The sequence below is a fragment of the Labrys sp. (in: a-proteobacteria) genome (genome assembly GCF_047605565.1).
In the GTDB taxonomy this organism is placed as follows: domain Bacteria; phylum Pseudomonadota; class Alphaproteobacteria; order Rhizobiales; family Labraceae; genus Labrys; species Labrys neptuniae.
In genome coordinates, this window is record NZ_JASGFM010000026.1 from 55,782 (window position 1) to 96,682 (window position 40,901).

Consider the following 40,901-nt stretch of genomic DNA (forward strand, 5'->3'; position numbering starts at 1 on the left):
AATTGCCGCCGGTGCTCGCCGGTATTCTCTCGGCCCTGGTAAGGCCGGACCAGGGCCAGGCGGCGCGCCTTGCCGCAGCCCTGCAGGACGATCTGCCGCTGCTCAAGCGCGATGGCGGCTTCGTGCGTGCCGGCTATGATCAGGCCCTCGACGAGACCAGGGCTCTGCGCGACGAGAGCCGGCGCGTCATCGCCGGCCTGCAGGCGCGCTATGCCGAGGAGAGCCAGGTCCGCCAGCTCAAGATCAAGCACAACAACATGATCGGCTATTTCGTCGAGGTGCCGCAGCAGGCCGGTGAAGCCTTCCTGCAGCCGGGCCTGCGCGAGACCTATGTGCATCGCCAGACCATGGCCGGCGCCATGCGCTTCTCCACCGCCGAGCTCTCGACGCTGGAATCGCGCATCGCCTCGGCGGCCGAGCGCTCGCTGGCGAGTGAGCTCCAGGTCTTCTCCGATCTCGCCGCGGCCTTGCTCGGTGACGGCGCCGCCATCCGGGCCGCCACCGAGGCCCTCGCCCTTCTCGACGTCATCGTGTCGCTCGCCGTGCTGGCCGACGAGGAAAACTATGTCCGTCCCGTTGTCGACACCTCGCTCGCCTTTGCCATCGAGGGTGGGCGCCATCCTGTGGTCGAGCGGGCGCTGAAGCGCGAGGGCAAGCCCTTCGTCGCCAATGATTGCGAATTGAGCGGCGAGGGCGAAGGCAGCAAGGCCGCCGGTAGGATCTGGTTGCTCACCGGCCCGAACATGGCGGGTAAATCGACCTTCCTGCGCCAGAACGCCCTGATCGCCGTCCTGGCGCAGATCGGTTCCTTCGTGCCGGCGAAATCGGCCCATATCGGCGCGGTGGACGCGCTGTTCTCGCGCGTCGGCGCCGCCGACGACCTGGCGCGCGGGCGCTCCACCTTCATGGTCGAGATGGTGGAGACGGCGGCGATCCTCAACCAGGCTGGTCCCCGCGCCCTCGTCATCCTCGACGAGATCGGCCGCGGCACCGCCACTTTCGACGGCCTCTCCATCGCGTGGGCGGCAATAGAGAACCTTTCCGCCGTCAATCGCTGCCGGGCCCTGTTCGCCACGCATTATCACGAGCTCACCCAGCTCACCAAGAAGCTGCCGCGCCTCGCCAACGCCACCATGCGGGTGACCGAATGGCATGGCGACGTCGTCTTCTTGCATGAGGTGGTGCCGGGCGCCGCCGACCGTTCCTACGGCATCCAGGTCGCCAAGCTCGCCGGCATGCCGGCCGCCGTGGTCGAGCGGGCACGGGCCGTGCTGGCGCAGCTCGAGGCGACCGATCGCCAGGCTCCGGCTGCCCGCCTGGTCGACGACCTGCCCTTGTTCGCCGCAGCCCCCCGGGCGCCGGCACAGGCAACGGTCAAGGTGCCGGACGAGGTCGCCGAAGCCCTCGATGGGCTCGATCCCAACGACATGACGCCTCGCCAGGCGCTCGATGCCTTGTTTTCCTTGAAAGCCAAGCGCGATAGCGCCAAGAAGGGGTAAGTTGGAGCGCGGACATCCTGTCCGCATTGCCGCCATCCACGCCTGGTAACGCCGCATCCGCAGGATGGGAAGAGCGGACAGGATGTTCGCGCTCCGAAATTCTCCTTCCTAGAGCAAAGCGCGTTCAAGTGTGAACGCCCATTTGCTCTAACTCCTTGTTCCAACGCGTCTTTGCGATTCTAGGTGATCCGTCAAACCGCAAAACGCTATAAGGCCTGCAATGCTCGACAAGCCCGATCGTGAGCTTCACCTCGTCCTCGACCGCATGGCGCTCGAAGCCGAGATCGACGCCTTGGCGCTGGAGCATGAGGGCAATGCCGACGCCCTCAGGCTTGCGGTGGTCACCCTGCTCAAGACCACCCTGCGAGACGGCCGCGAGACCATCCGCACCTGGTTCAGCGAGGATCGTCTCGGCACGGCCTGCGCCCAGCGGCTGTCCTGGCTCGAGGACGAGATCATCCGCGCCACCTACGCCTATGTGACGCGCTACGTCTATACCACCCACAACCCCACGGCCGGCGAGCGCATGGCCGTCATCGCCGTGGGGGGCTATGGCCGCGGCACCCTCGCGCCGGGGTCGGACATCGACCTGCTCTTCCTGCTGCCGGCCAAGCAGACGGCCTGGGGCGAGAGCGTCACCGAGGCCATCCTCTATGTCTTGTGGGACCTCGGGCAGAAGGTCGGCCATGCCACGCGTACGATCGACGAGTGCCTGCGCCTCGCCCGCGGCGACATGACCATCCGCACCGCCTTGCTCGAAGCGCGTCCGATCCTCGGCGACATGGGGCTGGCGAGCGAACTTTCCGCCCGCTTCGACCGCGAACTCGTCCAGCTCACGGCAGCCGAGTTCGTCGCCGCCAAGCTCGCCGAGCGCGACGAACGCCTGATCAAGGCCGGCAATTCGCGCTACCGGGTCGAGCCCAACGTCAAGGAAGGCAAGGGCGGCCTGCGCGATCTCAACACGCTCTACTGGATCGCCAAATATGTCTATCGCGTCAGGGATGCCGCCGACCTCGTCGAGGCCGGCCTGTTCACCCGGCGCGAATACCGCCAGTTCACCCTGGCCGAGGACTTCCTGTGGGCGACACGCTGCGCCCTGCATTTCCTCACCGGCCGCGCCGAAGAGCGCCTGACCTTCGACATCCAGCGTGAGATCGCCGCCTTTCTGGGCTATTCGGATCGTGGCGGCCTGCGCGGCGTCGAGCGCTTCATGAAGCATTATTTCCTGGTGGCCAAGGATGTCGGCGATCTCACCGCCATCGTCTGTGCCGCGCTGGAAGCGCGCCAGGAAAAACCCAAGGCGATGTTGGATCGCTTCATCGCGCCTTTCCGCCGCAGCCAGCGCCAGGCCCTGATCGGCACCAAGGATTTCGTGATCGAGACGGGTCGGCTCAATGTCGCCAACGACCAGGTGTTCGCGCGCGATCCGGTCAATCTGATCCGCCTGTTCCAGCTTGCCGACCTGCATTCGCTGGCGTTGCATCCCGACGCGATGCGCCTCGTCACCCGCTCGCTCAAGCTGGTGAACGCTTCGCTGCGCGAGAATGTCGAGGCCAACCGGCTGTTCCTGGAGATCCTGACCTCGCGCAACGCCCCCGAGACCGTGCTCCGGCGCATGAACGAGGCCGGCGTACTCGGCCGCTTCATCCCCGATTTCGGCAAGGTCGTGGCGATGATGCAGTTCAACATGTATCACCGCTACACCGTGGACGAGCATCTCCTGCGTTCGGTCGGCGAACTCGCCGACATCGATCGCGGCGAGGGTGGCGACGAGCATCCCCTCGTCAACGAGATCATGCCGACCATCCAGAACCGCACCGCCCTCTATGTCGCCACCTTCCTGCACGACATCGCCAAGGGCCGGCCGGAGGACCATTCGCTCGCCGGTGCCAAGATCGCCAAGCGATTGGGGCCCCGCCTCGGCCTGACGCCGGGCCAGACCGACACGGTGTCCTGGCTGATCGAGCAGCATCTGGTGATGTCGATGACGGCGCAGTCGCGCGACATCTCCGATCGCAAGACCATCGAGACCTTCGCCGGCACCGTGCAGACGCTGGAACGGCTGAAGCTGCTGCTCATCCTCACCGTGGCCGATATCCGGGCAGTGGGGCCGGGTGTGTGGAACGGCTGGAAGGGTCAGCTCCTGCGCTCGCTGTTCTGGGAAACCGAGCTGGTGCTGGCCGGCGGCCATTCCAAATCCGACCGGCGCGCCAGCGTTCAATTGGCCCAGGACGAACTCAGGGCCGGCCTGTCCGATTGGAGCGCGGCGGAGGTCGATGCCTATGTGTCACGCCACTACCCGCCCTATTGGCTCAAGGTCGAGCTGCCGCGTCGCCTGCGTCATGCTCGCTTCATCCGCGCCGCGCGCGAACGTGGCGAGACGCTCGCGACCGAAGTCGCCACCGATGCCTTCCGCGGCGTGACCGAGCTGACCATTCTCGCCCCCGACCATCCGCGCCTGTTGTCGATCATTACCGGCGCCTGCGCGGCTTCCGGCGCCAACATCGTCGATGCCCAGATCAACACCACCACGGACGGGCTGGCACTCGACACCATTTTCGTCAGCCGCGAATTTCCGCAGGACGAGGACGAATTGCGGCGCGCCGGCCGCATCGCCCAGGCGATGGAGCAGGCACTCACCGGCACCATCCGCCTGCCGGAAGCCGTGGCCAAGCGCGGTGCCATCAAGCCGCGGCAGAAGGCCTTCCAGGTCGCGCCCGAGGTGGTGGTCGACAATGAATGGTCGAACCGCCACACCGTGGTGGAGGTCTGGGGCCTCGATCGTCCCGGCCTTCTCTACGACCTCACCACGGCGATCTCGCGGCTCAACCTCAACATCGCCTCGGCCCATATCGCGACCTTCGGCGAGAAGGCGGTCGACGTGTTCTATGTCACCGATCTCACCGGGGCGAAGATTACGTCCGTGCAGCGCCAGGACAGCATCCGCAGCAATCTGCTGGCGGTGTTCCGGCGCGAGGGGAAATCGGGCTGAACGGGGCGGGGCCGACGCTGCGCAACGGCCTTTCCGTGATTTTTGAACGAAGTCCTTATTGCAGTCTCTGCACCAGCTGCTGGTAGAATTTCTGCGAATCCCTGCCCATCGGAAGGTCGTTCTGGGCATTGGGGCCAACCAGGTCGGCGGTGACCACGCGGGCCCGGTCGCGCAGGGCCGACCAGTCCGGCAAGGCCCATTGGGCCTGCGTGATGGTCGAGAGGATATAGAGCACATTGTAGCGCCCCGTCAGCGTCAGGCTCTGGACGGCGGGCCGGGCCAGCATGTTGACGAGGGCGCCGACCAGCATGCGCTGGTCGTCGGGCGAGACCGTCCCGTCGCGCAAGGCACGCACGAGATTCTCCGTGGTCGCTCGCCGCACATCGCCGTCGGGACCATCGATCAGGTTGACATTGGCGAGCAGCTGCTCCCCGGCCGTGAGCTGGGGGACGGGCGGCGGCTTGTAGGCGCGGGACTGGTCGATGGCCTGTGTCAGCACGGCATTCGAATCGCGCAGATACATGTGCTGGGTTGGATTCGACGTCGGTGATGGCGTCTGAGCCAGGGCGACCTTGAGCTTGGCCTGGGCTTCCTCGAGCGCGCTTTTCAGCGCCAAGAGCTGATCGTTGAGCTCCTTGAGTTCGGCTGCATGCTGAAATCGTTCGGTCTGGAGCCGAACGTCGGCCGCCAGGAAACGCTGGGCCCGTTTGTCATTGTCCGCCGACAACTCCTCGGCCTGCCCGCGCAGGCGATCGGCCTCCTTGCGCGCGTCGTTCTCTCGAAGGAAGGAGATGAGTGCCAGGACGGCAAAGGCAATGGACAGGACGAGCGTGACGACGAAGCCCATGCGAATATGGCGCGTCCGGCGTTCGGCCGCCGTGCTCGCGCTGACGAAGGCCTCGATTTCCGGATCCTTGTCGCGATATCCGGCGGCTTCCACCAGGGCATTGCCGGTGAGCAGGTAGCCGGGTGCCCGGTTCGATCGGCGCCACTGATAGGCCAGGGCGCCGATGCGGATCTGGGCGCGGGCATCCTGCGCCGTCCCTGCTCGCTTCGATCTCCTGGCCGGCGGCGTGCCGGCAGGCAAGGGCGGTTCCGGCGAGTCGAGATAGGGCGCGAGCGGCAGGTCGAGATCCGGCCTCGCGCCGTTCGTCGACCAGGTCAGCAGTTGCGTGCTCCAATAGTCGATGATGCCCTGGGCCGTCTCGCGATCCTCCTCCTTTCCAAGCCGTGCCCCGGCGGCTGCGACTTCGCCTCGGAAAGCGGTGATGCGATCGCGAAAGGCCGAGATCGCCTCCGGCGTATCGCCATCCCGCTGGCTGCTGGACCTGAGCAGGTCGAGATGCTCGTGGCTGATATCCGCGATGCTTGCAAAAGTCTGCGGCGGATGAGGAGGCATCGTCTCGCTCATTGCACGGCTCCCAGAATGTTCTTCAGGCGGTCGCTGATCTGGAAGACGCTGTCGAAATCCGCCTTCAGCCTGCTGTCGAGCGCGAAGAACTGGGCGCTGGCATTCTTCTGGAAACCCGAAAAGGAGCGCTGCAGGGCCCGGATCGCCGGGGCGCTCTTGAGGTTGAAGGCGGTGTCGCGCTGCGCGATCTCGACATCCTGCAGGCAGGCATCGATCTTGTCGCAATCCTCCCCGTCGACAGTCAGATCTGCCCGTTCCAGGCCAAGCGCGGCCAGGTTCAGCAGCATGGCCCTGGTCTCGGGCCAGAGGGCGGCGATCTCATCCACGATCAGGACGCCGGGATCGTCCAGGCAACTGGCGAGGATCGAGAGGTTCTGCTCCACCCTCTGCAGGCGGTTATGCGTCGCGATCCGGCTCATCAAGGTGCGCTGCAGGGCGCCAAGGGCGCTGATCGCCTCATCGAGCGCTGCCTGCAGGCCGGTATCGGCTCCGCCGATTTCGACCAGGGCACCTGCCAGTTCCGGCAGGGGCAACTTGGTCGCTGCATCGAAGATGCCCTTGTTCAATTGCACCGACTGGCTGTCGCTGATCGCGGCGATCTGCCGGACGGCGATGAGCACCGGTCCCGGCCTGTCGGCATCGAGCCCCTCCTGGCAACGCTGCGAACTGCTTTCGAGGTCGTCGACCCAGGAAAGATCGAGACCGGCCAGGATCTCGTCCGCACCCGGCCTGGTGATCTGGGTGCGGATGGCGGTGACGGCGGCGCGCACCTGCGAAATATAGACCTGCACCGTCTCATAGCTGATCGGATTGTCCATGCTCGCCACGGCCTGCAGCAGGATGCGGGTGTGGTTGATCTGGATGTGATGAAGGCTGTCATGCAGCCCCTTATAGGCGGCCAGCAGGTTGATGCGCTGGCCGATTTCGGCAAGCCGCTGCTTCGAGATGCCGGCCTTCTTGCGCACCTCGTCCTTGGCCAGATAGGCGGCGAGGCTGTCGAGCCCGGAGACGACGGTGCCGACCTGCGAGGCCACGCTCGGCGGTGCGGTCAGGGCATCGGGGATCAATTGCGTGACCAGCTCCCTGAACGCGGTGTTGTCGTTCTTGGCATGCAGCACGATGGCGACGAAATTCGTCAGGATCCCGCATTTTTGCGCCCAGTCGACGCAATCCCGGGCGACCTTGCGCCGGGGCTGTTCGGCAAAGCTTACCCCGGTGATGGCAACCGAGGTGCCGTAGCAGATCTGCATGAGGTCGCCGAGTTCACGAAAGGTGCACAGGTCTCCGATGGCGTTGGAGATCGAGATGACGCTTTGAGGAGGAAGTGTGACGACGCCCATGCCGTTCTCCCTTCCTCAGGCCGCCGGGATTGCCGCGCCGAAGCCAGCTGCCTCGATATCGGCCCGGATCAGGCCCGCCGGGACGCCCTGGTTGAATTTCGGTTCGCCCCAGGCCGGATCGCCGAAATGATGGAGGGCGAGAAGCTGCCATTCCATGCTCAGGCAGGGTGAGCCCGAGGAGCCCGGATCGGTGTTGGTGGCATAGCGTAGTCTCGGCCGGTCCGGCGGGGCGGGCGTGGGCAGGATCGCCTCGGTGTCGATCGCCAGCTTGACGGGGCCGCCATGGGGATGCTGGGCGATGATCAGCGGCGAGCCTTGGCCCAGGGCCTCGTCCCGCTTCGGCAGGGCGAGCCAGCCGCGTTCGGCGCCGACGGTCCCGGCGAGCTGCAGCAGCGCAAAGTCGAGCTCGGTCGCCGAGGGCGGCGGCTCGTCCGGCGCCTCGGTCATTTCGGCCGGCGCATAGGGGCGATGATGCAGCAGCGCAGTGCCGGATAAGGCGACCGCCTCGCCCTCGTTGAAGGAACCGTCGGTCTTGCGGGCATAGTCGAAGCGGCAGGAGACCATCGGCCAGTCATTCTGTCCGGCCGCTGCCTCGACGACATGCCAGTTCGTCAGCACGGCCTGCGGCCCGACCAGGAAACCGGTGCCGGCCGGGCTGCCGTCGATCTCGATGCGGCACACCCGGCGCAGCGTCTCGTTCATGCCGGCGACCCACAAGGCGGGATCGAGCATGCGCAGATGGGGCTTGATGTTGCGCTGCAGGCCGGGGCCCAAGGTTTCGGCGCTGGGCTGGGTGCCACGATGATCCTTGTCCAGCACCACCAGGTCATAGGGGTTGGTCAGGGTTTCAGCCGCCGCTTCCGGCGCCAGGCGGACGATGAGTTGGCGAATATCGTCGCGATGCGGGCGGTTGACGTAGATCGCCTTGAGGAAATTGCCGGTCTGGCCTTCCTGTTCGAGGCGAATGACGAGTTCGCGCAGCACCGAGACCAGCGGCTGCCTCACATCGGCCCAGTAGACCTCGAGCTGGTCGCCGGTCGCCACATAGACGAAATTGCCGAGATCATCGAGATTGACGGTCGTCGACAGGGCCTTGGCCAGTTCGGAGACTTGCGCGCCTGTGAGCTTGTCCACCTTCGCCCCCTCTTGCCGCCTGGCGCTTGCCGCTCGCTCGACTATCCCGATGTCGGCTCCCGGCTGAGCGCCTGCTTGCTCGAGCTCCCTGCTTCGACGCGCCCTTGCGGTTCCAAGTATCTCCGTCCGATCGCAAGACGCTTTAGCATAATCGCGTGAGAGCGCCGTGAATCCCGGCAGGGGCTCGGCGGACTTCAGCCTGGGGCGGAGGACGTCGGGAGAACGCCACGGCGCCCGATGCGGATGCCGGTTTCGGTGAAGCCGGGATGGCAAGCGCCGCAACGAGAACCGCCTCCGTCACATATGCAACGGAGGCGGGGAAAGGCGCGAGGCGTGGAACTTGCCGCGTCGGCTCAGGTGCGGGCGCTGCCGGAGGAGCGCAGACGGTCGAGGGCGACGGCGCCGATGATCACCAGGCCCTTGATGATGAACTGCCAGATGTCGGACACGCCGATCAGGATCAGGCCGTTGGAGAGCACGGCGATGATCAGGGCGCCGATGAGCGTACCCCAGATCGAACCGATGCCGCCGACGAAGCTGGTGCCGCCGAGGATGACGGCGGCGATGGCGTCGAGCTCATAGGACTGGCCGAGCTGCAGGCCGTTGGCGGCATAGAGCTTGGCGGCGGACATCGCCCCGCCCAGGCCCGCCAGCAGGCCGGAAATGCCGTAGACGATGAGCAGGATCGACCAGACCTTGATGCCCGACAGCCGGGAGGCCTCGGCATTGCCGCCGATGGCATAGATGCGCAGGCCCAGCACGGTGCGGCGCAGGATCAGCCAGGACACCACCACCGTGGCGAGCGCGATCACCATCAGCCAGGGCACGCCGAAGATCGTGCCGTTGCCGATGAAGGCGAAGGGCAGGCTGGGATTGAAAATCGTCTTGTCCTCGCCGAACAGGCGGGCGAGGCCGCGCACCGCCGTCATCGAGCCGAGGGTGACGATGAAGGGCGGCAGGCGCATGAAGGCGATCAGCGCGCCGTTGACGAGGCCGAGCAGGCCGCCGGTCACCAGGGCGGCCACCAGCCCCATCATGCCCCAGCCCGGGATCAGCGAGACGATCAGGGCGATCATCGCCGAGGCTGCCAGCACCGAGCCGACCGAGAGATCGATGCCGCCGGTGAGGATGACGAAGGTCATGCCGGCGGCGAGCACGGTGTTGATCGAGGCCTGCTGGGCCACGATCGACAGATTGTTCCAGCTCATGAAGCGGCCGCTGGCCCAGGACAGGCCGCCGGATTCGACATAGCCCGACAGGAGCTGGAACAGGATGGCGATCAGCACGAGGGCGGGCAGCATGCCCAGGCCCCGCAGGGTGCCCGACAGGGCGAATTTGCGGCGGGCGGTATCTGCGGTGGAAGGGTTGGTGGATGTCATCGCACAGTCCTGCCTGTCTTGTGAGCCGTCTTGGGGGCTGTCGCGTCTTGCCGGTATCTCGCGGTGCGGGATCGTCGGGTGGAAGCCGGGTAGGTCATGCGGCATCCTTTGCGGCTGAGGTCGCGATCGCCATGATGTTCTCCTGGCTGACCGCTTCGGCATTGCCGCCTCCGCCGAGTTCCCCGGCGATGTGGCCTTCGCGCATCACGATGACGCGGTCGCAGATGCCGACGATTTCGGGCAGTTCGGACGAGATCACCGCCACGCCGACGCCCTCGCGGGCCAGCCGGTCGATCAGGCGGTAGATTTCCGATTTGGCGCCGATGTCGACGCCGCGGGTCGGCTCGTCCAGGATCAGCACGCGCGGCTTGGTCTCGAGCAGGCGCGAAAGCAGGACCTTCTGCTGGTTGCCGCCGGACAGGCCACCGACCGGCGCGTCGGGCGAGGCGGTACGGATGCCGGTGGCCTGGATCGCCTCGGCCGTGCGCTTGCGACCCTTGGCGAGGTTGAGGAAACCGCCGGCCAGGGCGTCGCGGGCGATCACCCCCAGATTGATGTTCTCGGCGACCGACATGTCCAGCATCAGGCCGAGCAGCTTGCGGTCCTCGGTGAGATAGGCGATGCCGGCCTCGATGGCGTCCTGGGGCGAGCGGATGCTGACCTCCTTGCCATCGACCGCCACGGTGCCCGATATCCTCGCATCGGCGCCGTAGACCAGGCGGGCAAGCTCGGTGCGGCCGGCGCCGACCAGGCCGGCAATGCCGAGCACCTCGCCCTCGTGAATGTCGAAGGAGCAGGGCTGGATGCGCCGGCCGTCGGCGATGTCGCGTACCGAGAAGATGATCCGGCCGCGGCTTTGGTGGGCATCATGCTCCTTCTTGTAGAAGGAGGAGAGGTCGCGCCCTACCATCATGCGTACCACTGCGGCGGGAGTGATCGCCTCGCGGTCCAGGGTGCCCACATAGGTGCCGTCGCGCAGTACCGAGACGCGGTCCGAGAGCTCGTAGACCTCTTTCATGCGGTGGCTGATATAGACGATGGCGAGCCCCTCCTGCTTGAGCTGGCGCACCAAAGCGAACAGCCGCTCGGTCTCGCGCTCCGACAGGGTGGTGGTGGGCTCGTCCATGATCAGCACGCGGGAACGGGCATGCACCGCACGGGCGATCTCCACCAGCTGGCGTTCGGCGATCGAGAGCTCGGCCACCTTGTCGCGCGCGGTGAAGGTGGCGCCGAGGCGCTGCAGCACGCTTTCGACGCCGGCAATCATGGCGCCGCGGTCGATCAGGCCGGCCCGGCTCGGTTCGCGGCCGAGATAGATATTCTCGGCCACGGTGAGATTGGGAGCGAGGGCGAGCTCCTGGTAGATGATGGCGATCCCCAATTGCTTGGCTGCCATAGGGCCCGAGATCGCCACCTTCTGGCCATCGATCAGGATTTCCGAGCCTTCATCCGGCGTGTAGGCGCCGGAGAGGATCTTCATCAGGGTCGATTTGCCGGCACCATTCTCGCCCATCAAGGCATGGATCTCGCCGAGCTTGACGTCGAGCGACACGTTCTTGAGGGCCTGGACCCGGCCGAACGTCTTGGAAACATTGCGCATTTCCAGGAAGGGATGCGTCTGGCCTGGGTTCATCCTGCCCCCGTTTTCATGCTGTTATTTCAGCAGTTGCGCCAATGTTGCAGCTGTTCCCTGGCTTGCCAATGATTTTGACTGGATTTGGTAAGCGGCGACGAAGGCCGGGCTCTGGCGCAGGCCGAGACCGGCAAAGGCCTCGATGTCGAGCACGGCCAGGGGATCGCCGCTCTTCAGCCGCTGCCAATCGGCTTCGCCGATGCGTGGCTCGAAGATGTCGAAGGCAATGCCCCGATCGTCCACGCCGCCGAGATAGCGGGCAAAGCAGGCAAGCAGGAAGGCTTCGCGCGCAAGGTCCGAGCCGCCAGCGATCAGCTGGCCGATGGTCTTGCCGTGGAAGACCACGATCTTGGAGGCGCCATCGCCGGCCACACGGAGGAGCTGGTCCTTGATCGCGGGATTGGCGAAGCGCTCGATCACCGTGTCGGTGAAAGCCGTCGTCGAATAGCCGGCGGGCGGTTCGACGAGACGGCGGGCATCGTGCTCCCAGAACGTGTGGAGAAGGCGGGGAATGTCGGGGTGGCGCATGCCCTCGTCGACCAGGCGGGCGCCCATCAGCAGGGACGGGTAGCACATCAGCATATGGGCGGCATTGGACAGCCTGCCCTTCACCGCGACATAGGCCGGCACTTCGCTGCTGAATACCACGCCAGCCCGTTCGAGCTCGGGGCGGCCGGCGCAGAAACGGTCCTCCACCACCCAGCTCGTATAGGGTTCGCAGGTGGCGGCGACGAGATCCTCGACGCCGATGCCGGCGGTGATGCGCCGGCGCTCATCCTCCGGCACCTGCGGCGCGATGCGGTCGACCATCGAATTGGGGAAGGCGCCGTTCGCTTCGATCCAGTCGGCGAGGCCGGGATCGAGGGCACGGCCAAAACCGAGCACGGCAAGGCGCGAGGTGTCGCCGTTGCGGGGGAGGTTGTCGCAGGACATCACGGTGAAGGGCGGCAGGCCGGCCTGGCGCCGGCGCGCCAGCGCGGCCACGATATAGCCGAACACTGTCCGCGGCGGCCCGCCCTCGAGGTCGTGGCGGATGTCGGGCGCGTCGAGGCGGAAGGCGCCGCTCGTTTCGTCGATGTTGTAACCGCCCTCGGTGATGGTGAGCGAGACGATGCGGGTGGCGGGATCGGCGAGGCGGGCGAGCACGGCTTCGGGATCGGCTGGGGCATGCAGATAGTCGATCATCGCGCCGACGATCTGCGTTTCCTTCGGGGCCGGGGAGGTGAGCTGCGTCACCGTGTAGAGATTGTCCTGCAGGCGATAGGCTTCGGCCTTGGCCCGTGCGGCGGGACCGTCGGTCAGGCCCACGCCGCAGATCGCCCACTCCTCCTGCCCGGGATGATGCAGGCAGGCTTCGATGGCGATGGCCTGGTGCACGCGGTGAAAATTGCCGACCCCGAAATGCACGATCCCGACCCGCAGCCGGCTGCGATCATAGGTCGGCCGGGTCACGGTCGGGCCGAACGAGGCGAGTGTCGATGTCTTGAGCGGGAGCATGGCCTGTACTTTCAGGAGTTGAAATGGCCTCCTCGGGCAGGAGGAGGCCATCTTGGACCAGACGGCGACGTCAGTCGTCGTGCTTGGCATTCCATCCCTTGTAGTCGCCGACATTCTCGCGGGTGACCAGTGCGGAGGGAATCAGGATGACCGGTTTCTCGGGCTTCTTGCCGTTGACCAGGTCCATCGCGGTCTGCGCCGAGACCTTGGGAATGGCGTAGAAATCCTGGCTGGCGGAAGCCTTGATCATGTCCAGCGCCGGATCCTTCAAGGCGGCCTCGATATCCGGCGAGCCGTCGACCGAAGTGATGAAGAACTCGCTGCGGCCGGCCTGCTTGGCGGCGAGCGCCGTGCCGATGGCCTGCGGATCGTTGATGGTGAAGATCGCATCGATCTTGGGGAAGCGCGTCAGGTAGCCCTGGGCCACCGCCATGCCGCCGTCGCGCGATCCCTTGCCGTCCTGGTCGTCCGACAGGATCTTGATGTCGGGATATTTGGCCAGGACCTGCTTGCAGCCCACCACGCGGTCGATCACCGAGGAGACCTGCGGCCCGTTCTGGATGACGACATTGCCGGCGCCCTTGAGCTTGTCCGCGATGTACTGGCAGGAAACGCTGCCGGCCATGATGTTGTCGGTCATCACGATGGCGTCGGCGCCCTCGGCGCCGGTGTCGAAGGCGATGACGGGAATGCCAGCCGCCTGGGCCTTCTTGATCGCCGGCGTGATCGCCTTGGGATCACCGGGATTGAGCAGGATGAAATCGGCGCCGGCCGCGATGAAATTATCGATCTGGTTGACCTGTTTGCCGAGGTCGTAGTCGTAGCCGACGGTGGTCACCTGCGCCTGGGGATAGGCCTTCTTGATGATCCGGGTCGCCGTGTTGGCGATGATCACGAAGCCGGGATTGCCGAGCGATCCTACCGATATGCCGACCGTCTTGACCTCCTTGGCCAGGGCAGGGGCCGATATGCCCGTGACCAGGGCCGCGCCGGCCATGGCGATGCCGGCGAGGCATTTCAAAGCCTTCATGATTTCCTCCTCATGAATGAGATCGATCTCATTTTATTATAAAAACTTACAGATCAAATGATGCATGAGAAGGCAGGTCTGTCAACGCTGGTCCGCGATCAAGGCGCGAGATCGAAGACCGATTCCCGGTCGATCAGGATGGTCGGCATCTCGACATCCCTGCCGGATTCGCCGCCTTGGATCTGCCGGACCAGCAGATTGACGGCTGCGCGCCCCATTTCATGGATCGGACGCTGCACCACCGAGATCGCCGGCGTGAGGGCGCCCGACCAGGGCGATTCGTCGAAACTGATGAGGGCGACATCCCGCCCCACCGCGAGATTCAGGGCCCGGCAGGCAGCCAGCACCCCGATGGCGATTTCCTCGCATGTCGCCAGGATCGCGGTGGGCCGCGGATCGGCGCTGAGAATCGATGTCGCGGCGTCGATGATCATCTGGGGATTGTTCGGCGTGTAACGCAGCCAGGCCTTCGGCAGGTCGAGGCCAGCCGCTGCCAGGGCTTCGCGCGCGCCGAGGACGCGATCGCGCGCGCTCGAGACGGCGCCCCGCGGCTCGCTCTGTCGATGCGAGGTGGCAGCTGCCGTCAAGACGACGAGGCCGATGCGGGTGTGTCTGCGGGCGATGAACAATTCCACGGCTTCGCGGGCGCCGCCGCGATCATCCGTGGTCACCGCGCTGACCGGAATATCCGCGATGCGGCGGTCGAGCAGCACCATGCGTCCCTCGCCGGCGCCGGCCTTCTGCAGATGCTCGTTATGGTCGGGCGAGGACGGCACCACGATCATGCCGGCGACGCGCTTTTCCATCAGGGTCTGCACCGCCTCGACCTCGGTCTTGAGATCGTCGTCCGTGTTCACGATCAGGGTCTGGTATCCGAGGGAAGCGCAGGTATCGATGATGGCCCGGGCCGCACTGGCGAAGAAGGAATTGCTGATGTCGGCGAGCACCACACCGATGACCTGGGTGCGACCTGCCCGCATGGCCCGGGCCGCTTCGTTGAGCCGGTAGTTCAGCGTCCGGGCCGCCGCCGCGACGCGCTCGCGCGTCTCCTCGGTGACCAGGCCATAGCCGCCGAGAGCGCGGGCCGCCGTTGCGCGGGAAACCTTGGCAAGACGTGCCACGTCCAGGAGGCGGGCAGGACGGGAAGGGCCGGCTCGTGGGCTTTCCTCGTCGGTTTTCTTGTTTTGGGTCATGCCTCTACTTGGTGCAGGAGGCTTTCTTTGGCCAAATTGAAAAGTATTCGCTGTCGCGGGAAGCCTGCCTACTCCCTTTACGGTAGAAAGGCAAACCATCCGCGTCTGCTGGTGGACGATGCTGCCCGGTCAAGCTCAGGCCGTCGGTTGTTCAGCAAAGTTTGGAAATAGTCGACCTTCTTAAAGTCATCGGATCGCCGCGATGGCAGCGGACACCTCGCCGATACTGCTGCCACCCTGAATGGGGGAGGCGGTGGTGGTGGAGCAGGACCTTGACCCTGCACGGGTCGTTTTCAATCGTTTCGGCCTGGGGCCTCGCCCCGGCGACCTGGCGAGGCTGGGCGGCGACCCGCGCGCGGCGTTGCGGGCGGAGCTTGCCAAACCCGATATTGCCCTGATCCCGGTTGCGGCGGATGCCGACCGCCTGCCGGGCAGTGCCGCGGCCATCCAGGCCGTCATGAACGAAAACCTGCAGCGCAAGATGGAGCGGATGACGGCGCCCGCCGCCGTCCAGATGGACCCGGAAGGCAAGCCCGCTATATCCGCCGCTCCCGCCCCGCAGGGGCCGATGAAGCCGGAGCCGCCCGTCGAGGCCAGGCTGCTGAAGGCGGAAGCGCAGGCGCGCTTTGCCAAGGCGATGGCGGCGGAAATCGGCTTCGTCGAGCGCCTCGTCGCCTTCTGGTCCAACCATTTCTGCGTCTCGGCCGCCAAGGACAACATCGTGCGCGCGGCGGCGGGCGCCTTCGAGCGGGAGGCGATCCGCCCCTTCGTGCTGGGCCGCTTTGCCGACATGCTGGTGGCCGTCGAGCATCATCCGGCCATGCTCTATTACCTGGATAACCAGCAATCCATCGGCCCAGGCTCGCGGGCGGGGCGCAATCATAACCGTGGCCTGAACGAGAACCTCGCCCGCGAGATCCTCGAACTGCATACGCTTGGTGTCGGCAGCGGCTATAGCCAGGCCGACGTGACCGCCTTCGCGCGCATCCTCACCGGCTGGATGGTGGCGGGGCGGGAAGGGCGGCTCGGCGAGCCCGGCAGCTTCGTCTTCAATGCCAACACGCATGAGCCCGGCGACCAGGTCTTCTTCGGCAAGACCTACCCGGCCGGCGGCATGGGCCAGGCCGAGGCCGTGCTCAACGATATTGCCCGCCATCCCGCCACCGCCCGGCATATCGCCACGAAGATCGCGCGCCATTTCATCGCGGACGATCCACCACCTCAGATGGTCGCACGCCTGGCGGAGACGTTCGCCAAGACGGATGGCGATCTTCGCGCCATCGCCGTGGCGCTGGTCAACGCGCCGGACGCCTGGTCGCAGCCGCTGGCGAAGATGCGCTCTCCCCTCGATTTCGTTCTCGCCCTGCGCCGCGGTATCGGTCCCGGTTCCGAGGCCGATCCCGGGCAGACCCTCAATTGGCTGGCGGTGCTGGGCGCGCCCCTGTGGCAGCCGCCCGGCCCGAACGGCTTTTCCGATCTCGTCGATGCACAGGCCTCCCCGGCGGGCATGGCGATGCGCCTCGATATCGCCTCGCAGGCGGCGCGCCAGGCCAGGACTCTTGCCGAGCCTGCCGATCTCCTGGAAGCGCTCATCGGTCCCTCGGTATCAGCCGAGACGCGCGATGCCGTCATCCGCGCCGAGTCGCGCCAGCAGGCGGTGGCGCTGCTCTTGATGGCTCCCGAGTTCCAGAGGAGATAGCCATGGATTCATTGTGCGAGCGTCCGCATCCCTCCCGCCGCGCTGTCCTGCTGGCCGGCGGCGCCCTGTTCGGCTGGGCCTATCTGCCGCGTTTTGCCCGAGCGGCCGGGACAAGGGATCCGCGCCTGGTCGTGCTCGTGCTGCGTGGCGCGCTGGACGGGATCTCGACCGTGGCGCCGGTCGGTGACCCCGATTATCGCGGATCGCATGGCGATATCGCCCTGGCGCTGGACGGGCCGCATCCGGCCCTGCCCCTGGATGGGTTCTTTGCTCTCCATCCGGCCATGCCGACCTTTGCCCGGCTGTTCCAGGCCCGGCAGGCTCTGGTGGTGCATGCCGCTGCCACCGGCTATCGCGAACGCTCCCATTTCGACGGGCAGGACGTGCTGGAGAGCGGCTTTCCGGGGCCGGGCCATACCGCGACGGGCTGGCTCAACCGCGCTCTCGCCGCCCTTCCTGCCGGCGACCGCGTCGCGCCGCAGGGCGGTCTCGCCGTCGGGCCCTCGACGCCCCTGGTGATGCGGGGTGCCGCGCCGGTGCTCGGCTGGGCCCCGCAAGTGCTGCCGGATGCGGGCGATGATCTCGCCGCGCGGCTTCTCGATCTCTACGACCACCGCGATCCGGTCCTCGCCTCCGCCTTGCGCAGGGGGCTGGAGGCCGAACGCATGGCGGCCGGAGACGGCATGGGCATGACCAGGCGCAAGGGAGGTCTCGACAGTGCCGCCGGCATGCGCCAGGCCGCCGAAGGAGCGGCCCGCCTGATTGCGGCCGATGACGGGCCACGCGTGGCGGCGCTGGCCTTCGACGGCTGGGACACCCATGTCAACGAGGGCGGGGCGACCGGCCGGCTCGCGACCTTGCTTGGTGGTCTCGATGGTGCCTTTGCGGCGTTCGAGAGCGGCCTGGGGCCGCATTGGAAAGATACGATCGTGGTCGCCGTCACCGAATTCGGTCGCACTGCGCGCATCAATGGCACCGAAGGGACCGATCACGGCACCGGCACGGTCATGCTGCTGGCGGGCGGTGCGGTCAAGGGAGGGCGCGTCGTCGCCGATTGGCCGGGCTTGAAGATCGCCCAGCTTCACGAGGGCCGCGATCTCAAGCCGACCACGGATGTGCGCAGCGTGCTGAAGGGATTGTTGGCCGACCAGTTCGGCCTCTCGCCAATGGTGCTGGGATCGACTGTTTTCCCGGATTCGCTGCCGGTTCAACCGCTGGCCGGACTTGTTGCCTGAACCGCAGGGATCGCAATCAAATCAGTCAATCGGTTCGAGATTGTGGCCAAATTCGGCGTCAGCGTCACAAGAATTACTGATTTCTTAGGAAGAAATATTTGAAATAAACCATTGTTGTTCATCTGGCCTTAAGGCGTCAGCCGATATTTTACTGACAATGCTGGGGTAATCAAATCGGAGTTCCTGTTACAATGACGATGAAGATCTGCCTTTCAGCCGCGATTCTTTGCGTGACGACAGCATTGGCGGTCACGCCGGCCTCTGCCGGCGATGGCCGCACCGGTGCTTTCGTCGGCGGTGCAGCGCTTGGCGCGGTCGGCGGCGTCCTGCTCGGCCAGGCACTGGCCGACCGTCCCGCCCCGCCGCCGCGGCCTGCGCCGGTGTATGAGCCGGCCCCGGTCGCCTATGATCCCTATGTCGACCGCCTCGATCGCCTGCATGCAGGCTGCGACAGGGGCGACCGCCGGGCCTGCGTCCAGTTCGGCGAAATGATCGGCGCCCATCGCGAGCGCGTGGCGGAATGGCGCCGTACCCATCCGGACTTCTTCGAGTGGGAATGAAGCATTTTGCGTCGGGGGAACGGGTGGGCGCTTTGGAAACGCCCGTTTCCCAATTATCCATGTGATACGAGCCGAAGAAGGTTCAGCCGGTCGGCCTCATCGTGATCATGCAGGCAATGCCGGCGCTCACCGTGAGGCGCTGGTTGAGGCAGCGGATGGTGGCGAAGCCCTCGGTAACGACCCGGGCCTTGCCGATGTCGCCATCGGCATCGCCGCGCATCACGCCGAGATCGAGTGTGTCCTGCTCGATGTCGTAGTCGCTCTTTTCCGGCCCGATCGCATGCAACAGGCTTTCGAGGTGGGCGGTGAAGTTGATCAGGTCCGCCGGGCTGGCCCGGTCACCCACCAGGCCGATCGAATCGACTACATCGCCGGCGAGGACGATGGTCATCGAGGTGGGCGAACGGGATGTGCCGATCGAGCCGGTGACATCACCTCTCGGCGTGATCGTCGTCAGATATTCGGCGTCGCCGAAGGTGCAGGCATAGGACTCGTCGTCCTTCCCGCGACAGGCACGGATCGGATCCAGCCCGTCCCGGACGAGGCGCACATCGAACAGGTCGATCAGGCGCCGCTCCGTCAGCGGTGCGGATTGGGCCTGGGCTGCGCCGAACAGGGCGCTCGCAAAGAGGATAGATGGCAGCAGGCGCATGGCCGTAGCGAACTCCGGCCCCCCGAGGGGATTAAGCACCCGCCACCTTAAACATTGATGAAAGCGGCCGGACGATGCCGCTCGTCAAAGCACCCTGCCGCCTCAGGCCGCGCGGACTTCCTGTACTTCCGGCACGAAATGACGCAGCAGGTTCTGGATGCCGTTGCGCAGCGTGGCCGTGGAAGAGGGGCAGCCCGAGCAGGCGCCCTTCATGGCGAGATAGACTACGCCTTCGCGATAGCCGCGGAAGGTGATGTCGCCGCCATCGGCCGCCACGGCCGGGCGCACGCGGGTCTCGAGCAGGTCCTTGATGGTCTCGACCGTGTCCTCGTCGGCCTCGTCGAAGAACTCCTCGCCTTCCTCCAGCGGCGCGACATCCTTGTTGAGGATGGGCACGCCGGAAAGGTAGTGCTCCATGATCGCGCCGAGCACGGCAGGCTTGAGGTGTTGCCATTCCACGCCCGAGCGGGTGATGGTGATGAAGTCCGAGCCGAAGAACACGCCGGCGACGCCCTCGATGGAAAAGAGCTTCTGCGCCAGCGGCGATTGCGCGCCCTCGGCGGCATTCGTCATGTGCAGCGTGATGCCTTCGGGCAGCACTTCGCGGCCGGGCAGGAATTTGAGGGTCGAGGGATTCGGCGTCGCCTCGGTCTGAATGAACATCTGTCTCTCCGCTCCAAGGGCCGGGTCAAGGCCGGCCAGGACCTCGCAATTATAGGAGAAGCTGCGATTTGGGCGCAATGCCCTCCACCGCTTCGACCAGCTTGTCGAGATCCTGCGGGCGCGACAGGCGATGGTCGCCATCCTTGATCAGCGTCACCGTCACATCGTCCTCGGCCAAGCTCTCGACCAGCGCCATGGCATGCTGCCAGGGCACGTCCGGATCCTCCATCCCCTGCAATATATGGACGGGGCAGCCGGTTTTCACCATGTCGCCGAGAAGAAGATGGTTGCGGCCTTCCTCGATCAGCGCCCGGGTGATCGGATAGGGCTCGGGCGAATAGTCGGATGGGCGCAGCCAGGCGCCCTTGTCGATGATCTCGCGTTTCACCGCATCGGGAAACTGGTCCCACATCAGCCTTTCGGTGAAATCGGCAGCGGGGGCAATCAGCACCATTCCGGCCGGTGCCAGCGGCGTGCCGGCCAGGGCCCGCGCGGCGAGAAGGGCGATCCAGCCTCCCATTGAGGAGCCGACCAGGATCGGCGGCGTCTTCACGCCTTCGCGGATCACGGCCAGGGCGTCCTCGAGCCAGGAGCCGATGGTACCCTCCTCGAAGCGGCCGCCTGATTCGCCATGGCCGGAATAATCGAATCGCGTCACCGCCCGGTGATGGCGCGCGCCCCACTCGGCCAGAAAACTGGCCTTGGTCGCCTGCATGTCGGAGCGGAAGCCGCCGAGCCATACCACATCCGGGCCGCGTCCGGGCTGGTGACGCCAGGCAATCGCACGGCTGGACGGGCCTTCGCCGACGCTGATCATGGCGGGGTTGCTGGTCATCCGGTCACTTCCTCTTGCTGGTGCGGCGGCGCGTTCTGGTGGGACGCCCGAAAAAATATGCGGGGCCGGCCCGAAAATCCTGCGCTGCATCACCTTTCATTTAGAACATGGGGCGCTCTATAGAGGGTGTCATGGACGAAGGTCCATTGGCCACCCTCATCATCACGCCGAACCAAGCCGGAAAAATCTGCACCCATGTCCGATTTCTCGTCCAAAGCTCGCCCGGTCGGCCGACGGCCGAAGGAGGAACGCTTTGCCGGTATCACCGTGCTGCAGATCATTCCGGCCCTGGATGCCGGCGGTGCCGAGCGCACCACCATCGACATCGCGGATGCGCTGACGCGGGCGGGTGCCCGGGCCCTGGTCGCCACCGAAGGCGGCCGGCTGGTCGGCGAACTGCAGGCCCGTGGCGGCCTTTGGATCCCGTTCAATGCCTCGACCAAGAATCCGCTGCGCATCTGGGGCAATGCCCGGCGGCTGGAACGCCTGGTGCGCGAGGAGAAGGTCGATCTCATCCATGCCCGCTCGCGCGCGCCGGCCTGGTCGGCCCGCCTCGCCACCAAGAAGCTCAACCTGCCCTTCGTCACCACCTATCATGGCGCCTATTCGGCGAGTTCCGAATGGAAGAAGCGCTATAACGGCGTGATGGCGCAGGCCGATGTCGTCATCGCCAATTCGAACTTCACCGCCGCCACCATCAAGGAAAACTGGCCGGAGGCGGCGGAGCGCCTGCGTGTCATCCATCGCGGTACCGACCTGACGGCCTTCACGCCTTCCGCCGTGTCTTTCGAGCGCGTGGAGACGCTGCGCCGGGCCTGGAACGTGGCGCCGCATCAGCGCATCGTGCTGCTGCCCGGCCGCCTCACCGGCTGGAAAGGCCAGCGTGTGCTGATCGACGCCGCCGCCATCCTCAAGCAGAAGGGCATCGAAGACACCGTCTTCGTCCTGGCGGGCGATGCCCAGGGCCGGGACGGCTATGTCGCCGAGCTCGAGACGCGCATCGCCGAGCGCGGCCTCAAGGGGCTGGTGCTGCGCGTCGGCCATTGCTCGGACATGCCGGCCGCCTATCTCTCCGCGGCAGCGGTCGCCATTCCGTCCACCAGCCCGGAGGCGTTCGGACGCACGGCGGTGGAAGCGCAGGCGATGGGCTGCCCAGTGGTGGTGGCCGACCATGGCGCCACCTCCGAAACCGTGCTGGCTCCGCCGGAGATCGTCGGCAATCTGCGTACGGGCTGGCGCACGCCGGTGGGCGATGCCGAAGCCCTGGCCGAGGCCCTGCACGAGGCGCTGACCCTGGGCGCTTCGGCCCGCGATGGCCTCGCGGCGCGTGCCCGCGCGCATGTCGAGGCACATTTCTCGCTGGACGTGATGTGCAATGCCACGCTCGATGTCTATGCCGACCTTCTGATGAAGAGCCGCAAGCTCAAAGACGAGTGAGCGAAAAAGCCGCGAATTGTTCGCCGCATGGCGAGCCCGTGACAGTCTATCGGGCTGATTTGTGATCTAAATTTCGCGCAGCGGGCATGAAAGCGTTGACTTCCGGGCGCTTCGGCAACATCTTCCCGCATCCGGGCGCGGGCTTCGACGCGAAGCCGTCGGCTCGCCCAAATCAATTCATGGTAGAGGAGTTTACCGCCATTCGTCGCCCTATGAGGACAAACGCACCCGTCGTCAAGGACGGCCCGCGCATCAATGAGGAGATTCGGAACCGCGAAGTCATGCTGATCGATCAGGACGGGCAGAATCGCGGTGTCACCGACACCAGGGCGGCGATCGCCATGGCCTTTGAAGCCGGACTGGACCTGGTCGAAGTGGCAGCCAATGCCGAGCCGCCGGTCTGCAAGATCATGGACTACGGCAAGTTCAAGTTCAACGAGCAGAAGAAGGCCGCCGAGGCCCGCAAGAATCAGAAGACGGTCGAGATCAAGGAGATCAAGCTCCGCCCGGCCATCGACGATCACGACTATGACGTCAAGATGAAGGCCATGAAGCGCTTCTTCGAGGAAGGCGACAAGGTCAAGGTCACCTTGCGCTTCCGTGGCCGTGAAATGGCGCATCAGGAGATCGGCTATCGCCTGCTCAACCGTGTCAAGGACGACACCGGCCTGATCGCCAAGGTGGAATCCGATGCCTCGCTCGAAGGCCGCCAGATGGTGATGGTGCTGGCACCGCGCTGATCGAGCCGGATGGATGGAGTGTCGACCACTGGTCGACATCCTTCTTGTCGGCAAAGGCGGTGGCGCCAAGATTGTCGATCTCTCGGCTCCATCGATTGATGGAGCGTGGTCGACGTTCTAGATCTAATGCGGTTCCGGGCCGCCATCGTCGCGCCATGTTCAGGGCACAGGAACAGACAGTTCATCTGTTTCATGCCGTCCCATGGTCCGTTCCCTGACATTACGGCGTTTCGCCTTTCTGACCCTTGTCGTCGCAGGTGGCGTCTTCGTCGACGCCAAGGTGTTGCCGCGCTGGTTTCCGCAGGCCTTTGGCGGGGTCTGGGGTGGATTGGCCGCCCCCGACAATGCCAATGTGCCCGCTTCCTTGCGCGACCTTCCGGTCGTCCTGGTCAAGGGCAGGCGCGATGATGGCCCCGTTGCTATCCTGCTATCGGGCAATGGCGGCTGGTGGGGCATCGATGACGGTATCGCCGAGGGGCTTGCCCGCGCCGGCGTGACCACGGTCGGCCTGAACAGCCTGGCCTATTTCATCCATCGCCGCTCCCCCGACGAGGTCGCGGCCGCGATCGACAGGATGGCCGCCTCGATCGGCCCCGACAGGCCGGTCATCCTGGTCGGCTATTCCTTCGGCGCCGATATCGCTGCCACGATTTATACCCGCCTCTCCGACGACCTGCGCGCGCGCATTCGCCAGGTCTCGCTACTCGGCCTCTCACGGGAAGCCGACTACGCCGTCGGTTTCATGAAGGTCGCCGGCGGGCGCAGGGCGACCATCCCGGCCGTCGACGCCATTGACGGCCCCCATATCCAGTGCTTCCACGGCGCCGATGAAGGCGCGCGGTCGGGCTGCAACGATGTCGATGCCGCAAAGGTGCAGGTGGTCGAAGTCCCCGGCGGGCACCATTTCGACGGTGACTACGACAGGATTGCCAGCCTCATCCTTGAAGGCATGCCGGCGTCGCCGAGCAGCGATCCGATCCGTTATGCGGGGATGGATCGATTCGCCTGGCTGGCCCATCCCGTCGGGATGGAGACGCAGGCGAGCAAACGCTGAAACGATTGAATCGCCGGGTTCCGCTATTTATGTGTGTGCGGCAGGTCCTGGAGCAGAGCACATTCCGGTGGAAGGTTCTTTCGCCCAGTTCCTGGAGTGTTTTGCGATCTGGCTGACTCGCCACAGCGTTTTGTGATTTCCTGGAATCGCCAAGAATCGCAAAGACGCGTCCAAACAAAGAGTTAGGGCAAATAGCCGTTCACACTTGGACGCATTTTGCTCTAGGAATCGCAAAGCTTTGGCACAACGCGATAATGGCTCCAGGCGGATCGATCCATGTCCACTCCCCTCGTCGGCAAGCGTATTCTTCTGATCATCGGTGGCGGTATCGCGGCCTATAAGGGGCTCGAACTGATTCGCCGCCTGCGCGAGCGTGGTGCCGATGTGCGGGCCATCCTGACCAAGGCCGGCGAAGCCTTCGTCACACCGCTCTCCGTCTCCGCCCTCACCGGCGACAAGGTCTATACCGACCTGTTCTCGCTGACGGACGAGGCCGAGATGGGGCATATCGAGATGTCGCGCGATGCCGACCTATTGGTGGTGGCGCCGGCGACGGCCGATCTCCTCGCCAAGATGGCGCAGGGGCTCGCCAATGATCTTGCCTCCACCACGCTTCTGGCCACCGACAAGAGCGTGCTGGTCGCCCCGGCCATGAATGTGCGCATGTGGCTGCATCCGTCGACCCAGCGCAACATCGCCCAGTTGCGCGAGGATGGTGTGCTCTTTGTCGGCCCGAATGACGGTGAGATGGCCTGCGGCGAATACGGGCCGGGACGGCTGGCCGAGCCCCTGGAGATCGTCGCTGCGATCGAAAAGGCCCTGGCGGGCCCGACCTTCATTCCGCTGCCTGGTTCGGTGGCTGCCGATACGCGCCTGCTGCCGGCACTGCCGCTTGCCGGCAAGCATGTACTGGTGACGGCCGGGCCGACGCATGAGCCGATCGATCCCGTGCGCTACATCGCCAACCGCTCCTCCGGCAAGCAGGGCTATGCCATTGCGGCGGCGGCCTTGGCCGCGGGGGCTCGCGTCACCCTGGTCTCGGGGCCGGTTGCACTGCTGCCGCCGCCGGGGGTGAACCTGGTGCCGGTGGAAACGGCGCGCGAAATGCTGGATGCCGTCAGCACTGCGCTGCCGGCCGATATCGCCATCTTTGCGGCAGCGGTGGCCGATTGGCGCGTGGCCGATGCCGGTGCCCAGAAGATCAAGAAGGGCGCCGAGGCCACGCCGAGCTTTTCGCTGGTGGAAAATCCCGACATTCTCGCCACCATCGCAAAGGACAAGGCGCACCGGCCGTCCTTGGTCGTCGGTTTCGCGGCGGAGACCGAGCATGTCGTCGAGCACGCCAAGGCCAAGCTCGCCCGCAAGGGCTGCGATCTCATCGTCGCCAACGATGTCTCGCCGGAGAGCGGCGTGATGGGCGGGGACCGCAACCGCGTTCATCTGGTCTCCGCCTCGGGCATCGAGACCTGGCCCGACATGGACAAGGATGCGGTCGCCCGGGCTCTGGTGGCTCGTTTTGGCGAATTGGCCAGTGCCGCGGCGTGACCGGGGGCCGGTCTTCGGGGCCTGACCGAAAACCGGGGGAACCTCGACTTTTTGTCATCACCGGGCTTGTCCCGGTGATCCAGGGATCCCAGTCTCGATGGGGTTGCGGTATCCGGATGCCCCGGACGAGGCCGAGCATGGCAAAGGTGGAGTTATTCCGGGCCGTGTTGCGAGTTTTGAGACAGGCTCTTCAGACCCATCGACGCCGTCACCTGTCCCCACGATTTTGAAACAGGCGGGTCTGAAGACCCGCCCTCCACGCAGGATTGCCATGACCCTGACCATTCCCGTCAAGAAACTCGCCCATGCCGCCGAGCTGCCGCTGCCCGCCTACCAGAGCGAGGGGGCGGCAGGTCTCGACCTGCCGGCAGCGCTGGGTCCGGGAGAAACCCTGGTTCTTGCACCGATGATGCGTGCTCTGGTGCCGACCGGGCTGGTTTTCCAAATTCCACAGGGCTATGAAGGACAAGTGCGCCCACGTTCCGGATTGGCTGTGAAAAGCGGAATTACCGTTTTGAACGCACCCGGTACGATAGACGCCGATTATCGCGGTGAGATTAAAGTCGCCCTGATCAATCTGAGTGTAGAATCTTTTGCCATCACCCATGGCATGCGAATCGCCCAGTTGGTCATTGCCCCGGTGACGTTGTCTGTCCTGGTCGAAACGGCGGAAGTCGATTCGACCGTTCGCGGCAGTGGCGGCTTCGGTTCGACGGGCACCGCAACCTAAAGCGTTTTGCGGTTCGAAAGAATCATTCGAATCGCAAGGACGCGTCGGAACGAGAAGTCAGAGCAAATGGGCGTTCAGTCTTGAACGCTCTTTGCTCTGGAATAGGACCGTATCAGGGGGTCGACATGCAGTTGCTTTCGCGCCGTTCCTTGCTTGGCCTCGCCGCCGTGGTCGATATCGCCCACCATTCGAGGCCCACGCCGGTCGCCGCCAAGGCTCTTGCTTCCCGGCATGCCTTGCCGCCGCGCCATCTGGAAACCTTGCTGCAGACCCTGGTGCGCCACAATATTCTCAAGGGGGTGCGCGGTCCGCGGGGCGGCTATGAACTGGCCCGCGAGCGGCGGCGCATCAGCGTCGGCGACATCGTACGCGCGGCGATGACCGATGCCGCCGGCGAGGATGATCCGGCGCCTGTCTCCACCCTGGTCGACCAGGTTATCGCCCCGGCGGTGAACCAGGCCTCGCAATCCTTCCTGGCCGAACTCGACCAGATCACCGTCGAGGATCTTTGCCGGGATGCCGAGCGCAAGCATGTCTTTGGCGGCACGCCTGCGAATATCGACTTTGCGATCTGAAAAACTTGGCGATCTAAAAACATTAGAAATATGTAATTCAACATAAACCTCGACATTTTCGTGGATTAATGTTGAATTCCAGCCGCTTTCAATCAAGGACGTTCCCCATGGCGAATGCCAATCATGTGCCCGGCCGCGGCCGCATCTACCAGTCGATCACCGAGACCATCGGCGACACGCCGCTGGTGCAGCTCAACCGGCTGGCCAAGGCCAAGAACGTCAAGGCGCGCATCCTCGCCAAGCTCGAATTCTTCAACCCGATCGCCAGCGTCAAGGACCGTATCGGCGTCAGCATGATCGATGCGCTGGAGAAGTCCGGTCATCTCAAGCCCGACACCGTGCTGGTGGAGCCGACCTCCGGCAACACCGGCATCGCGCTCGCCTTCGTCGCGGCCGCCCGCGGCTATCGCCTGATCCTGGTCATGCCGGAATCGATGTCGATCGAGCGCCGCAAGATGCTGGCCCTGCTCGGCGCCGAACTGGTGCTCACTCCGGCTGCCCAGGGCATGCGCGGCGCGGTCGCCAAGGCCGAGGAGATCGTCAAGGAACTGCCGAGCGCCATCATTCCCCAGCAGTTCCGCAATCCCGCCAATCCCGAGATCCATCGCCTCACCACGGCCGAGGAGATCTGGAACGACACCAAGGGTGACATCGACTATTTCGTCTCGGGCGTGGGCACCGGCGGCACCATCACCGGCGTCGGCCAGGTGCTCAAGCCGCGCAAGCCCGATCTCAAGATCGTCGCTGTGGAGCCGGAGGATTCGCCGGTGCTGTCGGGCGGCCAGCCCGGCCCCCACAAGATCCAGGGCATCGGCGCCGGCTTCGTGCCCGACGTGCTCGATCGCTCGGTGATCGACGACATCATCACCGTCGGCAACCAGACCTCCTTCGATACCGCCCGCCTGCTTGCCCGCATCGAGGGCATCCCCTGCGGTATTTCTTCGGGTGCGGCGGTTGCCGCGGCGCTGGAATTGGCGGCCCGCCCCGGTATGGACAACAAGTCCATCGTGGTGATCGTGCCCTCCTTCGCCGAGCGCTACATTTCCAGCGCCCTGTTCGAAGGGCTGTAAGCCGACCTGCTTGCCACGCAAAACACCCCCGGTCAGGCACTGGCCGGGGGTGTTTTGTCAGGTCATATGGTTCGCGTCTTTCCGGTGCATGGGCATCCTGCCCGTTCTATCTCACCGGCAAACGGTACGTTTCCAAGGACGGGCATCGCGACATGCAAACATGTCGCTGTGATGCCCGTGCACCCGGAGACGGCTCGATCAGATCCAGCTGTCGTCGCTGCCGCCGGAATCGTCCGAATCGTAATCGCCATCATCATCGTCGTCATTCGAATCGTAGCTGGCGTCGCGCACATTGTCGTCGTTGTCGCGGCCCTTGTCGGCGTTTTCGTTGATGATGGTCTCGTTGATGGTGGTGTTGCCTTCGCCCCAGGGAGCAGAGTTGCCGCCGCCGAACAGGCCACCGCCGCCGCCGAACATCGAGCGCACGCCCTCGAACAGCAAGGCGCCGCCGGCGACGCCGGCCGCCGTCTGCAGGGCGCCCTGCAGGAAGCCGCCGCCACGGGCGGGCTGCTCGGCCTGCTGCGGAGGCACCTGCCCTGGCTGAGCCTGGTTGCGCTGGCCACCGAAGCCCTGCAGGGCCGAGCCGGCGCGCTCGAGGATGGATTGCGGCTGTGCAGGCTGCTGGGGCGCCTGCGGAGCTTGTTGCGCTTGCTGGGAGGCCGTTTCGGCGGCCTGCATCTTGGCATGCGCCTCGCGCAGGGCGTGGTCCTGCACCAGGACGGTCTGCACCAGCGCATAGGCTGCGCCGGGCGACCGAGCCATCTCCGTCGCGATGGCGGCTTCCGCCTCGTTATCGCGCCCGGTCGGGGCGGAACTGCGCAGGCGGTTGAACAGGTCCTCGATGAGGGCTTTTTCGTTGGGGGTCATCCTGACTCTCCTTCGCGGCTGCTTCCTGAGGGGGTAGGCCGCAACGCCTCCCATGTGGGTGCTGCACCTCAATCGGACAAGAACCGGCCAGAATTGGGGCGCGTTACAAAGGAGTAATGCCCCGGAGCGCGGACATCCTGTCCGCTCTTGAAACGATACGCTGCCAGGAAATTCGTTTGCCTTCGGCTTTTGCAGAGAAAAACGGGCGTTGTCCTATCCTGATATCTGATTGTTTCAAGAGCGGACAGGATGTCCGCGCTCCAGGCCTCAATGCGCTTCTTCCCAGTTGCCGGCGGCCCGCGCTTCGACCTGCAGCGGCACCTTGAGCTGCAGGGCCGGAAGGGCTGCATGCTCCATCACCTGGGAGACCACCGGCAGCGTCGCCTCGACTTCCTCCTCGGGTGCCTCGAAGACGAGTTCGTCATGCACCTGCAACAGCATCTTGGCCGAGAGCCCGGCCTTGAGGAGGGCGGCGTCCATCCGGCTCATGGCGCGTCGGATGATGTCGGCGGCCGAACCCTGGATCGGGGCGTTGATGGATTGGCGCTCGACGAAGGCCCGCTCGGACGGATTCTTCGATTCGATCGCCGGAAAATGCATCTTGCGGCCGAAGACGGTCTCGACATAGCCATTCGCGCGGCATTCGGCCTTCATCCGGTCCATGTAGTCGCGGATGCCGGGGAAGCGTTCGAAATACTTCTTGATATAGGCGCTCGCCTCCTCGCGGGGAATCGAGAGCTGATTGGCGAGCCCGAAGGCCGAGATGCCGTAGATGATGCCGAAATTGATGGCCTTGGCGCGCCGCCGCACCAGCGGATCCATGCCCGCGACCGGCACGCCGAACATCTCGGAAGCCGTCATGGCGTGAATGTCGACGCCGTCCTCGAAGGCCTTGGTCAGCTGCGGGATCTCGGCGACGTGGGCGAGCACGCGCAGCTCGATCTGCGAATAGTCGGCCGAGATCAGCTTGGCGCCGGGAGCGGCGATGAAGGCCGAGCGGATCTTGCGGCCTTCCTCGGTGCGCACCGGAATGTTCTGCAGGTTGGGCTCGGAGGAGGACAGGCGGCCGGTGGTGGTCGCCGCCAGGGAGTAGGAGGTGTGCACCCGGCCCGATTTCGGGTTCACATAAGTGGGCAGGGCATCGGTATAGGTCGATTTGAGCTTGGTGAGCTGGCGCCAGGCCACGATGCGCCGCGGCAGTTCCAGGCCCTGGTCGGCCAGGTCCTCCAGGATCTGGGCCGAGGTCGCCCATTGGCCGGTGGGGGTCTTCTTGCCGCCGGGCAGTCCCATCTTGCCGAACAGGATGTCGCCGAGCTGCTTGGGTGAGCCGACATTGAAGTTCTCGCCGGCAAGCTCGTGGATCTCGGCCTCGAGCCGGGCGGCGCTCTGGGCGAATTCGCCGGACAAGCGCGCCAGGATCTGGCGATCGATCATGATGCCGCGCGATTCCATCTTGGCGAGCACGGCGACGAGCGGACGCTCCAGCGTCTCGTAGATGGTGACCAGCCCCTCGGCGACCAGGCGGGCCTTGAGCAGCAGCCACAGGCGCAGCGTGACGTCGGCATCCTCGGCGGCATAGGCGGTGGCGCGCTCGATGGTGACCTGGTCGAAGCCGATCAGCGACTTGCCGGAGCCGCAGACCTCGGAAAAGGCGATCGGCTTGTGGCCGAAATGACGCACGGACAATTCATCCATGCCGTGATTGCCGCGCCCGCCATCGACGACATAGGACATCAGCATGGTGTCGTCATAGGGCGCGACCTTGACGTTCTCCTCGCCCATCACCAGCGTGTCGTATTTGAGGTTCTGGCCGATTTTCAGCACGCCGGGCTCTTCGAGCAGGCCCTTCAGCCGCTTCAGTGCCTCCGATGCATCGACCTGCCCGGCCATCATGCCGCCGCCGAACAGGTCCGCCTTGTCGCGATGGCGCAGGGGCACATAGCAGGCCTTGCCCGGCTCGACCGACAGCGAGAAGCCGACGAGATCGGCCTGCAGGGCGTCGAGCGAGGTGGTCTCGGTGTCGAAGGCGACATAACCGAGTTCGCGGGCCCTGCTGATCCAGCCGTCGAGCGCTTCCAGGCTGGCGATGGTTTCGTAGGAGCCGGCGTCGAAGGGAATGGCGGTGAGCCTGGCCTTGACGCTCTCCACCACCGCGGAGGGTGTGCCGGCTCCGGTGGCAACTGCCGGCGCAGGAACGGCGCCGTCGGCATCTGGCCTCGGCGCCGGCGTCCGGGCCGGGGCGGGCGAGAAATCGCTGTCGGGGATCTTCAGTGCCTCGTCGGGCGGGATATCGGCGACGTCGAGGCCGGCATCCTCGGCGATGCGGCGGGTCAGGGTGGAGAACTCCATCGCCTTCAGGAAGGCGATGGCGCCCTTGGCATCGAGGCCGGGGGCGATGAGATCCTCGATCGGCGTTTCCAGGGTGACGTCGGTGACCAGTTTGACCAATTCGCGCGAGATGCGGGCGAGCTTCACGTTTTCGGGGTCGATCAGGCTCTCGCGGCGCTTGGGCTGCTTGATCTCGCCGGCCCGGGCGAGGAGGCCTTCGAGGTCGCCATATTCGTTGATGAGCTGCGCCGCCGTCTTGACGCCGATACCGGGCACGCCGGGGACATTGTCGGTGGAATCGCCGGCCAGGGCCTGCACATCGACCACCTTGTCGGGCGTCACGCCGAACTTCTCCAGCACCTCGGGCTCGGCGATCAGGCGCTCGGGACGCGAACCCTTGGCCTTCTGGTCGCCGGAAGCGGGATCGAACATCACCACGCCGGGCTGGATGAGCTGCATCAAATCCTTGTCGGCCGAGACGATGGTCACGTCGGCGCCGGCCTTGACGGCAATGTCGCAATAGGTGGCGATCAGATCGTCTGCCTCGTAGCGGGACTGCTCCACCGGCTTCAGGCCGAAGGCGCGTACGGCAACCCGCATCAGCGGGAATTGCGGCACCAGCTCTTCCGGCGGCGGGGGACGGTGGCCCTTATAAGGCGGGTAGATCTCCTTGCGGAAGGAGTCTTCAGATTTGTCGAAGATAATGCCGAGATGGGTGGGCTGCTTGCCCATTACCCCTTCCTTGATCATCTTGTGAAGCACGTTGCAGAACAGGCGCACCGCCCCCGTCGGCAGGCGGTCGGAGCGGTAATTGTAGCGGGCGTCCTGGTTGATCGACTGGAAATAGGCCCGGAAGATGAAGGATGAGCCGTCGACCAGGAAGACGTGGTCGCCCTTTCCGGGGGGGCGCGGAGCAGGAGTCATCAGGGCCTCGTCTTCGGTCTGTTCAGGACTGATTCTTGGAGCGCGATCATACAGGCTCGCATCGAGAAGGCGAGACCATGGATAAGTCCTCCCAGGAGGGCCCTCCCCGCGATTGCGCCCAACCTTCCGCGCCCCTACATTCGCCCCATGGCATTCTCATCCGAAGAGCTGGAGCGTTACGCCCGGCATGTCGTCATGCATGAGGTCGGCGGCGCCGGGCAACAGGCCCTGTCGCGGGCCCGTATCCTGGTGGTCGGCGCCGGCGGGCTCGGCGCCCCCGTGCTGCTCTATCTGGCGGCGGCAGGTGTCGGCACGCTCGGTATCGTCGACGACGACATCGTCTCGCTCTCCAACCTGCAGCGCCAGATCATCCATGCCACGCCCGATATCGGCCGTCCCAAGGTCGAGACGGCAAGCGAGGCGATCGCACGGCTCAATCCGCATGTGACGGTGGTTCCGCATGCCCTGCGCATCGATCCCGCCAACGCGGCTGACCTGATCGCCGCCTATGACCTGGTGATCGACGGCTCGGACAATTTCGACACCCGCTATGCCGTCTCCGATGCCTGCTTCTTCGGCCGCAAGCCGCTGATCATGGGGGCGCTCGGCGTGTTCGATGCCATGCTGACCACATTGCGGCCCTTCGAGAGGAATGCCGAAGGCGAGCCCAACCCGACCTGGCGCTGCCTTTTCCCGCAAAAGCCGCCGCCGGGCACCATTCCAAGCTGTTCGGAGGCCGGCGTGCTCGGCGCGCTTGCCGGCGTGGCCGGCTCGATGATGGCGCTGGAGGCGATCCGCGAGATCGTCGGCTTCGGCACCGGGCTCACCGGCCGCCTGATCCATCTCGATGCGCGCGACATGCGCTTCGGCGAAACCCTTTATGGCTGGGATCCCGACAACCCCCTGAATGGCGAAGCCGCGCAAGCAACGGGCGAAACGGCGATGGCGCTTCGCGGCTGAGTGTGGCATGTCTCGCTGCCATGACCGAACCGCGATCCTATAGCCGCGTCTTTCTGCGCGCCCTCAATCTCGAAGCCCATATCGGCTATTACGAGCATGAGAAGGGCGTAACCCAGCCCCTGGTCGTGGATGTCGAGTTGACGTTGGCCGAAGCCCGTTTCGGCGACGACGATATCGAGGGCACGATCGATTATGACAAGATCGCCGCCATCGGCCGGGACCTGGCCGCCAGCCATGTCGACCTGCTCGAGACGTTCGCCGAGCGGCTCGCGCAGCGCTGCCTTGCCTTCGACCGTGCCGCAACCGTGCGCGTGCATGTCGAAAAGCCGCGCGCCGTGCCGGGCGCCATGGCCGGCGTCGAGATCCTGCGCGTCAAGTAGCCGGCCGCGGCCGCGATAGCCATCCAACTCGATTACAATTTGGCAAGGCTGGGTTCCCAGGCCGGGCGCGTCCCTCTATTTTGCCCGCGATTGTTCAATCGGGTTGAGATTTTCCATGGAAAAAATGATCGAGCGCTGCCTTGTCGCCTCGCGCTGGGTGCTGGCGCCCTTCTATATCGGGCTGGTCATCGCCCTGTTCGTCGTCCTGCTGAAATTCGGGCAGGAACTGCTGCATTATGTCGTCGGCGCCTATGGCTTCACCACCGAGGAAACGGTGATCGGCGTGCTGGAGCTGGTCGATCTTGCCCTGCTCGGCAGCCTGATCCTCATCGTGATCTTCTCGGGCTATGAGAATTTCGTCTCGAAGATCGATGGCACCGAACATCTGTCCTGGCCGTCCTGGATGACCAAGGTCGATTTCGCCGGCCTCAAGCTCAAACTGCTGGCCTCGATCGTGCTGATCTCGGCCATCCAGCTCCTGAAGGGCTTCATGCAGATCGAGAAGCTGACCGACCGCGACCTTTATTGGCTGGTCGGCATCCATATGGTGTTCATGATCTCGGGCGTGTTGCTGGCCTTCTCGGACCTGTTGCAGGCCAAGGCGGGCCATCCCGACGATTGAGGTCGCGGCTTGGCGCTGCTCGACTGCCCATGCCGCCTTCAGCCGGAAGGTAGGCTTCGGGCCGTTTCTACGGTGCCGCAATCACCTGGCTGCAGGCGGCGGGCAGATCGCTCAGGGTGAGCTGGCGCGGCGGGTGCGGCGGCTTGGGGCGCGGCTTGGGATGCAGCACCGCATCCGAGAACCAGTAGTCGAGTTCCTTGCCGCAGCCCTCATCGCCTGTCGGCGGCTTCTGGGGCGTGCAGCTCGGGCTGCCGCGCGGGCAGGTGATGCGGACATGGAAATGATAGTCGTGCCCATACATCGGGCGCACCTTGCCGAGCCAGGAGCGGTCACCGGTGGCATCGCGGCACATCGCCTTCTTGATGGCGGCGTTGACGAAGATGCGTTCGACCGCCGGATCCTGGGCGGCGGCGCGCACGATGCCCATCTGGCCCGCGGTCCACGAGCGTGAGACGTCGAGCCGGTCCGGGCGCACCATCATCACGGCACTCTTGGTCTCGCGCTCGGCGACGCTGAGCCTGCGGTTCGGCATGGGCGTCAGCCAGATGTCGGCATCGAGCCCGATCTGATGCGAGGCATGGCCTGTCAGCATCGGGCCGCCGCGCGGCTGCGCCATGTCGCCGATCAGGATCCCGGGCCAGCCGGCCACGGTCGGGGCCTTGGCCGCGAGATTCTTCACCACCCGGATGACGGCAGCATTGCCCCAGGCGCGATTGCGCGAGGGGCGCATGACCTGCCAGGTCGGTCCATCGGCCGGCAGTTCCACGCCGTTCGACAGGCAGCCCTTGGCGTAGAAGCCGATCGAGCCGAGGCCGATATTGGTCGGCGTCTCGGCGCGGCCGAAGAGCTGCTTGGCGGGGGTGGCAGCCGTCACCGCGCCGAGCGGCGGCAGTTTGTAGCCGGGCGGGGTGATGTCCTGCGCCGCGGCCGATCCTCCCATGGCCAGGAACGGCAAGGCGGCCAGGGCCAAGCCGCATTTGAGCGACGGAAAGGTCCGGACGAAACGGCGCATGCGTGCTCCCGCGAAATGATTCGTGACCGCATCCTAACCTGTCTTTTCCCAAACGGCAGCATCGGCGGTCGGAAGGGGACGGGTGGCTCGATTCTGCAAACCGGCTCGGGGAAGGCGAGCGGAAACCGAAAATTAACCATGTTCGATTCATGCTTTGTTCGGTTCCGGGCGGACTTGCATCCTGTGCGAAAGCGCATGGCGAATAAGGGCCCGGTACGGCCAATGTCAGCGAACCGCATCGAGGAACCTGTCATGCCTGCCCCGCATCTGAGCGCGAAATTCCGCTGGATCGCCGTTGCCTTCACGCTCTTCGTCGCCGCGCTCTGCCAGCTGGCCCCGGCCTCCGCGGGCGTCGTGGCCAAGGTCGATATCGCCAGGCAGCGCATGACCGTGATCGTGGACGGCAATGTCGAGGCGGTCTGGGCCGTGTCGACCGCGCGGCGCGGCTATTATACCCCGCGCGGCATCTACCGCCCCAAGCTGCTCAAGCGCATGCATTACTCCAAGAAATACGACAATTCGCCGATGCCCTATTCGGTGTTCTTCAAGGGGGGCTATGCGGTGCACGGTACCTATTCGGTCAAGCAGCTCGGTCGTGCCGCTTCCCATGGCTGCATCCGGCTGGCGCCGTCCCACGCTGCAGCCCTCTACCAGCTCATCCGGCACCGAGGCATGTCGGATACGCGCGTGGTGATCGGCTAGCCGCTGGATTTCACCGAACTGGGCCGGTAATCGCCTCGAATCTGCATATCAGCCGTGCACATTCGCGCGAGAGGCCATTCCGCTCCTTGACGCTGGGCCGGTGCATTCCTAGCTTGAGGGCAACGGATATTTGCATGGCGATTCCGCCATTCCCGCTGTGGAGATTCTCGAAATGGGTGCCAACACGATCAAGGTCACGGATGCCTCCTTCGCCAATGACGTGCTGAATTCGGCTGAGCCGGTCGTCGTCGATTTCTGGGCCGAGTGGTGCGGTCCCTGCCGCATGATCGCGCCCGCTCTCGACGAGATCGCCACCGAGATGGCCGGCAAGGTCAAGATCGCCAAGCTGAACGTCGACGAGAACCCGCAGATCGCGTCGCAGTTCCGCGTGATGTCGATCCCGATGCTCATCGTGTTCAAGGACGGCAAGCCCGTCGCCCAGAAGGTCGGCGCCGCTCCCAAGGGCGAGTTGTCGCGCTGGGTTTCGGCCTCGGCGGCCTGAGGCGAAAACTCGCTTCAGCATCTGCTTTGTGAATGAAGGCGGCCTCCGGGCCGCCTTTTTCATGCCGCCAACGTTGCCGCACGCAGGGCATCGGCATCGCCGATCTTCAGGCCGATCGCCTCGATCGCCTGGCGTGCCAGCACCACCAGTTCGGCATTGTCCCGGGCCAGCGTGCCGTCGGGGCGATGAAGGTTGTTCTCGAAGCCGACGCGGGCGTGCCCGCCGAGTCGGGCTGCGGCGGTGACGCAGGCTGCTTCCTGCGGCCCGAAGGCGCACAGGCTCCAGGGATCGAAGCGTGGCATGTCCTCGGCGAGGAAGGGCAGAAGATCGACGGGGCTGGAGGTCTGGTCCGCCGTATAGCGGCCGAGAACATAGAGCACGGGCAGTTTTTCGTAGGGGATGAGGCCCCGCTGCTGCATGTCGGCCAGGCGCACGGCTTCGTCCGGCGTGTAGAGGATGATCTGCGGCATGGCGCCGATCAGCCTGAGGAACAGCAGCAATTCGGCAAAGGCTGCTTCCTCAGCGGCAACGGGCACGAGTTCGCGCAAGGCAAGCGATACCGCCTCCGGCCTGGTGGCGCGGATGACGGCCCTTTGTTCCGCCGGTGAATAGAGGCCGAGCGCCTCGCTGGTGACCTGCACCACGAGATCCTTGCCCGTCACGGCGGCAATCGCGGCGATGACGGCGCGATAGGCCTCGGCATCGAGCAAATGGCTGCCATCCTTGCGCCGGACATGGACATGGATCATGGCCGCCCCGGCCTCGAGACAGGTTGCGGCCGTCTGCGCCAAGGCGGAGGCCGTCATCGGCAGGGCCGGGTGATCCGCCTTGGTCCGTCGGCCGCCATTGGGAGCGACGGCTATGAAACGGGGGGCGCAATCCAGCGTAGCCGACAAATCCGTCTCCGGGTAAGGATTCATTTGTATCAATATGATAGCATATGATACATTTGTTTCAATAATCCTTCCGACGGAGCACAGGGCATGACCAAGCTTGTGGATCTCGACGGCCTGGCCGAGGAGATCGTCAGGGGCTTTGACGCGATGCCGGCGCAGATCAAGGCAGCCGCGCGCTATGTGCTGGAGAATCCGCGCGATGTCGCCCTTCTGTCGATGCGGGAACAGGCCCGCCGTGCCGGCGTGCAGCCGGCGACCATGATGCGGCTGGCCCGGCAATTGGGTTTCGACGGTTACGAGGCCCTGCGGGAACGGCATGCCGATACGCTGCGGGAAGCGCCGACAGGTTTCGCGGGCAAGGCGGGCGACCATCTTACCCGGCAGGAGTGCGGCGGCGACGGAGACCTTGCCGCCGCCATGCTCGCCATGCTCGGCGCCCAGCTTGGTGGGCTTGCTACAGCCAAGCCGCTTGCCGCATTTGCTGGCGCTGCGCAGGCGCTTGCTTCAGCACGCCGCATCCATTGCCTTGGCCTGCGGGCGAGCCATCCGGTCGCCTGGCACCTGCATTATGCACTCACCCTGATCGGCAGGCCCAGCGTGCTGCTCGACGGGATCGCCGCCACCGGCGCCGACGCCCTCATCGGTGCCACCCCGGGCGAGGTGATGGTGGCTGTCAGCCTGCAACCCTATACGCGCCTCACCCTCGAGCTCGCCGAGCATGCCGCTTCGCATGGGCTGTCGGTCCTCGCCATCACCGACAGCGAAGTGGCGCCGCTGGCCAGGATCTCGCGCCATCACCTCGTCGTGCCGACGGCCAGCCCCTCCTTCCTGCATGCCGTGACGCCGGCCTTCGCGGCGGCCGAAGTGCTGGCTGCGCTGGTGGCCGGCCATGACGGCGAAGCCGCACTTGCCGCCTTGCGCCGGACCGATGCGCATCTGGCCGCCCTCGGCACCCACTTGACCCAGCGTCCCCAGCCGAAACTTCCTGGAACCTCTCCATGAGCCATCTGCTCCATCGTGCCGCCAATGCCGTCATGCCGGTCGCCGCCGGGGGGCGCGGCATCGAACTGATCGATGCCGCCGGCAAGCGCTATATCGATGCCTCGGGCGGGGCCGCGGTCTCCTGCCTCGGCCATGGCCATCCGGCCGTGCGGGAGGCCCTGCACCGCCAGCTCGATATGCTCGCCTATGCCCATACCTCTTTCTTCACCACCGAGGTCGCCGAGCAACTGGCGGATTGCCTGATCGCCCATGCGCCTGCCGGGCTGGAGCGGGCCTATCTCGTCAGCGGAGGCTCGGAGGCCGTCGAGGCGGCCCTGAAGATGGCGCGGCAATATTTCGTCGAGAAGGGGCAGCAGCAGCGCCGGCATGTGATTGCTCGGCGCCAGAGCTTTCACGGCAATACGCTGGCGGCCCTCGCCGCCGGAGGCAATCAGTGGCGCAGGGCCCAGTTCCTGCCGCTGCTGATCGAGACCCATCATATCGATCCCTGCTTCGCCTATCGCTTCCAGGCACCGGGCGAGAGCGACGAAGCTTATGCAGCGCGGGCCGCACAGGCCCTTGAGGACAAGATTCTCGAATTGGGGCCGGATGAAGTCCTCGCTTTCCTGGCCGAGACGGTGGTCGGCGCCACGGCGGGCGCGGTGCCGCCCGTTGCGGGCTACTTCGCCCGCATCCGCGAGATCTGCGACCGCTACGGTGTCTTGCTCATCCTCGACGAAGTCATGTGCGGCATGGGGCGTACGGGCACGCTGCATGCCTGCGAGCAGGAGGGCGTGGCGCCTGATCTCATGACCATCGCCAAGGGCCTCGGCGGCGGCTATCAGCCGATCGGCGCCGTCCTGCTCAGCGGCGCGATCTTCGAGGCCTTCGCCGGAGGTTCGGGATTCTTCCAGCATGGCCACACCTATATGGGCCATGCCATGGCCGCCGCGGCCGCCTTGGCCGTACAGGAGACAATCGTGCGCGATAATCTTCTGGCCAATGTCGTCGTCATGGGCGGCCACCTGCAGGAACGGCTGGAGCAACGTTTCGCCAACCATGCCCATATCGGCGACGTCAGGGGCCGCGGCCTGTTCCGCGCCATCGAGTTCGTCGCCGAGCGCAGCAGCAAGCAGCCCTTCGATCCCGCGCTCAAGCTCCACGCCGCCGTCAAGCGCGAGGCCATGGCGCGCGGGCTGATGATCTACCCGATGGGCGGTACCATCGATGGCGTCGAGGGCGACCATGTCCTGCTGGCACCACCCTTCATCATCGAGCGCAACGCGGTCGATGCCGTGGTCGAGCGCCTTGGCGATGCGGTCGATGCGGCCGTGGCCAGCCTGCCGGTGGCAAAGCGCCGAACGATTTCTTGAGGCTGAGAGGGGGCCGGGTCAGACACGGCTCTATCGACGCAAGCCGAAATCCCGTCTAGCAATGAGACCTTCGGAGGCGTGCGCCGCCGGCGGGCCGTTGATGCGGTCCCGGGGAGCGGTCGTGCCGAGATGATCGATGTTCCCGAGCAAGTCGGGTGCAGCGGAGGCCTGATTCTCTCAACCTGGTTCGAATCAGGCTCTGAACGTCAAGGAAATGAGCGCGGCGTTCCGGCCTCGGGGGGCGGAAACCGCGCAGTCAGAGGAGGAGCCTATGCACCACGTCCGTCCGGTGACCGTCACCGGTCTTGTCGTCGCACTGACCTTCGCACCCCTTGCAGGGGCCCATGCCGCTTCGCCGGCGCCGGTGGAGGCCGAGCACGGCATGGTCGTCACCACCCAGCGCCTGGCCACGCAGGCCGGCGTGGACGTCCTCAAGAAAGGCGGCAACGCCATCGATGCCGCCGTGGCGGTCGGCTACACGCTGGCGGTGGTCTGGCCGGAAGCCGGCAATATCGGTGGCGGCGGCTTCATGACCATCCGCACCAAGGACGGCAAGTCGACCTTCATCGATTTCCGCGAGCGGGCGCCGGCGGCCTCCACCAAGAACATGTATCTCGACGACAAGGGCAACCCGGTGAAGGGCGCCTCCACGGATGGCTATCTCGCCGTCGGCGTGCCCGGCTCGGTGGCAGGCTTCGAATATGCCCGCGAGAAATATGGCTCCCTGCCGCGCAAGGATTTGATGGAAGCCGCCATTCGCTATGCCAAGGATGGCTATGTGCTCGGCCAGGGCGACGTCGCCTCGGTGAAGGAGAATGCCGACTGGCTCAAGCGCGATCCCAACGCGGCCAAGATCTTCCTGCAGGCCGACGGCAAGCCGCATGCGGTCGGCGACACCTTCAAGCAGCCCGATCTCGCCGCCTCGCTTTCCGCCATTTCCGAAAAGGGCCAGGATGCCTTCTACAAGGGCGCGATCGCCGATGCCATCGTCAAGGCGTCCGGCGCCAAGGGCGGCATCCTCAAGAAGGAGGATTTCGAGCAGTACAAGGTGCGCGAGCTCGAGCCGGTGAAGTGCAATTATCGCGGCTACGACATCATCTCCTCGCCCCCGCCGAGCTCCGGCGGCGTGATCATCTGCGAGATCCTCAACGTGCTGGAGGGCTATCCGCTCTCCTATCTCGGCGCTGATTCGGCCAATACCGTGCATCTGATGGTGGAGGCGATGCGCTACGCCTATGTCGACCGCAATTCCAGCCTGGGCGATCCCGATTTCGTCAAGAACCCCGTCCCGCATCTGCTCGACAAGAACTACGCCGCCGAGATCCGGGCCAAGATCAATCCCTACAAGGCCGGCGTTTCCAAGGAGCTGATGCCCAAGGGCATGGGCGAGTCCAAGGAAACCACGCATTATTCGATCATCGACAATGACGGCAATGCCGTCGCCGTCACCT

35 protein-coding genes (1 of these 35 only partly in view) are annotated in these 40,901 nt (G+C 65.4%); 20 read left to right on the forward strand and 15 right to left on the reverse strand.

The genetic code is table 11. The features are described from left to right. Nucleotides 1-1,499 carry the 3' portion of a DNA mismatch repair protein MutS gene (gene mutS, locus QM672_RS21385; RefSeq protein WP_415084967.1) on the forward strand. The gene continues 1,231 nt to the left of window position 1, outside the view, so the window shows 1,499 of its 2,730 coding nt (coding positions 1,232-2,730); its start codon lies off the left edge, out of view; the stop codon is at nucleotides 1,497-1,499. A gap of 220 nt (nucleotides 1,500-1,719) precedes the next feature. Continuing rightward, the gene (locus tag QM672_RS21390) at nucleotides 1,720-4,491 is read left to right on the forward strand and encodes a [protein-PII] uridylyltransferase (RefSeq protein WP_376717716.1); all 2,772 of its coding nucleotides are present in this window, start codon (nucleotides 1,720-1,722) and stop codon (nucleotides 4,489-4,491) included. Nucleotides 4,492-4,546: 55 nt separating this feature from the next. Here the strand turns inward: QM672_RS21390 and QM672_RS21395 are convergent, their stop codons facing one another. The 8 genes from QM672_RS21395 to QM672_RS21430 form a co-directional block, all read right to left on the reverse strand. Further along, nucleotides 4,547-5,902: a hypothetical protein gene (locus QM672_RS21395; protein WP_415084969.1), complete on the reverse strand. Its 1,356-nt coding sequence runs from the start codon at nucleotides 5,900-5,902 to the stop codon at nucleotides 4,547-4,549. After that, the gene (locus tag QM672_RS21400) at nucleotides 5,899-7,242 is read right to left on the reverse strand and encodes a hypothetical protein (protein WP_311939846.1); all 1,344 of its coding nucleotides are present in this window, start codon (nucleotides 7,240-7,242) and stop codon (nucleotides 5,899-5,901) included. Before QM672_RS21400 ends, QM672_RS21395 begins: the two co-directional genes overlap by 4 nt. A gap of 15 nt (nucleotides 7,243-7,257) precedes the next feature. Then, the gene (locus QM672_RS21405; RefSeq protein WP_415084971.1) at nucleotides 7,258-8,376 is read right to left on the reverse strand and encodes a trypsin-like peptidase domain-containing protein; all 1,119 of its coding nucleotides are present in this window, start codon (nucleotides 8,374-8,376) and stop codon (nucleotides 7,258-7,260) included. Nucleotides 8,377-8,729: 353 nt separating this feature from the next. Continuing rightward, complete coding sequence (locus QM672_RS21410; RefSeq protein ID WP_311939842.1) at nucleotides 8,730-9,755, reverse strand: ABC transporter permease subunit; 1,026 nt, start codon at nucleotides 9,753-9,755, stop codon at nucleotides 8,730-8,732. Nucleotides 9,756-9,849: 94 nt separating this feature from the next. Continuing rightward, the gene (locus QM672_RS21415; RefSeq protein ID WP_415084974.1) at nucleotides 9,850-11,388 is read right to left on the reverse strand and encodes a sugar ABC transporter ATP-binding protein; all 1,539 of its coding nucleotides are present in this window, start codon (nucleotides 11,386-11,388) and stop codon (nucleotides 9,850-9,852) included. Nucleotides 11,389-11,409: 21 nt separating this feature from the next. Continuing rightward, the gene (locus QM672_RS21420; protein WP_415084976.1) at nucleotides 11,410-12,885 is read right to left on the reverse strand and encodes a mannitol dehydrogenase family protein; all 1,476 of its coding nucleotides are present in this window, start codon (nucleotides 12,883-12,885) and stop codon (nucleotides 11,410-11,412) included. Between the two features lie 70 nt (nucleotides 12,886-12,955). Further along, a complete protein-coding gene (locus QM672_RS21425; protein ID WP_068292631.1) occupies nucleotides 12,956-13,915 on the reverse strand; it encodes an ABC transporter substrate-binding protein in 960 nt (319 codons plus the stop codon). Between the two features lie 98 nt (nucleotides 13,916-14,013). Beyond that, nucleotides 14,014-15,108 (reverse strand): LacI family DNA-binding transcriptional regulator, encoded by a 1,095-nt coding sequence (locus QM672_RS21430; protein WP_311939835.1) that lies wholly within the window; start codon nucleotides 15,106-15,108, stop codon nucleotides 14,014-14,016. Nucleotides 15,109-15,349: 241 nt separating this feature from the next. Here QM672_RS21430 and QM672_RS21435 point away from each other — a divergent pair, with 241 nt between their 5' ends. From QM672_RS21435 to QM672_RS21445, 3 genes are all read left to right on the forward strand, one after another. Beyond that, the gene (locus QM672_RS21435; RefSeq protein ID WP_415084979.1) at nucleotides 15,350-16,807 is read left to right on the forward strand and encodes a DUF1800 domain-containing protein; all 1,458 of its coding nucleotides are present in this window, start codon (nucleotides 15,350-15,352) and stop codon (nucleotides 16,805-16,807) included. A gap of 2 nt (nucleotides 16,808-16,809) precedes the next feature. After that, nucleotides 16,810-18,042: a DUF1501 domain-containing protein gene (locus QM672_RS21440; RefSeq protein WP_415084981.1), complete on the forward strand. Its 1,233-nt coding sequence runs from the start codon at nucleotides 16,810-16,812 to the stop codon at nucleotides 18,040-18,042. A 230-nt stretch (nucleotides 18,043-18,272) separates the two neighbouring features. Beyond that, nucleotides 18,273-18,602, forward strand: a complete 330-nt coding sequence (locus tag QM672_RS21445; protein WP_311939829.1) for a hypothetical protein — start codon at nucleotides 18,273-18,275, stop codon at nucleotides 18,600-18,602. Nucleotides 18,603-18,684: 82 nt separating this feature from the next. Here QM672_RS21445 and QM672_RS21450 read toward each other — a convergent pair whose 3' ends face one another. From QM672_RS21450 to QM672_RS21460, 3 genes are all read right to left on the reverse strand, one after another. Then, nucleotides 18,685-19,254, reverse strand: a complete 570-nt coding sequence (locus QM672_RS21450) for a hypothetical protein (protein WP_415084983.1) — start codon at nucleotides 19,252-19,254, stop codon at nucleotides 18,685-18,687. Between the two features lie 102 nt (nucleotides 19,255-19,356). Beyond that, on the reverse strand, nucleotides 19,357-19,917 hold the full coding sequence (locus tag QM672_RS21455; RefSeq protein WP_311939824.1) for a NifU family protein: 561 nt from the start codon (nucleotides 19,915-19,917) through the stop codon (nucleotides 19,357-19,359). A 49-nt stretch (nucleotides 19,918-19,966) separates the two neighbouring features. Continuing rightward, a complete protein-coding gene (locus QM672_RS21460) occupies nucleotides 19,967-20,752 on the reverse strand; it encodes an alpha/beta hydrolase (RefSeq protein WP_415084985.1) in 786 nt (261 codons plus the stop codon). A 195-nt stretch (nucleotides 20,753-20,947) separates the two neighbouring features. Between QM672_RS21460 and QM672_RS21465 the strand changes: the two genes are divergently transcribed. The 7 genes from QM672_RS21465 (at nucleotide 20,948) to cysK (ending at nucleotide 27,903) form a co-directional block, all read left to right on the forward strand. Continuing rightward, nucleotides 20,948-22,189, forward strand: a complete 1,242-nt coding sequence (locus QM672_RS21465; RefSeq protein ID WP_367623679.1) for a glycosyltransferase family 4 protein — start codon at nucleotides 20,948-20,950, stop codon at nucleotides 22,187-22,189. A gap of 200 nt (nucleotides 22,190-22,389) precedes the next feature. Further along, nucleotides 22,390-22,929 carry a translation initiation factor IF-3 gene (infC, locus tag QM672_RS21470; protein ID WP_371260377.1) on the forward strand — a complete coding sequence of 180 codons (540 nt, stop codon included), beginning with the start codon at nucleotides 22,390-22,392 and terminating at the stop codon, nucleotides 22,927-22,929. Between the two features lie 202 nt (nucleotides 22,930-23,131). Further along, nucleotides 23,132-23,983 carry an AcvB/VirJ family lysyl-phosphatidylglycerol hydrolase gene (locus QM672_RS21475; RefSeq protein WP_367623680.1) on the forward strand — a complete coding sequence of 284 codons (852 nt, stop codon included), beginning with the start codon at nucleotides 23,132-23,134 and terminating at the stop codon, nucleotides 23,981-23,983. Between the two features lie 276 nt (nucleotides 23,984-24,259). Further along, entirely contained in the window at nucleotides 24,260-25,528 is a 1,269-nt protein-coding gene (coaBC, locus tag QM672_RS21480) for a bifunctional phosphopantothenoylcysteine decarboxylase/phosphopantothenate--cysteine ligase CoaBC (protein ID WP_311939817.1), read from the forward strand. Between the two features lie 271 nt (nucleotides 25,529-25,799). Continuing rightward, nucleotides 25,800-26,258 (forward strand): dUTP diphosphatase, encoded by a 459-nt coding sequence (dut, locus tag QM672_RS21485; protein WP_311939815.1) that lies wholly within the window; start codon nucleotides 25,800-25,802, stop codon nucleotides 26,256-26,258. Between the two features lie 125 nt (nucleotides 26,259-26,383). Continuing rightward, a complete protein-coding gene (locus tag QM672_RS21490; protein ID WP_311939813.1) occupies nucleotides 26,384-26,833 on the forward strand; it encodes an RrF2 family transcriptional regulator in 450 nt (149 codons plus the stop codon). Between the two features lie 107 nt (nucleotides 26,834-26,940). Then, a complete protein-coding gene (cysK, locus tag QM672_RS21495; RefSeq protein ID WP_068292673.1) occupies nucleotides 26,941-27,903 on the forward strand; it encodes a cysteine synthase A in 963 nt (320 codons plus the stop codon). Between the two features lie 198 nt (nucleotides 27,904-28,101). Here cysK and QM672_RS21500 read toward each other — a convergent pair whose 3' ends face one another. Both QM672_RS21500 and polA read right to left on the reverse strand, forming a co-directional pair. After that, nucleotides 28,102-28,770: a DUF2076 domain-containing protein gene (locus QM672_RS21500; protein WP_415084989.1), complete on the reverse strand. Its 669-nt coding sequence runs from the start codon at nucleotides 28,768-28,770 to the stop codon at nucleotides 28,102-28,104. A 267-nt stretch (nucleotides 28,771-29,037) separates the two neighbouring features. Continuing rightward, nucleotides 29,038-32,022: a DNA polymerase I gene (gene polA / locus QM672_RS21505; RefSeq protein WP_415084991.1), complete on the reverse strand. Its 2,985-nt coding sequence runs from the start codon at nucleotides 32,020-32,022 to the stop codon at nucleotides 29,038-29,040. A gap of 147 nt (nucleotides 32,023-32,169) precedes the next feature. Here polA and QM672_RS21510 point away from each other — a divergent pair, with 147 nt between their 5' ends. The 3 genes from QM672_RS21510 (at nucleotide 32,170) to QM672_RS21520 (ending at nucleotide 33,984) form a co-directional block, all read left to right on the forward strand. Beyond that, complete coding sequence (locus tag QM672_RS21510; RefSeq protein ID WP_367623684.1) at nucleotides 32,170-32,982, forward strand: HesA/MoeB/ThiF family protein; 813 nt, start codon at nucleotides 32,170-32,172, stop codon at nucleotides 32,980-32,982. 20 nt (nucleotides 32,983-33,002) lie between these two features. Beyond that, nucleotides 33,003-33,362 (forward strand): dihydroneopterin aldolase, encoded by a 360-nt coding sequence (gene folB / locus QM672_RS21515; RefSeq protein WP_210249987.1) that lies wholly within the window; start codon nucleotides 33,003-33,005, stop codon nucleotides 33,360-33,362. Nucleotides 33,363-33,477: 115 nt separating this feature from the next. Next, nucleotides 33,478-33,984: a TIGR00645 family protein gene (locus QM672_RS21520; RefSeq protein WP_068292686.1), complete on the forward strand. Its 507-nt coding sequence runs from the start codon at nucleotides 33,478-33,480 to the stop codon at nucleotides 33,982-33,984. 67 nt (nucleotides 33,985-34,051) lie between these two features. Here the strand turns inward: QM672_RS21520 and mepA are convergent, their stop codons facing one another. After that, a complete protein-coding gene (mepA, locus tag QM672_RS21525; protein WP_415084994.1) occupies nucleotides 34,052-34,996 on the reverse strand; it encodes a penicillin-insensitive murein endopeptidase in 945 nt (314 codons plus the stop codon). Nucleotides 34,997-35,248: 252 nt separating this feature from the next. Here mepA and QM672_RS21530 point away from each other — a divergent pair, with 252 nt between their 5' ends. Both QM672_RS21530 and trxA read left to right on the forward strand, forming a co-directional pair. Next, nucleotides 35,249-35,698 (forward strand): L,D-transpeptidase, encoded by a 450-nt coding sequence (locus QM672_RS21530; protein ID WP_311939797.1) that lies wholly within the window; start codon nucleotides 35,249-35,251, stop codon nucleotides 35,696-35,698. 172 nt (nucleotides 35,699-35,870) lie between these two features. Continuing rightward, nucleotides 35,871-36,200: a thioredoxin gene (trxA, locus tag QM672_RS21535; RefSeq protein ID WP_068292695.1), complete on the forward strand. Its 330-nt coding sequence runs from the start codon at nucleotides 35,871-35,873 to the stop codon at nucleotides 36,198-36,200. 59 nt (nucleotides 36,201-36,259) lie between these two features. On the opposite strand, the gene QM672_RS21540 is transcribed toward trxA, so the two are convergent. Beyond that, nucleotides 36,260-37,096, reverse strand: coding sequence for a 3-keto-5-aminohexanoate cleavage protein (locus QM672_RS21540; protein WP_311939793.1), 837 nt, complete (start codon nucleotides 37,094-37,096; stop codon nucleotides 36,260-36,262). A gap of 99 nt (nucleotides 37,097-37,195) precedes the next feature. Between QM672_RS21540 and QM672_RS21545 the strand changes: the two genes are divergently transcribed. The 3 genes from QM672_RS21545 to ggt all read left to right on the forward strand — a co-directional run. Continuing rightward, the gene (locus tag QM672_RS21545; RefSeq protein WP_311939913.1) at nucleotides 37,196-38,098 is read left to right on the forward strand and encodes a MurR/RpiR family transcriptional regulator; all 903 of its coding nucleotides are present in this window, start codon (nucleotides 37,196-37,198) and stop codon (nucleotides 38,096-38,098) included. Beyond that, nucleotides 38,095-39,450, forward strand: coding sequence for an aspartate aminotransferase family protein (locus tag QM672_RS21550; RefSeq protein WP_311939791.1), 1,356 nt, complete (start codon nucleotides 38,095-38,097; stop codon nucleotides 39,448-39,450). The genes QM672_RS21545 and QM672_RS21550 overlap by 4 nt, the downstream gene beginning before the upstream one ends. A gap of 271 nt (nucleotides 39,451-39,721) precedes the next feature. After that, nucleotides 39,722-40,901: gamma-glutamyltransferase (ggt, locus tag QM672_RS21555; protein ID WP_415084998.1), on the forward strand; the 1,180-nt coding region annotated here is incomplete at its 3' end.

Coding starts and splice junctions, on each gene's coding strand:
- polA (WP_415084991.1), bottom strand. CDS start 32,022: ATGACTCCTGCTCCGCGCCCCCCCGGAAAGGGCGACCACGTCTTCCTG.
- QM672_RS21440 (WP_415084981.1), top strand. CDS start 16,810: ATGGATTCATTGTGCGAGCGTCCGCATCCCTCCCGCCGCGCTGTCCTG.
- QM672_RS21420 (WP_415084976.1), bottom strand. CDS start 12,885: ATGCTCCCGCTCAAGACATCGACACTCGCCTCGTTCGGCCCGACCGTG.
- QM672_RS21400 (WP_311939846.1), bottom strand. CDS start 7,242: ATGGGCGTCGTCACACTTCCTCCTCAAAGCGTCATCTCGATCTCCAAC.
- dut (WP_311939815.1), top strand. CDS start 25,800: ATGACCCTGACCATTCCCGTCAAGAAACTCGCCCATGCCGCCGAGCTG.
- QM672_RS21425 (WP_068292631.1), bottom strand. CDS start 13,915: ATGAAGGCTTTGAAATGCCTCGCCGGCATCGCCATGGCCGGCGCGGCC.
- QM672_RS21390 (WP_376717716.1), top strand. CDS start 1,720: ATGCTCGACAAGCCCGATCGTGAGCTTCACCTCGTCCTCGACCGCATG.
- QM672_RS21430 (WP_311939835.1), bottom strand. CDS start 15,108: ATGACCCAAAACAAGAAAACCGACGAGGAAAGCCCACGAGCCGGCCCT.
- QM672_RS21410 (WP_311939842.1), bottom strand. CDS start 9,755: ATGACATCCACCAACCCTTCCACCGCAGATACCGCCCGCCGCAAATTC.
- QM672_RS21465 (WP_367623679.1), top strand. CDS start 20,948: ATGTCCGATTTCTCGTCCAAAGCTCGCCCGGTCGGCCGACGGCCGAAG.
- QM672_RS21490 (WP_311939813.1), top strand. CDS start 26,384: ATGCAGTTGCTTTCGCGCCGTTCCTTGCTTGGCCTCGCCGCCGTGGTC.
- QM672_RS21455 (WP_311939824.1), bottom strand. CDS start 19,917: ATGTTCATTCAGACCGAGGCGACGCCGAATCCCTCGACCCTCAAATTC.
- QM672_RS21510 (WP_367623684.1), top strand. CDS start 32,170: ATGGCATTCTCATCCGAAGAGCTGGAGCGTTACGCCCGGCATGTCGTC.
- QM672_RS21550 (WP_311939791.1), top strand. CDS start 38,095: ATGAGCCATCTGCTCCATCGTGCCGCCAATGCCGTCATGCCGGTCGCC.
- folB (WP_210249987.1), top strand. CDS start 33,003: ATGACCGAACCGCGATCCTATAGCCGCGTCTTTCTGCGCGCCCTCAAT.
- trxA (WP_068292695.1), top strand. CDS start 35,871: ATGGGTGCCAACACGATCAAGGTCACGGATGCCTCCTTCGCCAATGAC.
- mepA (WP_415084994.1), bottom strand. CDS start 34,996: ATGCGCCGTTTCGTCCGGACCTTTCCGTCGCTCAAATGCGGCTTGGCC.
- QM672_RS21395 (WP_415084969.1), bottom strand. CDS start 5,902: ATGAGCGAGACGATGCCTCCTCATCCGCCGCAGACTTTTGCAAGCATC.
- QM672_RS21450 (WP_415084983.1), bottom strand. CDS start 19,254: ATGCGCCTGCTGCCATCTATCCTCTTTGCGAGCGCCCTGTTCGGCGCA.
- QM672_RS21460 (WP_415084985.1), bottom strand. CDS start 20,752: ATGACCAGCAACCCCGCCATGATCAGCGTCGGCGAAGGCCCGTCCAGC.
- cysK (WP_068292673.1), top strand. CDS start 26,941: ATGGCGAATGCCAATCATGTGCCCGGCCGCGGCCGCATCTACCAGTCG.
- QM672_RS21500 (WP_415084989.1), bottom strand. CDS start 28,770: ATGACCCCCAACGAAAAAGCCCTCATCGAGGACCTGTTCAACCGCCTG.
- QM672_RS21475 (WP_367623680.1), top strand. CDS start 23,132: ATGGTCCGTTCCCTGACATTACGGCGTTTCGCCTTTCTGACCCTTGTC.
- QM672_RS21520 (WP_068292686.1), top strand. CDS start 33,478: ATGGAAAAAATGATCGAGCGCTGCCTTGTCGCCTCGCGCTGGGTGCTG.
- coaBC (WP_311939817.1), top strand. CDS start 24,260: ATGTCCACTCCCCTCGTCGGCAAGCGTATTCTTCTGATCATCGGTGGC.
- QM672_RS21435 (WP_415084979.1), top strand. CDS start 15,350: ATGGGGGAGGCGGTGGTGGTGGAGCAGGACCTTGACCCTGCACGGGTC.
- QM672_RS21530 (WP_311939797.1), top strand. CDS start 35,249: ATGCCTGCCCCGCATCTGAGCGCGAAATTCCGCTGGATCGCCGTTGCC.
- QM672_RS21415 (WP_415084974.1), bottom strand. CDS start 11,388: ATGAACCCAGGCCAGACGCATCCCTTCCTGGAAATGCGCAATGTTTCC.